The organism is Tenacibaculum sp. SZ-18, from assembly GCF_002813915.1.
Lineage (GTDB): Bacteria > Bacteroidota > Bacteroidia > Flavobacteriales > Flavobacteriaceae > Polaribacter.
The window spans coordinates 525,931-583,601 of sequence record NZ_CP019335.1 but is presented as its reverse complement, the minus strand read 5'-3'; the positions used below and the strand labels follow the sequence as shown (position 1 = coordinate 583,601).

The 57,671-nt window shown below is 31.1% G+C and carries 54 protein-coding genes and 2 tRNA genes (2 of these 56 only partly in view); 33 read left to right on the top strand and 23 right to left on the bottom strand.

The window, feature by feature from the left end; all coding sequences use genetic code 11:
• The 3 genes in view from lpxB to surE are tightly spaced (at most 3 nt apart) and all read right to left on the bottom strand, a layout consistent with a single transcriptional unit that may run on beyond the window.
• Positions 1-123: the beginning of a lipid-A-disaccharide synthase gene (lpxB, locus tag BTO06_RS02625; RefSeq protein ID WP_100923840.1), read on the bottom strand. Its footprint begins 990 nt before the window's first position; the window shows 123 of its 1,113 coding nt (coding positions 1-123); it begins with the start codon at positions 121-123; its stop codon lies beyond the left edge, outside the window.
• A 3-nt stretch (positions 124-126) separates the two neighbouring features.
• A complete protein-coding gene (locus tag BTO06_RS02620; RefSeq protein WP_100923839.1) occupies positions 127-414 on the bottom strand; it encodes a hypothetical protein in 288 nt (95 codons plus the stop codon).
• A complete protein-coding gene (gene surE, locus BTO06_RS02615; RefSeq protein WP_100926689.1) occupies positions 402-1,172 on the bottom strand; it encodes a 5'/3'-nucleotidase SurE in 771 nt (256 codons plus the stop codon). Before surE ends, BTO06_RS02620 begins: the two co-directional genes overlap by 13 nt.
• 672 nt (positions 1,173-1,844) lie before the next feature.
• On the opposite strand from surE, the gene BTO06_RS02605 reads away from it, so the two are divergent.
• The gene (locus BTO06_RS02605; RefSeq protein WP_232731500.1) at positions 1,845-4,004 is read left to right on the top strand and encodes a carboxy terminal-processing peptidase; all 2,160 of its coding nucleotides are present in this window, start codon (positions 1,845-1,847) and stop codon (positions 4,002-4,004) included.
• A complete protein-coding gene (locus BTO06_RS02600) occupies positions 4,004-4,699 on the top strand; it encodes an SH3 domain-containing protein (RefSeq protein WP_100923837.1) in 696 nt (231 codons plus the stop codon). The genes BTO06_RS02605 and BTO06_RS02600 overlap by 1 nt, the downstream gene beginning before the upstream one ends.
• Here BTO06_RS02600 and BTO06_RS02595 read toward each other — a convergent pair.
• The gene (locus tag BTO06_RS02595) at positions 4,696-5,490 is read right to left on the bottom strand and encodes a DUF2797 domain-containing protein (RefSeq protein WP_100923836.1); all 795 of its coding nucleotides are present in this window, start codon (positions 5,488-5,490) and stop codon (positions 4,696-4,698) included. The two genes, BTO06_RS02600 and BTO06_RS02595, sit on opposite strands and share 4 nt — an antisense overlap.
• Positions 5,491-5,545: 55 nt before the next feature.
• On the opposite strand from BTO06_RS02595, the gene BTO06_RS02590 reads away from it, so the two are divergent.
• Both BTO06_RS02590 and BTO06_RS02585 read left to right on the top strand, forming a co-directional pair.
• Positions 5,546-7,057, top strand: a complete 1,512-nt coding sequence (locus tag BTO06_RS02590; RefSeq protein ID WP_100923835.1) for a GH3 auxin-responsive promoter family protein — start codon at positions 5,546-5,548, stop codon at positions 7,055-7,057.
• Between the two features lie 6 nt (positions 7,058-7,063).
• Positions 7,064-7,624 (top strand): Crp/Fnr family transcriptional regulator, encoded by a 561-nt coding sequence (locus tag BTO06_RS02585; protein ID WP_100923834.1) that lies wholly within the window; start codon positions 7,064-7,066, stop codon positions 7,622-7,624.
• A gap of 64 nt (positions 7,625-7,688) precedes the next feature.
• Here the strand turns inward: BTO06_RS02585 and BTO06_RS02580 are convergent, their stop codons facing one another.
• Positions 7,689-8,447 (bottom strand): hypothetical protein, encoded by a 759-nt coding sequence (locus BTO06_RS02580; protein WP_100923833.1) that lies wholly within the window; start codon positions 8,445-8,447, stop codon positions 7,689-7,691.
• A gap of 128 nt (positions 8,448-8,575) precedes the next feature.
• Between BTO06_RS02580 and BTO06_RS02575 the strand changes: the two genes are divergently transcribed.
• The gene (locus tag BTO06_RS02575) at positions 8,576-9,112 is read left to right on the top strand and encodes a hypothetical protein (protein WP_100923832.1); all 537 of its coding nucleotides are present in this window, start codon (positions 8,576-8,578) and stop codon (positions 9,110-9,112) included.
• On the opposite strand, the gene BTO06_RS02570 is transcribed toward BTO06_RS02575, so the two are convergent.
• The 5 genes from BTO06_RS02570 to BTO06_RS02550 all read right to left on the bottom strand — a co-directional run bounded on the left by BTO06_RS02570 (position 9,087) and on the right by BTO06_RS02550 (position 13,278).
• Positions 9,087-9,530 carry a hypothetical protein gene (locus tag BTO06_RS02570; RefSeq protein ID WP_100923831.1) on the bottom strand — a complete coding sequence of 148 codons (444 nt, stop codon included), beginning with the start codon at positions 9,528-9,530 and terminating at the stop codon, positions 9,087-9,089. The genes BTO06_RS02575 and BTO06_RS02570 overlap by 26 nt on opposite strands.
• Before the next feature lie 67 nt (positions 9,531-9,597).
• A complete protein-coding gene (locus tag BTO06_RS02565; RefSeq protein ID WP_100923830.1) occupies positions 9,598-10,848 on the bottom strand; it encodes a tetratricopeptide repeat protein in 1,251 nt (416 codons plus the stop codon).
• 108 nt (positions 10,849-10,956) lie between these two features.
• Entirely contained in the window at positions 10,957-12,429 is a 1,473-nt protein-coding gene (locus BTO06_RS02560) for a M56 family metallopeptidase (protein ID WP_100923829.1), read from the bottom strand.
• 5 nt (positions 12,430-12,434) lie between these two features.
• Positions 12,435-12,803: a BlaI/MecI/CopY family transcriptional regulator gene (locus BTO06_RS02555; protein WP_100923828.1), complete on the bottom strand. Its 369-nt coding sequence runs from the start codon at positions 12,801-12,803 to the stop codon at positions 12,435-12,437.
• Positions 12,796-13,278, bottom strand: a complete 483-nt coding sequence (locus BTO06_RS02550) for a hypothetical protein (RefSeq protein WP_100923827.1) — start codon at positions 13,276-13,278, stop codon at positions 12,796-12,798. The genes BTO06_RS02555 and BTO06_RS02550 overlap by 8 nt, the downstream gene beginning before the upstream one ends.
• A gap of 141 nt (positions 13,279-13,419) precedes the next feature.
• Here BTO06_RS02550 and BTO06_RS02545 point away from each other — a divergent pair, with 141 nt between their 5' ends.
• The 3 genes from BTO06_RS02545 to BTO06_RS02530 all read left to right on the top strand — a co-directional run bounded on the left by BTO06_RS02545 (position 13,420) and on the right by BTO06_RS02530 (position 19,620).
• Positions 13,420-13,920: a DUF456 domain-containing protein gene (locus BTO06_RS02545; protein ID WP_100923826.1), complete on the top strand. Its 501-nt coding sequence runs from the start codon at positions 13,420-13,422 to the stop codon at positions 13,918-13,920.
• Positions 13,921-14,178: 258 nt separating this feature from the next.
• Positions 14,179-15,873 carry a lysine--tRNA ligase gene (lysS, locus tag BTO06_RS02540; protein WP_100923825.1) on the top strand — a complete coding sequence of 565 codons (1,695 nt, stop codon included), beginning with the start codon at positions 14,179-14,181 and terminating at the stop codon, positions 15,871-15,873.
• Between the two features lie 1,722 nt (positions 15,874-17,595).
• Positions 17,596-19,620: a ComEC/Rec2 family competence protein gene (locus tag BTO06_RS02530; protein ID WP_198517124.1), complete on the top strand. Its 2,025-nt coding sequence runs from the start codon at positions 17,596-17,598 to the stop codon at positions 19,618-19,620.
• Positions 19,621-19,630: 10 nt separating this feature from the next.
• Here the strand turns inward: BTO06_RS02530 and BTO06_RS02525 are convergent, their stop codons facing one another.
• From BTO06_RS02525 to BTO06_RS02510, 4 genes are all read right to left on the bottom strand, one after another.
• Complete coding sequence (locus BTO06_RS02525) at positions 19,631-20,146, bottom strand: thioredoxin family protein (RefSeq protein WP_100923822.1); 516 nt, start codon at positions 20,144-20,146, stop codon at positions 19,631-19,633.
• 94 nt (positions 20,147-20,240) lie between these two features.
• Positions 20,241-22,001 (bottom strand): peptide MFS transporter, encoded by a 1,761-nt coding sequence (locus tag BTO06_RS02520; RefSeq protein ID WP_100923821.1) that lies wholly within the window; start codon positions 21,999-22,001, stop codon positions 20,241-20,243.
• A 34-nt stretch (positions 22,002-22,035) separates the two neighbouring features.
• Positions 22,036-23,391, bottom strand: a complete 1,356-nt coding sequence (locus BTO06_RS02515) for a peptide MFS transporter (RefSeq protein WP_100923820.1) — start codon at positions 23,389-23,391, stop codon at positions 22,036-22,038.
• A 22-nt stretch (positions 23,392-23,413) separates the two neighbouring features.
• A complete protein-coding gene (locus tag BTO06_RS02510) occupies positions 23,414-25,591 on the bottom strand; it encodes a S9 family peptidase (protein WP_100923819.1) in 2,178 nt (725 codons plus the stop codon).
• 150 nt (positions 25,592-25,741) lie between these two features.
• Between BTO06_RS02510 and BTO06_RS02505 the strand changes: the two genes are divergently transcribed.
• The 4 genes from BTO06_RS02505 to BTO06_RS02490 are packed head-to-tail and all read left to right on the top strand — an operon-like array spanning position 25,742 to position 29,810.
• Complete coding sequence (locus tag BTO06_RS02505) at positions 25,742-27,475, top strand: hydroxymethylglutaryl-CoA reductase, degradative (protein ID WP_100923818.1); 1,734 nt, start codon at positions 25,742-25,744, stop codon at positions 27,473-27,475.
• 13 nt (positions 27,476-27,488) lie between these two features.
• Entirely contained in the window at positions 27,489-27,671 is a 183-nt protein-coding gene (locus BTO06_RS02500) for a hypothetical protein (RefSeq protein WP_100923817.1), read from the top strand.
• 1 nt (position 27,672) lies between these two features.
• Positions 27,673-28,602, top strand: a complete 930-nt coding sequence (locus BTO06_RS02495; protein WP_100923816.1) for a GYDIA family GHMP kinase — start codon at positions 27,673-27,675, stop codon at positions 28,600-28,602.
• Positions 28,599-29,810 carry an NAD(P)/FAD-dependent oxidoreductase gene (locus BTO06_RS02490; protein WP_100923815.1) on the top strand — a complete coding sequence of 404 codons (1,212 nt, stop codon included), beginning with the start codon at positions 28,599-28,601 and terminating at the stop codon, positions 29,808-29,810. The genes BTO06_RS02495 and BTO06_RS02490 overlap by 4 nt, the downstream gene beginning before the upstream one ends.
• A 1-nt stretch (position 29,811) precedes the next feature.
• Here the strand turns inward: BTO06_RS02490 and BTO06_RS02485 are convergent, their stop codons facing one another.
• Positions 29,812-30,105: a hypothetical protein gene (locus BTO06_RS02485; RefSeq protein ID WP_100923814.1), complete on the bottom strand. Its 294-nt coding sequence runs from the start codon at positions 30,103-30,105 to the stop codon at positions 29,812-29,814.
• A gap of 18 nt (positions 30,106-30,123) precedes the next feature.
• Complete coding sequence (locus BTO06_RS02480) at positions 30,124-30,741, bottom strand: hypothetical protein (protein ID WP_100923813.1); 618 nt, start codon at positions 30,739-30,741, stop codon at positions 30,124-30,126.
• A 128-nt stretch (positions 30,742-30,869) separates the two neighbouring features.
• On the opposite strand from BTO06_RS02480, the gene BTO06_RS02475 reads away from it, so the two are divergent.
• Positions 30,870-31,640 (top strand): sterol desaturase family protein, encoded by a 771-nt coding sequence (locus BTO06_RS02475; RefSeq protein WP_100923812.1) that lies wholly within the window; start codon positions 30,870-30,872, stop codon positions 31,638-31,640.
• Here BTO06_RS02475 and BTO06_RS02470 read toward each other — a convergent pair.
• From BTO06_RS02470 to BTO06_RS02460, 3 genes are all read right to left on the bottom strand, one after another.
• Positions 31,637-31,873: a hypothetical protein gene (locus BTO06_RS02470; protein WP_100923811.1), complete on the bottom strand. Its 237-nt coding sequence runs from the start codon at positions 31,871-31,873 to the stop codon at positions 31,637-31,639. The two genes, BTO06_RS02475 and BTO06_RS02470, sit on opposite strands and share 4 nt — an antisense overlap.
• A 49-nt stretch (positions 31,874-31,922) precedes the next feature.
• On the bottom strand, positions 31,923-32,873 hold the full coding sequence (locus BTO06_RS02465; protein ID WP_157811714.1) for a serine hydrolase domain-containing protein: 951 nt from the start codon (positions 32,871-32,873) through the stop codon (positions 31,923-31,925).
• A gap of 116 nt (positions 32,874-32,989) precedes the next feature.
• Positions 32,990-33,364 carry a MotA/TolQ/ExbB proton channel family protein gene (locus BTO06_RS02460; RefSeq protein ID WP_157811713.1) on the bottom strand — a complete coding sequence of 125 codons (375 nt, stop codon included), beginning with the start codon at positions 33,362-33,364 and terminating at the stop codon, positions 32,990-32,992.
• Positions 33,365-33,564: 200 nt separating this feature from the next.
• On the opposite strand from BTO06_RS02460, the gene BTO06_RS02455 reads away from it, so the two are divergent.
• The 13 genes from BTO06_RS02455 to rodA all read left to right on the top strand — a co-directional run bounded on the left by BTO06_RS02455 (position 33,565) and on the right by rodA (position 47,700).
• Positions 33,565-34,623 carry a sensor histidine kinase gene (locus BTO06_RS02455; RefSeq protein WP_100923809.1) on the top strand — a complete coding sequence of 353 codons (1,059 nt, stop codon included), beginning with the start codon at positions 33,565-33,567 and terminating at the stop codon, positions 34,621-34,623.
• Positions 34,616-35,323 carry a LytR/AlgR family response regulator transcription factor gene (locus BTO06_RS02450; protein ID WP_100923808.1) on the top strand — a complete coding sequence of 236 codons (708 nt, stop codon included), beginning with the start codon at positions 34,616-34,618 and terminating at the stop codon, positions 35,321-35,323. The genes BTO06_RS02455 and BTO06_RS02450 overlap by 8 nt, the downstream gene beginning before the upstream one ends.
• A gap of 32 nt (positions 35,324-35,355) precedes the next feature.
• A complete protein-coding gene (locus tag BTO06_RS02445) occupies positions 35,356-36,435 on the top strand; it encodes a diphosphomevalonate/mevalonate 3,5-bisphosphate decarboxylase family protein (RefSeq protein WP_100923807.1) in 1,080 nt (359 codons plus the stop codon).
• 19 nt (positions 36,436-36,454) lie between these two features.
• Positions 36,455-36,952 carry a toxin-antitoxin system YwqK family antitoxin gene (locus BTO06_RS02440; protein WP_100923806.1) on the top strand — a complete coding sequence of 166 codons (498 nt, stop codon included), beginning with the start codon at positions 36,455-36,457 and terminating at the stop codon, positions 36,950-36,952.
• A gap of 45 nt (positions 36,953-36,997) precedes the next feature.
• On the top strand, positions 36,998-37,924 hold the full coding sequence (locus BTO06_RS02435; RefSeq protein ID WP_100923805.1) for a mevalonate kinase family protein: 927 nt from the start codon (positions 36,998-37,000) through the stop codon (positions 37,922-37,924).
• A gap of 3 nt (positions 37,925-37,927) precedes the next feature.
• Positions 37,928-38,851, top strand: coding sequence for a geranylgeranylglycerol-phosphate geranylgeranyltransferase (locus tag BTO06_RS02430; RefSeq protein ID WP_100923804.1), 924 nt, complete (start codon positions 37,928-37,930; stop codon positions 38,849-38,851).
• An 84-nt stretch (positions 38,852-38,935) separates the two neighbouring features.
• Positions 38,936-39,766 carry a pseudouridine synthase gene (locus BTO06_RS02425; RefSeq protein WP_198517123.1) on the top strand — a complete coding sequence of 277 codons (831 nt, stop codon included), beginning with the start codon at positions 38,936-38,938 and terminating at the stop codon, positions 39,764-39,766.
• 2 nt (positions 39,767-39,768) lie between these two features.
• On the top strand, positions 39,769-40,221 hold the full coding sequence (locus tag BTO06_RS02420) for a GAF domain-containing protein (protein WP_100923802.1): 453 nt from the start codon (positions 39,769-39,771) through the stop codon (positions 40,219-40,221).
• 348 nt (positions 40,222-40,569) lie between these two features.
• Positions 40,570-42,096 (top strand): bifunctional phosphoribosylaminoimidazolecarboxamide formyltransferase/IMP cyclohydrolase, encoded by a 1,527-nt coding sequence (gene purH / locus BTO06_RS02415; protein WP_100923801.1) that lies wholly within the window; start codon positions 40,570-40,572, stop codon positions 42,094-42,096.
• Positions 42,097-42,175: 79 nt separating this feature from the next.
• On the top strand, positions 42,176-43,204 hold the full coding sequence (locus BTO06_RS02410; protein ID WP_100923800.1) for a rod shape-determining protein: 1,029 nt from the start codon (positions 42,176-42,178) through the stop codon (positions 43,202-43,204).
• A 13-nt stretch (positions 43,205-43,217) separates the two neighbouring features.
• Complete coding sequence (gene mreC / locus BTO06_RS02405) at positions 43,218-44,060, top strand: rod shape-determining protein MreC (protein WP_100923799.1); 843 nt, start codon at positions 43,218-43,220, stop codon at positions 44,058-44,060.
• 501 nt (positions 44,061-44,561) lie between these two features.
• Entirely contained in the window at positions 44,562-46,442 is a 1,881-nt protein-coding gene (gene mrdA / locus BTO06_RS02395; protein WP_100923797.1) for a penicillin-binding protein 2, read from the top strand.
• Positions 46,423-47,700, top strand: coding sequence for a rod shape-determining protein RodA (rodA, locus tag BTO06_RS02390; protein WP_100923796.1), 1,278 nt, complete (start codon positions 46,423-46,425; stop codon positions 47,698-47,700). Before mrdA ends, rodA begins: the two co-directional genes overlap by 20 nt.
• A 272-nt stretch (positions 47,701-47,972) precedes the next feature.
• On the opposite strand, the gene rpsT is transcribed toward rodA, so the two are convergent.
• The 4 genes from rpsT to proS all read right to left on the bottom strand — a co-directional run bounded on the left by rpsT (position 47,973) and on the right by proS (position 50,067).
• On the bottom strand, positions 47,973-48,224 hold the full coding sequence (gene rpsT / locus BTO06_RS02385) for a 30S ribosomal protein S20 (protein WP_100923795.1): 252 nt from the start codon (positions 48,222-48,224) through the stop codon (positions 47,973-47,975).
• A 34-nt stretch (positions 48,225-48,258) separates the two neighbouring features.
• Positions 48,259-48,330: transfer RNA gene (locus BTO06_RS02380), tRNA-Glu, on the bottom strand.
• 114 nt (positions 48,331-48,444) lie between these two features.
• Positions 48,445-48,516, bottom strand: a tRNA-Glu gene (locus BTO06_RS02375).
• A gap of 72 nt (positions 48,517-48,588) precedes the next feature.
• On the bottom strand, positions 48,589-50,067 hold the full coding sequence (gene proS, locus BTO06_RS02370) for a proline--tRNA ligase (protein WP_100923794.1): 1,479 nt from the start codon (positions 50,065-50,067) through the stop codon (positions 48,589-48,591).
• 137 nt (positions 50,068-50,204) lie between these two features.
• On the opposite strand from proS, the gene BTO06_RS02365 reads away from it, so the two are divergent.
• From BTO06_RS02365 to rpe, 7 genes are all read left to right on the top strand, one after another.
• Positions 50,205-51,239 carry a hypothetical protein gene (locus BTO06_RS02365; RefSeq protein WP_100923793.1) on the top strand — a complete coding sequence of 345 codons (1,035 nt, stop codon included), beginning with the start codon at positions 50,205-50,207 and terminating at the stop codon, positions 51,237-51,239.
• Positions 51,240-51,280: 41 nt separating this feature from the next.
• Positions 51,281-52,642 carry an OmpP1/FadL family transporter gene (locus BTO06_RS02360; RefSeq protein ID WP_100923792.1) on the top strand — a complete coding sequence of 454 codons (1,362 nt, stop codon included), beginning with the start codon at positions 51,281-51,283 and terminating at the stop codon, positions 52,640-52,642.
• Positions 52,643-52,759: 117 nt separating this feature from the next.
• Positions 52,760-53,653 carry a NifU family protein gene (locus BTO06_RS02355; protein ID WP_100923791.1) on the top strand — a complete coding sequence of 298 codons (894 nt, stop codon included), beginning with the start codon at positions 52,760-52,762 and terminating at the stop codon, positions 53,651-53,653.
• The gene (gene ubiE, locus BTO06_RS02350; RefSeq protein ID WP_100923790.1) at positions 53,646-54,374 is read left to right on the top strand and encodes a bifunctional demethylmenaquinone methyltransferase/2-methoxy-6-polyprenyl-1,4-benzoquinol methylase UbiE; all 729 of its coding nucleotides are present in this window, start codon (positions 53,646-53,648) and stop codon (positions 54,372-54,374) included. Before BTO06_RS02355 ends, ubiE begins: the two co-directional genes overlap by 8 nt.
• A 1-nt stretch (position 54,375) precedes the next feature.
• On the top strand, positions 54,376-55,074 hold the full coding sequence (gene porT, locus BTO06_RS02345) for a type IX secretion/gliding motility protein PorT/SprT (RefSeq protein WP_100923789.1): 699 nt from the start codon (positions 54,376-54,378) through the stop codon (positions 55,072-55,074).
• Positions 55,075-56,265: 1,191 nt separating this feature from the next.
• Complete coding sequence (locus BTO06_RS02340) at positions 56,266-57,129, top strand: sigma-70 family RNA polymerase sigma factor (RefSeq protein WP_075341103.1); 864 nt, start codon at positions 56,266-56,268, stop codon at positions 57,127-57,129.
• 99 nt (positions 57,130-57,228) lie between these two features.
• Positions 57,229-57,671 carry the 5' portion of a ribulose-phosphate 3-epimerase gene (gene rpe, locus BTO06_RS02335; protein ID WP_100923788.1) on the top strand. Its footprint extends 214 nt past the window's final position, so the window shows 443 of its 657 coding nt (coding positions 1-443); it begins with the start codon at positions 57,229-57,231; its stop codon lies beyond the right edge, outside the window.

The window sequence follows — 57,671 nt, the reverse complement described above, 5'->3', positions numbered from 1 at the left end:
ACTCATTAAATCTCCTCCCCAAAATCTAATGTTAGCTTCCGGATCTTTTTTAAAAATCTCTTTCATCAAATTGGCCCCATGCAAATCCCCAGAAGCTTCTCCTGCGATAATATAATACTTCATATATTAGAAGAATTTTAAAATAAAGGTTATAATGGCAGTTAATAATGTTGCTATTAATACACCTTTGGCTCTATGATCTTCTTTTTTCTTTAAAAAAATAAAAAATACAAATAAATTAGGTAAAGCCGCTAATGCAATTACGGGTCCTAAAACATCATTCTTATGAATCATTTCAATTGTTTCATAAAACCCAAATCGTGAAACATATTGAAGATAGATAAACAATCCACAAAACGTAGCAAATACTGAAACCATTATACCAATGATAATCTCTTTTTTTATAAATCCCATGAATGAAGATTTTTTATAGCGTGATGTGCAGTCATATCAAATTGAACGGGCACAACGGAAATAAATCCATTTTCTAAAGCCCAAATATCGGTATCCTGTCCTTTATCATTATTGATAAATTTACCTGACAGCCAATAATATTCTTTTCCCATCGGGCTTTTACGCTTATCAAAATCCTCTTTCCAATAACCGTTTGCTTGTCTACAAACTTTAATCCCTTTTATATCTTCCTTTTTCAACTTTGGAATATTTACATTTAGAACTACACCATCTGGAAGCCCATTTAACAATACGTTTAATACTATTTTTTTTATGAACTCTCTAGAAGATCTAAAATCAGCATGCCAACTAAAATCTAGCAATGAAAAACCAATTGCTGGAATTCCCTCAATACCTGCTTCAACAGCAGCGCTCATCGTTCCTGAATAAATAACGCTTATTGAAGAATTTGACCCGTGATTGATTCCTGAAACACATAAATCTGGTTTTCTATTCAAAATTTCATTCTTTGCCATTTTAACACAATCCGCAGGTGTTCCAGAGCAACTGTATTCAATTTGTGGACCTTCATCTATGGAAGTTGGATTACAATGCAAAACATTATTAACTGTAATAGCATGTCCCATTCCACTTTGTGGACTGTCAGGAGCAACCACTATTACTTCTCCAATTTCATTCATTATTTCAATCAACATTCTTAGTCCTGGGGCCGTAATACCGTCATCATTAGTTACTAAAATCAAAGGTTTATTTTGCATATTTCCGAGTTTACTTTTAAACAAATATACATTAAAATTCATCTTAGATTTTTAACATTTTATAAAGATAGTAGCGGAAAAATAATCAGTAAACTTGTAAGAAACTAATTAGTTCCAATTATGGTGAGAGTTATTACAGTACTTATTATATTAGTTCTTTCTTATTTTTTCTCGGAGTTAGACGCACAAAGCAACAACATTTCTCCTTGTTCTTTAACTACATATAAACAATTCAATTCTTGGAAGGGAAGTTGGAACGCTTATGACTTCGAAAATAAATTAATTAGACAAAATAATATCAAAGAAATGCCTGACACCTGTATCATTCGAGAAAACTAGACTTCGAGAAATAGAAGATCTCTAGACGCTTGTTACAACACATTATAATTTTTCACTAAATAATGGCATCAAGTTTGGATTATCAACAAAAATGATAATGAACTTTACAATGAATGTTCATCTAGACAAAATTATAGTAATAGAAAATAAAATTATTCAAAATTAAAAAGTCAGTTACCTTAAACAAAAACTGTGACCAATAATTCTTGTGGAAATGTAACACAAAATCAGGACTGTATTATAATTATTAGTAAATTAATTCAATAAGTCATTAGAGACTTACATAAAAAAAGAACAACTAGTAAATTTGGCATTATTTTACTAGCTTAGCAAATGGCAACACTTAATTCATTTAAAGATAGAAGGTTTATGAAGATGAAATTTTTAACCCCAATTTTATTATTACTCATAGCTAGTAACACGGCACTAGCAAACAACTATAATCATTTCAAAAAAGACCCTGATAAGGACAAAGTAATTTTGTATGTATTGAAGAATATATTAACCAAAGGACACTTTGTTCAAAAAGAATTAAACGATGATTTCTCTGAACATGTTTACAACGATTTTATTAATAATTTAGACCCAAGTAAACGTTATTTCACACAAGAAGATTTAAAAGAATTTTCACAATACAAATATCAGATTGATGATCAATTGAGAAACTCTAGATTAGATTTTTACAAGTTAGTATATGGTCGCTTTCTTGAAAAGATTAAAGCGGCTCAACTTACATATGCGGCACTTCTTCAACAACCATTCAATTTTAAAAAGAAAGAAAATATTAATATTGATTATAAGAAAGTTCCTTTTGCTAAAAATGAAAATGAATTAGTTGATAATTGGCGAAAACAACTGAAATTACAAGTTGTTAGTTTAATTCAAGAAACAGAACAAAGACAAAATGAAGAATTAAAAAAAGATCCCAAAATCAAGAGGAAGTCCTTCGCAGAAATGGAAGTTAAAGCTCGTGAAAAAGTAAAAAAGAACATGAATGATTTATACATCAGGATTGATGAATTAGAGAATTCAGATTGGTATTCAACTTTTTTAAATAGCGTTGTTAGTGGTTTCGATCCTCATACTACGTACATGTCACCAAGAACAAAATCTCGATTTGATCAAGATATGTCAGGAAAATTAGAAGGAATCGGTGCCAGACTTCAAAAAGAAGGTATTTACACTAAAATTGTAGAATTAATTTCAGGAGGTCCTGCTTGGAAACAAGGTGAACTTGAACCTGGAGATATTATCTTAAAAGTAGCGCAAGGAGAAGGAGAACCTCTTGACATTGTAGGAATGCGTTTAGATGATGCAATTACTTTTATAAAAGGTAAAAAAGGAACTGAAGTTCGTTTAACCGTTAAAAAGAAAATGGATGGTTCTACGAAAGTTATTCCAATTGTAAGAGATATAGTAGAGTTAGAAGAAACTTTCGTTAAATCTAGTATTGTTGAGAAAAACGGTAAAATATACGGGGTCATAAATCTTCCAAAATTTTATATTGATTTTGATGATGCAAAACAAAGAAATGCTGCCGGCGATATGAAATTAGAAATCGAGCGTTTGAAAAAAGAAAATGTAGAAGGACTTATTGTTGACTTAAGAGATAACGGCGGTGGATCACTAAAAACAGTTATTGAAATCGGAGGGCTTTTCATTAATGAAGGACCAATTGTTCAGGTAAAATATCGTGGGGAACCAGCTATCATAAAAAATGATACAGATTCTAATACTCATTGGAACGGACCATTAGTTGTAATGGTTAACGAAATGTCGGCTTCTGCTTCTGAAATTTTCGCAGCAGCAATGCAGGATTATGGACGAGGAGTTATTATGGGTGGTAAGCAAACCTATGGTAAAGGCACTGTTCAAAATGTACTTCCTTTAAACTATTATGTGAGTAAATACCCTGATGATTTAGGCGCTTTGAAAATGACGATTCAAAAATTTTATAGAATTAACGGAGGATCAACTCAAATTGAAGGTGTTTATTCTGATATTGCAATGCCAGACAGGTATAGCTACATGGAATTTGGTGAACGTGATTTAGATGGAGCTTTGCCTTGGGATAGCGTAAAAAAAGCTTCCTACAATAAAATTAATTCTTACACAAATTTTAACGAGGTTGTTACTAACAGTAAGGAAAGAATTAATGCTGATCAAAAATTCATTTCAATTAACGAATATGCGAAATGGTTAAAAAAAGGTCAGGATGATAATATTTATTCGTTAAACTATAACTCATATAGAAAAGATGTTGAACAACGTCTTGAAGAAAGTAAAAGATTTAAAGACATCTTTAAATATGAGTCTAATTTAACCTTTACCTCACCATCTTACGAGTTACCTTATTTCAAAACTGACACTGTATTAAAACAAAAAAGAGATAGATGGCATAAAGGATTACAAAAAGATATTTATCTCAATGAAGCTTTAAATGTTTTAAGCGAATTAAAAATGGATAAAAAACTAGAGCTAGTTAAAAAATAATGAAAAAGCTTATCCTTATATTCATTTCATTATTCTCATCGAATATTATTTCGGGTCAGTATATAATTGATGAATCTTATAAGGATAAGAGCTTTTGGAATTTCAAAACAGAACTCGAATATTGTATTATAAAAAAAGATCTAAAAAAGCTTAGATCTTTTTTAGCTTCCGGTATTAATGTAGGTAAAGACGCTTGTAAAGAGTTTGAATGTACTCCAAACGAATTCATGCAGTATTTCTTCGGAGATGGCGCTAACCATGAAAATTCATGGAATGAACTTCTTACAGTTGTCCGGCTAGGTTTTTCCAAATCGAGTGAAAAGGGAAAGGTCGTCTCAAACAAAGGAACAGAATCCTTTACTGCTCCTTCCTATTTAGAAAAAATCAATACCGACAAAGAAGTAATAATTTTAGGTGAAAATGTAAATATTAGACAAAAGCCAAATTTAAAAGGAAAAGTTTTAAGAATGGTTAGTTATGAAAAGTTTAAATGTGATTGTAATATTATAGATTACAAACCAACAACTATTCAAAGTTCTGACGGTATTCAATGGTTAGAAATTAAACTTCTTAATGGACTAGTTGGTTATGTTTCACTTGATTTAACTTCTTACTCAATAGATAAAGAAATGACCATCAAAAAAATTGATGGCCAATGGAAAATTATTTCATTTTATACCGAACCCGGCTGTTAGAAAACTTTAATGTTAACAACCAATCCTTCATTAGCCCTAACGTTAAAAACAGTGTTATCTTCAAAAATAAAATACTGTCCCTTTATACCAACTAACTTACCAGTATAACTTCCTTCTTTCAATATATTCAGACTCTTTGGCTTTTCTGGATATTGTTTAACTGGGAACTTAATTTCTGTTTCCTTATTATTCTCTATAAAATACTCTTGAACTTCTTCTGGAATAAAAGCACGTAAACGATCTTGCCACTTACTCAAATCTTCATCCTCAATATCATTCTTCAACATTTTACGCCAATTAGTTTTATCTGCGACATGTTCTTTTAACGCAACCTCTGTAATTCCAGCTAAATATCTATTCGGAACCTCTACAATTTCAATGGCTTCATGCGCACCTTGATCGATCCAACGAGTTGGAACTTGTGTTTTTCTCGTTACTCCGACTTTAACATTACTTGAATTTGCTAAATAAACAATATGTGGTTGTAGTTGCACCTTTTTTTCATACTCTAAATCTCTATCTTCTTCATCTAAATGCGCCTTACTTAATTCAGGTCTCATAATCCAATCTCCTGCAGAAGGTGTGTCAAAAAAACAGGATTTACAAAAGCCTTGACGGTAAATTTCTTTCTCTAAACCACAATTCAAACACTCGTAGGTAACAAAACTTAGTTTGATAGTTTTGCTAAGTAACTGATTAACATTAATAAAATCAGTTTTCATATCTAAATAATACTGAACAGTATCTAAAAGTTCAGTATTCATTTTTTTTAAAACTCCAGTGTATTGCATATTGTAAAATTTACTATTTTTAGCCTAGAACAAACTTACAAATTAGCTGTTAAAAATGCCGTTCCAGTTTATAAATTCTATTATTTCTTGGTTTCTTAAAAAAAGAAAGCATCAAATGGAACTCTTTTTAAAGTATCCTTTTGATGTTCAGGAAGAATTACTTTTGAAATTAATAGCAACAGCTAAACATACCGAATTTGGACAAACACATCGATTCTCGAAAATTAGAACTTACGACGACTTTAGAAATAATGTACCCATTCAGAGATATGAAACAATAGAACCTCTTATCGAAAGATGTAGGAAAGGCGAACAAAATATATTTTGGCCCACAAAAATAAAATGGTTTGCAAAATCTAGTGGAACGACAAATGCGAAAAGTAAGTTCATCCCTGTTAGTGACGAAGCTTTAGAAGACTGTCATTTCAAAGCGGGAAAAGATATGCTTTGTTTATATATTAACAATAATGAGAATGCTCAATTATTTACAGGTAAAAGTCTGCGTTTAGGAGGAAGCTCGGCTATTTATGAAGATAATGAAACTTATTTCGGAGATCTTTCAGCAATTATTATTGAAAACATGCCTTTTTGGGCAGATTATAGTTCAGCTCCCAAGCAAGAAGTTGCTTTAATGAGCGAATGGGAAACCAAAATGGAAGCTATAATCGACGAAACTATACAAGAAAATATCACGAGTATTGTAGGTGTTCCGTCATGGATGTTAGTCCTATTGAACAAGGTTCTAGAAAAAACTGGTAAAAATAACATCTTAGAGGTTTGGCCCAACTTAGAAGTTTATTTTCATGGAGGTGTAAACTTCAGTCCTTATCGAGATCAATATGAAAAGTTGATTCCCAAAAAAGACTTTAAATATTACGAAACATATAACGCTTCCGAAGGATTCTTTGCCATTCAAGACAGGAATGATTTTAACGAATTATTGCTTATGCTTGATTATGGTATTTTTTACGAATTTATTCCGATGAACAATTATGAAGGTGAAAACTCTTCAGCTATTCCACTTTCTGATGTACAAGCAAATGTAAATTATGCCGTTGTAATTTCAACGAATGGCGGATTATGGAGATATTTAATTGGAGATACCGTTAAATTTACCTCAACTAATCCTTATAGAATAAAAATAACTGGAAGAACAAAACATCATATCAATGTTTTTGGTGAAGAGTTAATTATCGAGAACGCTGAAGAAGCTCTAAAGTTTGCTTGTGCCCAAACAAACGCTACCATAAAAGAATATACCGTTGCGCCAATATTTATGAATGGAAAAGATAAAGGTGCCCATGAATGGATCATTGAATTCGATAATCAACCTAGCGATTTACGTTTCTTTACTGAAATATTAGACGAAGCTTTAAAGAATTGTAATTCTGATTATGAGGCTAAACGTTATAATGATTTGACATTAAACATGCCTAAAGTCCAACAAGCTCGACAAGGATTATTTTATGATTGGTTAAAACAAAAAGGAAAACTTGGAGGACAACATAAAGTTCCTCGTTTATCGAATAAACGTGAGTTTATAGAAGAACTTCATGAACTAACCTAAGCTATAATGGAGTCTTTTTTCCTACACAATGCCCACCTTTTATTAGAACATCCAGAAATAGCCAAAACTTTGGAAAAAGTTGCTATTCATAAATCATTCAAAAAAGGAGAACTCATTCATCCTGCAAATTCTATCTGTAAGCATTTCTATTTGCTTTTTAAAGGAATTGCTCGTGTATTTTACTTCCGTGATGGTAAAGATATTACAGTTCACATTGCACAGGAACAAGAAAGCATTACAGCTATTGATAGTTTTATTCAGAGAAGAAAAAGTAAGTATAACATTGAGGCTTTGGAAGATATTGAGTGCTTAGCTATTTCAAGAGTTGACTTAGAGAAACTATCAGAACAAAGTCATCAATTTGAACATTTTGGAAGATTATTTTTAGAGAAAATTTACTGTGATTTGGCAGAAAGAATAGATAGCTTACTGTTGCACACTTCTCAAGAAAGATATGAAGAATTACTTCAACGTCAACCTGATTTATTTAAGAGAGTACCAGCGAAACACATTGCTTCTTTTCTCGGTATGACGCCTGAAACCTTTAGCAGAATAAGAGCTAAATAAAAAACGAGCCTTCTTATGAAGACTCATCTGTTGTATTTATATAATTCCTTGTATTTACTGACTACTATTCGAAATCAACTTTCACATCAAAGAAATTAGGGTTTTTAGCCATGTCGGCAATATTAGCCTCGAATTCTATTCCTTTAAAATTTGAAAGGATTTTTACGTTTTCGTTATTAACACTTTTTATTTTATACGGGAATAAATATCGAATTTTAAAAACAATCATTTTAGCAAAAGCTTCATCTTTCCCATCATCACTCTTCATGTTTTTACCTGCATCATCTTTGATTTTAGTGGTAAAACTCTTTCTTCTAAAATTGATGTCAAACATATCAGTAATTACAGGAAAATCTCTCTTTTCTCCTTCAGAATTCATTTTCTTCGCACTTCCAAAATCAGTAAGTTTATCAATTTCTGCACTTTTTAATTTCTTTCCGAGGGTTTGTAAATCCTCCATATCATCGAAATCATACTCAATACGCATAAAACCTTTATTCGTAGCGGTATCAGCTTTAATTACAATAGCTAAATCTTCTAATTCCTTTAACCTCTTTTGTTCTTTCTTTGGTAATTTCGATATGCTATCTTTCTTTGTTTCTAAAATATCAGAAAAATTAATTACAGTATCTTTAAAAGATGATGGTTTATCTTCTTCAGATTTTGGTAACGTTGATGCCATTTGAAGAAGTGAGGATAAATCTACCATCATGCTGTATTTACCACTTCCATCTTTGTTAAATTTTGTTTCCCATCCAACTTCACATCCTACAAGAAGATTTAATGTCAGGAAAAACATAAAATAGTAAAATATTCTTTTCATAATTTTGCTTGGTTTTAATTATCGCTAAAACTAGTATTTTAAATCTTTTTCATCATCATAATTTCTTGATAATTGTCAATTTCTATTATGAATAGGAGAAATACTTTTATCCTTTAATTATTTTTAAAATGACCGTTGCTAAAGAACTCGAATATTTTTATCAAGCTAACAACTTAGAACTTGATGGTGGAATAGATAAGGAATACTTTATAATGAAATTCCGATTTTTCTCATTGAAACTTCCCAATTCTGAGTTTAGAAAGAAGATTGTTTACATTCATGATATACAACACATATTATTTAATTGCGACGTTTCTTGGAAAGGCGAAGCCTACATAGCTGGCTGGGAAATTGCGACTGGAATGTGGAAGCACTTCCCTATCGGCTTTTTAAGCTTGTGGGCAATGGGTTTTGGAGTTTTAACGCACCCAAAGGAGGTCTTAAAAGGATTTAAACAAGGACTTTCTTATAACGGGTTAATTGACCAAAATATTTCTAAAAAAGAAATATTGACATTTACAATACAAGAGGTCGATGAAATGCTTCATAAACCTAAAACCGTAAAATTTAACCTTTTTACATTCTTATTTTGGACTGTTATATCCGTAATAATTGTAATTGCTCCGTTATTTGTAGTACCTACTCTGTTGTTTTTATTTTTATAGGTAATTGATATTCTGTTGTAACAGGAATTCCTATTTTACTAGCAGGTGTTAATTGAGGAAGCTCAGATACAATCTTATTTAAAACCGCTAATAAATCTGGTAATTTTTCTTGTATCACATTAGAGGATTCCACTTCTTTTAATGAAACCTTTCCCTTATTATTTATACGTAAAATAAGTACTACTGTCTCACTTATTTCCGCATCACTCGAAAACTGCGTTTCTTTTAGTTTTTCTGTAAAGTGTTTTCTGATACTATTTCTGAAACAATTTGTCTTATCATCATCAAGTAATTCCTCACAGTTTTTAAACGAAGGAGACTGACTTACCGTAGTAAAATCAACAATTGTGTCTAGTTTTTGCTTTGTTTGCTTTCCGTCATTAGAGAAATAGTTACATGAATAGCAACTACTTAACATTATCACAAAAATAAACACCCTACGAATCACAACTTTAGATTTATAAAGTGAAAATATAAAAAAAGATTTATTCTAACTTTTCTCCCTTCAAGAAATACTTCTTTTTTATTTCTTTTATTCTATTATCAACAAACTTATCTGTAATCGAGTCTTTTCCTTCAAATCTTGACTTATATCTTTTATATAATTTATAACCAATTTTTTTATCCTTATAATAATTATCTGACTGTTTTGCCAAGCCAAATAATGCTTTGTAGTTCTTTGAGTTATCTTCCCATGCACTTTCATATGACTCTAACACATTTCTTGGCATTTTCATTTCTGAAAAAACATTTGCTAATCCCATGTATGCTCGATCTCTCTTCTTCTTTCCTCTTGTTGTTCCAGACATATAATAGACCAAAGCCATTCTTGGCTGTTTATTCATCATTGCAATATCACCTAAAAAAGTCATGCTACTATAATCTTCTATATCAAGTTTACTGGCTTTCTGAAAATGCTTTTCTGCTTCAACATACTTTTCTAAATTGAAATAACAACGCCCTAACATTTTATGAGTATAATGTTCATTTGGTTGAATTGTATCGATATGTTTCAATAATGAAATACTTTCTTCATAATCTTTCTTTCGAAACAAACTGTTTATTTTAAGACGATTTAAATCAATATGATTTGGCCTTAACATCAAACCTTTATCAATAAAAACTAAAGCAGAATCTCTATCTTTAATTGTTGTAAATCCGCGTGCCAATTTTTCAATCGAATTAAAATGTTGGTTATCCTTTTTATAGGCTAACAAATAATAATCGATTCGCTTAAATATTTTTTTAGGCTGAGGGTTTGACAATGCATACTGGTAGTAATAATTCGCATTTTCTTTATCCCTAATTATTAGCTGTTTAAAGATTTCCCTCGCTTTAGCAAACTTTTTAATCTGCAAATACCTTTTCCCTAAAGTATATTTTGCAACTAAATTTTCAGGATCTTTAAAACAAATATCTTCATACAAAGCAACCACTTCGCGAATTCGTTTATCCTTAAGCAAAGACTTCCCGAGTTTTACCTTCGTTTTGTAATCATCTTTAAAAATCAATGCTTTTTTAAAATAAGATGATGCTTTTATATGATTATCTAAAACATCATAAATTGTCGCAATTTTATAATTCTTATTGAATGAATCTGGTAATAAACTTAATTCTTTTAAGGCCTTTTGATATCTCCCTTGATTAATTAAATTATCAATCAATTCTGTTTCTTTTTGGGCGTTTAATCCAATTAAGAAAAACCATAAAATAATTATTGCAATTTTTGTTTTCATAAACTCTGTTTTATCTCCGTATTGAATTCGTCATAAAAGCCGAAGTATAACTTCAGCCTTTATAAACATCATAGTTTCAAATATTATAAAAATTCTCTCTTTCTGTTATTATTTAATATTAAACGCAATAGGTAATGTATAACCAACTTTAACTACTTCGCCATCCTTTTCACCAGGAATTAATCTTGGAAGTTTTTGAATAACGCTTTTGATATACTCAACTAATTTAGGATGTGGCGCCCTAACATTAATATCGATTACATTTCCATTTTCATCGATTTTAAATTGAGCAAAAACTCTTGTTTTACCGGGATTAAGATCTAAACTATTGACAAATTTTAAATCAATATTCTGATTAACAAAACTTACCATATTTCGATTGAAAGTATCTTTGGAAGCCTTTTCATTTTGGAAGCTAGGAAATTTATCCAGTTGATAAAACGGTACATTTTTTACTTTTCTTTTAAAAACAAAAGCATAAAAATCCTTCGTTTTAAATGAGTTTCTTTCCGAGTAAATTTTACCTAGTTCAAATTCACAAACTAAAAAACCTTCTTTATCATAATAAAATTTGTGATCTGGAAATACTGTATTTGGGTTGACCTCTTCTCCTGCTTCATTATATGCTTTTAGTTGTCCATCTTTTGTAGTAGATTTCAAAAAGTAATCTTCACCGTGAAAACTAATTTTACTTTGGAAAATATTTCTTTCTGTTTCTGTAATCAACTGCTCTTCATTTAAACAAGATGTATACATTAACATGCTAAGTAAAACAGGAGCGATTAATAAATATTTAAACTGTTTTACTTTTGTAGATCTTTTTTTTGTCATCATAATGATTCTCTTTTTAATTAGCGAACTTTTATAAAATTGGTTTACAAATGATATTTTCTCAACTTGAAACACTTGTTCAAGTAAACTATTGATGTATGTTTTGGTTTCTAACGATTTACTAGCAATTTCATCAGACAGAAATTCATGTACTGTGGTGATTCTTTTTTGAAACACCCAAAGTATCGGATTAAACCACATACATATTTTCAGAACTTCAAAAAACAATAAATCTATTGTGTGCTTTTGTTTTGCATGCACCAATTCGTGCTGAATGATTTTTTCTTTTCTTTTACTTGGTATATTTTCTCCAATAAAAATAAAGTTGAAAAATGAAAAAGCTTTTGTTGAATTCGATAAATTAATAAGCTTATAATCCTTTCTTTTCTCGACATTGTTCTCCCATAAAAGTTTAATTACACTATAAAGTTTTATTAGAAAGCATAAAGAAGCTGCGAACGCTCCGATCCAAAATAAAACATTTAAATAGCTGACAGACTGATACCATTCTTGTTTCTCAATAATAGTTTGAGGAGACAAAACAACTTCAGGTAATAAAATTGTATATTCCTGAGGAACTGCATCTTTAATAACTGGTAATTTAATCAAAGGAAGAATAAAAGAAATAATTACCGAAAAAATTAAATAAATTCTATTTGTAGTAAAAAAAGTTTCTCGACTTAAGAAAATATCATAAACCGCTAAGAATAATATTTGAAATAAGATCACTTGAATAGTATACGATAACATAACTTCTATTTTTTATTATTCTTTTCCACTTCCTTTAAAATAGTTTCCAACTCTGTAATATCGAGCTTATTCTCTTTCATGAAAAATGACACCATACTTTTAAATGATCCTCCAAAATATCCATTCATAAGTTTATGTAAACTCTGATTACTATAATCTGTTTTTTCAATTATAGGAAAATAAACATAACCTCTTCCTTTTGGTTGATGCCCAACAAAATCTTTCGTTTCTAAAATTCTAATTATCGTTGAAACGGTATTGTATGCTGGTTTTGGATCTGGTAACTCAGCAATTACTTCCTTTACAGAGGCTTCTTTTAAATCCCACAACACCTGCATTATTTGTTCTTCTGCCTTTGTTAACTGTTTACTCATAATTTTTATATTTTACTTTACCACACTGGGAAAACTGACCTTCTCTTTTTAGTTCTATTGAAAGTTCATCTAAATGAGAATTTAACAACGAAATATATTTATTTTTCACCTCGTTGGTGACATTCTCGTTACGCACGTTAACCAAAAAGTAATTTACTTTTCCATATTTATTGAAATAAATTTTATTAACAACAGTAATAGATGAATCTGGAATTTCCCAAGAAAAATCATTTGCTACTAAAACTTCATTTACTTTATTATGAAAATCTCCCCATGATTTTAATACGCCTTTGAAGTCTTCTTTCTTTGAAAATTTTGGATTCAATAAATTCACATAATAATCATCTAGTTTCAATTCTTTTAATTCTTCAAAATCGGGACGATTATGAACTCCAATTACTCTTGACTGTTCTTTATCTTTTGAACAGGAATAAAGAACGATTAGCACAATAAAAACTCCTAAATACTTTTCCATTTAATTTAAACTTATAATTTTTCACTCTTCAAATATAACTAAAAAATTAGTTTAAACTAATTTTTTAGTTAAAAATAAATCATATACTATGTAACAACCACAAACACGACTCGTCATATACATATAAATTGAATGAATTCTATGGATATTTTGCTAATATTAGCAGGTTTTATATTTGTCTGTTTAGGCGTAATTGGCTCATTTTTACCAATATTACCAGGACCAATAACTAGTTGGATTGGGTTATTACTACTTCATTTAACCAAGGTGATTCCACAAAACTGGACTTTTCTTGGTATTACATTATTTATTGCTCTTTTTATATTTATCATGGACTATTTCATTCCTGCAATGGGAGCTAAAAAATTTGGCGGTACTAAGTATGGAGCTTACGGAACAACAATAGGATTAATTATTGGTTTATTCTCCCCTATTCCTTTTGGAATATTAATTGGGGCCTTCTTTGGAGCATTTGTTGGAGAATTACTATACGATGGCAAGGATACAGATAGAGCTTTAAAAGCTTCAACGGGAGCATTTTTAGGTTTCTTGGCTTCAGCAACTATCAAATTCTCGGTCGCAATTGTTTACTTTTTCTTGTTTTTATCTACTGTTTGGGAATATAAAAATGTTTTATTTTAAAATGAAGTAGGTAAAAAATAAAAAAGCAACCCAAAAAAGGGAAGCTTTCCATTGGTTAACAAAACCTAGGCGATTTATCGCCTCACAACACAACTAAACGCTGTTTTCAAATTAAACAGCCTGCAAATATAAAGATATTTTAATTATAAGCAAAAATTTCTGTTGTTTTTTATTTTTTCAAGAAAAAAGAAGATTGTTTAATTCTTCAATTGATTGTATCTTTGCGCCTTTAATTTAAATCACTTAAAATAATTAATAATGCAATTATCAGAACAAGAAATTGTACGCAGAGAAAAGCTGACGAAATTACGTGAGCTTGGAATCAATCCTTATCCAGCAAATTTATATCCGTTAGATTCAAGTTCTAAACAGATTAAAGAAAAATTTGAGGAAGGTAAAAAAGTGGTAATTGCAGGGCGTTTAATGTCAAGAAGAATTCAAGGTAAGGCTTCATTTGCCGAACTTCAAGATAATGAAGGTCGAATTCAAGTATATTTTAATCGTGATGAAATTTGTACTGGAGAAGACAAATCTCTTTACAACGAAGTATATAAGAAACTTTTAGATATCGGAGATTTTGTAGGAATTGAAGGAGAATTATTCAAAACTCAAGTTGGAGAATCGACTGTAATGGTAAAAAAATTTACTCTATTAAGTAAATCTTTAAAACCACTTCCTTTGCCTAAAGTAGATGCTGAAGGAAATACTTATGATGGATTTACAGATCCTGAGATGCGTTACAGACAACGGTATGCTGATTTAGCTGTTAATCCACATGTAAAAGAGGTTTTTGTCAAAAGAACCAAGTTATTTAATGCAATGCGTCAGTTTTTTAATGATGCTGGTTATTTTGAAGTTGAAACTCCGATTTTACAACCAATTCCTGGTGGTGCTGCCGCAAGACCATTTGTTACTCACCACAACTCGTTGGACATCCCATTATATATGAGAATTGCTAACGAGCTTTACTTAAAAAGATTAATTGTTGGTGGATTTGATGGTGTTTACGAATTCTCAAAGAACTTCCGTAACGAAGGAATGGATAGAACTCATAATCCAGAGTTTACTGCAATGGAAATTTACGTTGCTTACAAAGACTACAATTGGATGATGGAGTTCACTGAGAAGTTATTAGAGCACTGTGCAATTGCAGTTAACGGAACAACAAAAGCTACTTTTGGAGAACACGAAGTAGACTTCAAAGCTCCTTATGCTAGAGTAACAATGGCGGATTCTATCAAGCATTTTACTGGTTTCGATATTAATGGTAAATCTGAAGAGGAACTATTTGAAGCTGCAAAAGGAATGGGAATTGAGGTTGATAAAACCATGGGTAAAAGAAAATTAATAGATGAAATTTTCGGAGAAAAATGTGAAGGAAATTATATTCAACCTACTTTCATTACAGATTACCCAAAAGAAATGTCTCCATTATGCAAAGAACATAGAGACAACCCAGAATTAACAGAGCGTTTTGAATTAATGGTTTGTGGTAAGGAAATCGCAAATGCGTATTCAGAATTAAATGATCCAATTGATCAACGTGAGAGATTTGAAGCTCAATTAAAATTAGCTGATCGTGGAGATGATGAAGCAATGTTTATAGATCAAGATTTCTTACGTGCATTAGAATATGGAATGCCTCCAACATCTGGATTAGGTATTGGTATGGATCGTTTAATTATGTATCTAACGAACAACCCTTCTATCCAAGAAGTATTATTCTTCCCACAAATGAAACCAGAAAGAAAAGCACCTTCAGTTGAATTAAATGATGATGAAAAAGCTGTTTTAGCTTTATTAGAAAAAGCTGAAAAATTAGAACTAGGAGAATTAAAAACTCAATCTGGACTGAGTAATAAAAAATGGGATAAAACCATAAAAGGATTAACAAAAAATAATCTTGCTAAAGTTTCAAAAGTTGATGACGGATTATTTGTTGAGATGGTTTAATAAGACAATCTTAAATTATAATATAAAAGGCGACCATATTTTTGGTCGCCTTTTTCTTGTCTTTATTATGATATTACTTATATTTTAAGTATTAAAACTTCACATTGCAACTCCTAAAAGAGTTTTTATATTTGAATCTCCAATCACCCAATATAATATAGTTTTAAAAAATAAATTTAAAATCTCTACCACACTAATTGCCTTGTCTTTTGGTTTTCATGTTCAAAAAACAGCAACTTGTGAAACCATTTCTGTTGACCCGACCCTAGTTTAGATTTAAATAGTATCACTAAATGCACTGTAGAAAAGAACGACGACCAAAACACTAAAAAAGTATCTTTTGAGGTATCTTCATGAAAAAGAGTACATCGAAAGAGATTTAACTGCAAATGCTGTTTCCAGTGGCTATCAATAAACTGTTTTTGAAGTAAAGAAAAGCACCTTACTAACTGATTTATCATTGGGTGAAGAAAATATAACTGGAATGGTTTCTTTTCATAATGTACATCGAACTCCTTTATTTGAAAAATATGAAAATCTCCATATTTAGAGAAATCAGCTTATTTTGGAAAACAAATGTCTATCACATCAAAGAAAACTTTACTTATACAGTATATCCTATTTATACAAATATTCAGAGAACTGTAAACATTCGTTTTGTTATAAGTAATAAGAAAAGTATTGTTAATACATAAACTAAAAGACGAAAGTATAGGTGAACTTTTAGAAGTTACTGCTGAGCGTCTTATCAGAACACTTCCCAAATTCAAAACCAGCAATGAAAGATGATATTCCAGTTCATGTAGTTAATAAATTCACTATTAATTTTAAGCTTAACTAATAATTTTTGAAAGAAGAACGAATTGACAATTCAATTCCTTCTTTTTATATCTTATCAATACTGCTATAGAACACTTTCATTCTCCTATTTCTCCAAAACTAAACTCAAAGGTTCTTATTTTTTTTACTTTATAAATTGCGAATAAAGCCGCGCGTTACAATATTGTTCCCTAGAAGTAAATCCTTTTGAGTATATATCGCCTTAACTCTTTCATCTCAAGCAATCGATTGATAGCATTTATAACTACTACTTTACGGTAATCTTAAGATATTTTTCCAAAACCATAAAATCAAAAATATATTCCTTTTTACTTCGCTATTGACATTTTTTGCAAAAGAGAGAAAAATAAATGAACTATTTGTACTTATATTTAAAAAAGTTTTAAAGATCGATCTGTATCCCAAAAAGTTACTTCAGAACAAGAACTTCTTTTTGTTAGCTCTATGCAAATAAATTATAACTCAATCCTTTCAAATTTTAATAAAATCCTCTTGTGTTTAAATGGATATTTAAGTTATAAGTATTTCTATAAATATCCTCTGACTTAGCAGTTATAAATATTTTAAACAGCTTTAATAATCTCCCTTTTTCGCAAGAAATTATATCTTCAAGTTGGGTAACATATTCCAATTTATTTAACTGATTAGTGCAAACTATGATGAAATAGATTTAATCTTTTAATGATTTCTTTGTTGGTCCAATTTAATTTTTTTGATCTCATTGGTCACTCTACCTGATTTACCAAAGGATTTAGCTTTCATAACAAACTCCAACAAATTCAACCATAGAAAAAATAAAGCTAATGATTAGATTATATGGAACTTCGTTACAAGTTCACTATGAGAACATTTACTATAAGTAATAATCTTATTACGCTAGCTATGAAAAACGAAATATGGTACATCCCTTTTCACATTTTAACATGTGTTTGTTTAGGTATATACATACAAGACACTTTTCCTGTTTGTGACCAAAATTTTATGCTGCTTGAAATTGCATTAGCCGTGTTATTGACAATAATATTCTTCGCACATAGATTCAAAAAACGCTTGTTATTCATTTTTACTGGTTCAATTATCTTCATTTTTATTGGGATTACATCTTACTTTATTGCTACCCCAATAAATAGTAAAAATCATTATAGTCACTTCAATTCGCAGAATGCTCTAATCAAACTAGAAATAAAAGAAATATTAAAAGAGAATGCTTATAATTATCGTTACATAGGACGAGTTTTTCAAATAGATGACACTTCAGTCTCTGGTAAAGTGATTCTTAACATTGCAAAGACTAAGAACTGTGACGCTCTTAAACATGGTAATATAATTATAACAAAGTCATCATTTAAAACTATATCTCCACCGAAAAATCCTTACGATTTTAATTACAAAAAATATTTGAAGCATAAAGGGATTTATCATCAACTCTATTTAAAAAATTGGGAAATAACTTCATTCGAGGAGAAAACAAACAACCCATTTTCAGTTCTTTTTAGACTTAAAACGAAAATCCAAGAACATTTAAAATCCAAATTTTCTTTTAACGTCTATGCTATAATCAACTCTCTACTCCTTGGAGAGCGAAAAAATATTTCTACAGAGATATTAAATAATTATGCGGATGCAGGAGCAATTCATATCCTAGCCATATCCGGATTACATATCGGAATATTAGTACAGATTCTCAATTATATATTCTCTCCATTAATTTTATTCAAACATGGAAAAACTGTGAGACTTATTTTAATGATTGTAATTCTCTGGCTATTTGCTGTATTTACTGGTTTATCAGCATCCGTAGTAAGAGCTGTAACAATGTTTTCATTTATGATTATTGGGAATTCTCTAAAACAAAAACAACCAGTAGAACATTCTTTAATTAGTTCAATGCTCATACTTCTCTTAATTCATCCGCACTTTTTATTTGATGTTGGATTTCAGTTAAGCTATTTAGCCGTATTTAGTATTGTGAAATTTCAACCAAAACTTTTAGGTATTTACACACCTAAGCTTTATGTTACTAAAAAAATATGGGAGTTAACTACAGTTTCATTTGCTGCACAAATCGGTGTCTTACCTGTTAGTTTTTATTACTTTCATCAATTCCCTGGTTTATTTCTAATTTCAAATTTAATTATCATACCCTTTTTAGGAATTATTTTAATTTTTGGAATTATGATTATCATTCTTTCAGGATTACAAATTCTTCCTCAAATTCTTATCATACTCTATGAAAAAATAATTCAATTTATGAATATTATGATTCAATGGGTTGCAAGCAAAGAAAGCTTTATTTTTAAAAATATTTTCATTTCTTCTTTTGAAGTTATCTTTTGGTATCTACTTATTATTATTTGCTATCATATAATTCTACAGCGAACTACTAAAAGACTAATCATACTACTTTTAGTTATTATACTATTTCAATCGTTCGAAATACTAAATAATTGGCAATTAAATCAGAAAAGAGAATTCATAGTATTTCATAATAAAAAAAATTCTGTAATCGCTATTAGAGACTCCGATGTGCTAGAAATTTATTCTGATAAGGGCGATATCTCTCTTCCATTGGATAAGTCAGTAAGGAGCTATGCAGCAAATGAAAGACTCACTATGACAAATGACATCCTTAGTCATAGAATATTAAAAATAGACAATCAATTCATACTAAACATTGATAGTTTAGGAATATATCCGAAAAACTTTAAAAAGAACTCCACAATCATTTTAAAACGTTCTCCAAAATTGAATTTACAACGATTGATAGAAAACCTCCATCCAAAAATTATTATTGCTGATGGATCAAATTACAACAGCTATATCAGAAGATGGAAAGAAACTTGTAAGCAACTAAAAACGCCATTTCACTCAACTAAGCAAAATGGCGCATATATTTTAAAGTACTAATTTCTGCTACTTAAAGAGAACTTTTAAAGTTTTTCTCAAAATCTTGCCAAGGTGTGTTCTTATAGGCTTCTCCACTAAAATATGCCAAGATTTTTTCGAAACGTTCTTTCACTAAATAACCAGGAACTGCCTGGATCAATTGTTCTTTAGAATCAAAAAATGCAGTTGAAGGGTAACTCAATTTACCATTTAATATAGCTGCTGCTAATTCATGATATTTGCTTCTACCTTTTTGAACGAATTTAAAAGTTCTACCTTTAAAAGTAATGTCATCTTTTCCTTCACCATCCATTTTTACAGCATAGTAATTATCATTAATATACTTAACAATTACCTCGTTTTTATAAGTTGTAGCATCCATTTTTTTACACCATCCACACCAATCCGTATATAAATCGATCATTATAGGTTTTGGATTCTTTTTATTCAATTCTAATGCCTCTTCAAATGACAACCAATTAACATCTTGTGCATTTACTGTGAATACAGAAATAACAAAAACAACTACTAGTAAAATATTTCTCATAATCTTTATGTCTCGAAATGTAATTCAAATTTACAAAAAAACCTATCAAATTTTACTTTGATAGGCTGTAATATATACTTAAAAATAAAAGTTACTACTTTACTCCGTGCATTAATTTTTTAATTACTGGATGTAAAATTGCAGAAAAAACAGCTAAGCCCAATGAAATAGAAGTTAACAACCAGAAGAAACTACTTAACCCCTGCTCTTGAGCAATTGCCTCTGATGACTCTGCGAAAACACCTGCTAATTTCATTCCTATAGCCACAGCCAAGTAATATACTCCAAACATAAATGCAATCATTCTTCCTGGAACTAATTTAGACACGTATGATAAAGCAACCGGTGAAATACATAACTCTCCCATAGTATGAAAAAGATAAACTAATATTAACCATATCATACTCACAGATGCGGTTTTAGCTCCAACCGGAATAGATCCTGAACCAATGGCAACGCAAGCCATTCCTAAACCAAGCAGCCCCATTCCTATAGCCCATTTCATATTTGCATTTGGGTTATACTTACTCTCCCACCATTTAGAGAATAAAGGTGCAAGAGTAATAATAAATAAAGAATTTAAAATTCCGAACCATGAGGCCTCAACTTCAGCAACGTCTTGACTGAACTTATCTACTAATCTATAAATAGCAATAAACCAAACTATAATAAAACTTAAAGCTAAAACTATGTTGGACATCGCAAATCTTTTGAATGTCTTCTTGAATAATAAGTATAGAACCCATGTTATTATAACTAAAGGAACTATCGTAATCAAAGCGTCAATAACCTTAAATATCATAGCACTACTTCCTTCTAAAACTCTATTAGTATAATCCTTGGCAAAAATTGTTAATGAACTAGGTGCTTGTTCAAAAACTGCCCAGAAAAATATAGTAACAAAACAGAAAAAAGTTACTGCTAACATTCTATCTCTCGTTATTCTTCCATATCTAGGTATTCTCATAACTAAAAGTGCAATAAATATGGCAAATGCAATAATAATAGCAAAATTTGCTCCAGATAACCCCGCTATTTCAAATGGAAATATATTGTACTCACCCTCAGAAATTTTTGAAATAGGATCGTTAAAAATCCATAAAAGACCTAATAAAGAAGATAAACCTATTAATCCTTTTTCTAAACTAGTAAAAGGGTTTCTCTCATCTACATCTTCATTATTCTCTTTTGTTGTATCCAAAACTTCAACGTTTTTATTTTTTGCTTCAATTCCGATATTTCCAAAAATATCTTGAATTAACCAGAACTGTAATAAACCAAATAGCATAAATATACCCGCAACACCAAATCCCCATGACCATCCAATCTTTTCTCCTAGATAACCACACAATAAAATACCTAAAAAGGCTCCAGCATTAACCCCCATATAAAAAATAGTATAAGCACCATCTTTTTTTTCAGGTTTTCCGTTATACATTTCTGAAATAATCGAAGTCATATTAGGTTTAAAAAAACCGCTACCAAATACAAGTAGTGTAAGCCCTGAATATATAAAGAAAGATGTCTCAACAGCCATACAAGCATGTCCTAAAGTCATTAATAAAGCTCCTACAACTACTGCTTTTCTTATACCAATAACATTATCGGCAAAATAACCTCCTAAAAGAGTGGATAAATAAACTAAAGAAGTATAGGTTCCAAAAATTGCATACGCCCATTCTCTAGGCCAACCCCATCCTTCATCCATTATAGAAGCTGTAAAAAACATAACTAATAATGCTCTCATCCCGTAGTAAGAAAAACGCTCCCACATTTCAGTAAAGAAGAGTACAAACAATCCCGCTGGATGCCCTATAACTTTATCTTTAAATAAATTCTCTATATCTGTATTCATTTGTAAATTATTTGTTGATTACCTTCTTTTTCAATTACTCCGCAGCTGGCTTACTTATATCTTCAGCCCCATGAGTTAAACGTTTCAATGGTTTTAGGATTGCCAATATCAACAAACCAAATATTACACAAAAAACCGTAATCCCTGTAAATAACTGCAATTCCGAAAAGTTCTTAATTTGCTCTCCAATTGTACCTGCAACAAAATTACCCATACCTGTAGCTGCAAAATAAGCGCCCATCATTAATGATGCATACTTAACTGGAGCTAATTTTGTAATAAATGACAACGACACTGGAGATGTGCATAATTCTCCTACAGTATGAAATAAATAAGCCAATATCAACCAATACATCCCAGAACTCCCAGTACTTTCATACTCGCTTGACGCAAAGCTCATAAAAACAAATCCTAAGCCCATAATAATAACACCAACCGCCATTTTAAACAAGGAAGAGGATTCTTTACCTTTCCTACCCCATTTCAACCAGAAATTTGCAATTAAAATCCCTAAAGTAAATATAAAAAATGAGTTAACTGACTGAAAATACGAAGCAGGTACTTCCCAACCAAAAAACATTCTATCTGTTTTTGATTTAGCATAGAGGTTCATAAGTCCTCCTGCCTGCTCAAAAGCTCCCCAAAAAACTATAACAATTAAAAAAGATAATACCATTACTAAAACTCTATCTTTCTCCACTCTTGTTAGAGGTCTCTTCATAGCTTCTTTTTCTTCTTGAGAAGCTTCTTTTGCACCTATAAAATTACCTGTAGTCTTTAAATGCTTTTGCCCCCATATATAGATAATCTGTCCTATCAACATACCTATTCCAGCTAAACCAAAACCATAATGCCAATTTACTTTTTCACCTAATTGACCTATTATAATACCGGCTAAGAAAGCTCCTAAGTTAATCCCTATGTAAAATATATAAAATCCTTTATCTCTTCTGTCATCGCCTTTTTTATATAAGCCCCCAACCATAGTAGAAATATTTGGCTTAAGCCCACCAACTCCAGCAATAATGAAACCTAATCCAGTATAAAAAGCCCAAGCAGCATTAATCGCTAAAATTCCATGACCTATGCATAATAATAGCCCACCGATCATAACCATTCGTTTTTGCCCAAATATTTTATCAGCTAATATACCTCCAGGAATTGCTGCAAGATATACCAAAGTTGTATACCATTTGTATAGTGAAATAGCCTCTGACTCCGACCAACCCCATCCTGGATTATCACTTGTAACTGTAGCTGTTAAAAATAAGACCAATAAAGCTCTCATTCCGTAATATGAGAAACGTTCCCATAATTCTGTAAAAAATAAGACATATAATCCTATAGGATGTCCGAAAATTTCTTTTTCCTTGATTGATGAGTCTTTCATTAATTGTGCGTTTTAGTTATTATTAGTTTTTAAGATTGTCAAGAACAAAGTTGGTTAGCTTCGTATACAAGTGTAATCTGGTATTTTGTCCTCTATAAATTCCGTGTGCTCTATCAGGATAAATAAATAAATCGAATTGCTTGTTGTTTTGCACTAAAGCGTTTACCATTCTCATTGTATTTTGAACATGCACATTATCATCTCCTGAACCATGAACTAAAAGATACTTACCTTTCAATTTATCAGCATGCGAAATAGGTGAGTTCTCATCATATCCTGTTGGATTTTCTTGTGGTGTTGTCATGTAACGTTCTGTATAAACAGTATCATAAAAACGCCACGATGTAACAGGTGCTACTGCAATTGCCATAGAGAACACATCGTTTCCTTTTAAGATACAGTTAGTACTCATAAATCCACCGTAAGACCATCCCCAAATACCAATTTTGTTTGCATCAATGTAAGGTTCTGTTGAGAAAAATTTAGCAGCAGCAATTTGATCTTCTACTTCATATTTTCCAAGTTCTTTCTGAGTTATTTTCTTGAAATCTCTTCCTTTTAATCCTGTACCTCTTCCATCAACACAGGCAACAACTATACCTTTTTGCGCTAACATTTGGTGCCAGTAATCTCTACTAGTATTCCAACGATTTGCTACCTGCTGAGAACCTGGTCCTGAATATTGGAACATTAGTAACGGATATTTTTTGTTAGGATCAAAATCTACAGGTTTAATTACCCACATATTTAAGTCGTATCCATTGATGTTATAAGTAAAAAATTCTTTCTTGCTTAACTTATATCCTCCAATTTTAACTTGTAATTCTAAGTTATCTTTTAAAGTTTTGATTTTTTGCCCTTCCCCGTTAAATAAAGAATACGTAGGAACTTGTGTTACCGAAGAGTGTGTATTTATAAAATACTTCATATTCTTACTGAATGAAGCATTACTTTGTCCTGTTTTAGGAGATAATAATTTCTTACCAGAACCGTTAATACCAATAGAATAAACTCCTCTGTTGATAGAACCATTTTCAACTGATTGATAAAAAACTCTGTTTGTCTTCTTATCTAAACCATAATATTTTGTTACTTCCCAACTACCTTTAGTTACTTGATTCTTTAAAGCTCCATTTTTATCGTAATGATAGATATGATTGAACCCATCTTTTTCACTTGTCCAAATGAAACTATTATCCTCTAAGAATGTTAGATTATCTTTTACATCTACATAGGCCTCATCCTTTTCATTTAATACAACTTTTGAGGTATTTGTTTTCGCATCGTAGAAATATAAATTTAAATCGTTTTGGTGACGATTTAATGTTGTTACTGATAAAATAGTTGGTTCTTTTGTCCATTGAATTCTTGGAATATACTCGTAGTTTGATAGTGCAATTCTTTTGACACTTTTATCAGAAAATGTAAAAAGGTTTAAAGTTACCTTTGCGTTCTTTTCTCCTGCTTTGGGATATTTGAATGTATTCAAAGAAGGATATAATTCATTTCCAGTTACATTCATTGAAAATTGTGTAACATCACTTTCATCGAAACGTAAAAAAGCAACATAGTTACTATCTGCACTCCAATCAAAAGCTTTGACAAAGGCAAATTCCTCTTCATAAACCCAATCAGTGGTACCATTAATAATAGAATTTAATTTGCCATCAGCTGTAACTTTTACTTCTCTATTCCCCTCCAAATCTCTTACATAAAGATTGTTTTCTTTTGCGTACGCTACTTTTTTACTATCAGGTGAAAAAGTCGGTTCCTGAATATCATTACCTAATAATGTTAATTCTTTAGTCTTTACATCATACACATAAAAAGTTCCTTTATATGAACGACGATAAATTTGTTTAAGATCTGTCCCTAATAATAATTTAGTTTCATCATTATTAAAAGAATACGAAGTAAAATAAGCGATATTGTATAAATCCTTACTATCTACTATAGTTTCAACTTTTAATTGAGTAGCATAGCTGTACTTATCCACAGATGTGCTTTTAGTCTCTTGATTAAAATTTAAAACTGAATAAAAATCTCCATTCATGGAGTTTAATGCATTCATTTGATCTGCGGAGAATGCTCCCGACCAAATTTCTTCTAAAGTGATTTCTTTTTTTACTTGTGAAGTAATTGTAAAACTATTTCCTATAAAAAATATAAATAGTATTGCTAATAAGCGTGATTTTCCCATCAAAAAAATTGATTTATTTGATAATTTGATAATACGACTGCCAAGTTTACGAAAAAATAATAAACTTTGAAGTAAATTAACAGAAAACTGCGATAAATAAATGTGTTTTCTTTGAAAGATTTATCTTTGTTTTCTTTAAAGATAAGATGAATGTCGAAGATTATTTCTGGTTTTTCAAAACTAAGTAAAGAAGAAAAAATTGATTGGTTGGCTGAAAACTATTTCAACAGTCAACCTGAAATCCTTCAAACTATAAAACAATACTGGAATGTTGATGAAAAATTACAACAACTCCATGACGATTTCATAGAGAATACTATTTCAAACTTTTACATGCCTTATGGTATTGCACCAAACTTTTTAATTAATGGGAAAGAATATGTTGTTCCTATGGTTGTTGAGGAAAGTTCAGTTGTTGCCGCCGCCTCAAAAGTTGCAAAATATTGGAGTACTAGAGGTGGATTTAAAACCGAGGTACTTTCGACAACAAAAATTGGTCAAGTTCATTTTATGTATGCAGGGGATAAGACAGATCTTCACAACTATTTCGAACTACAAAAAACTGAACTTTATGCTGCTACTGCCTCTATCACTAAAAATATGGAAAAACGCGGTGGTGGTATTTTAGACATTAAACTTGTAGATAAAACATACAAATTACAAGATTATTACCAACTTCACGTAACTTTTGAAACTAAAGATAGTATGGGAGCTAATTTCATAAATTCTTGTTTAGAAGCAATAGCCAAAAAGTTTCAAAATGAAGATATTGAAATCGTCATGAGTATTCTGTCTAATTATGTGCCAGAATGTTTAGTTCGCGCTGAAGTAAGCTGTCCGATTAAAGATTTAGGTGGTGAAAACCCAGAAAAGTTTGCTTATAAATTTGAACAAGCTGTTAAGATTGCTGAAATAGAACCTTATAGAGCAGTGACTCATAACAAAGGAATTATGAACGGAATTGATGCTGTTGTTCTAGCTACTGGAAATGATTTTAGAGCGATTGAATCTGGCGCACATGCTTATGCAGCAAGAAATGGAGAATACACTAGTTTAACGCATTGCGAAGTAAAAGGTGGTATTTTCAGATTTTGGATTGAAATTCCGTTGGCTTTAGGAACTGTGGGAGGTTTAACTGCTTTACATCCTATGGCAAAACTTTCGTTAGATATGATGCAAAAACCTTCTGCTAGAATTTTAATGCAAATTATTGCAGCAGCTGGTTTAGCTCAAAATTTTGCAGCTTTAAGAGCATTGACAACAAAAGGTATTCAACATGGACATATGAAAATGCACTTGATGAATATTTTGAATCAGCATAATGCAACCAAAAATGAAAAAGAGGAAGTTGTTGCTTATTTTGAAAATAGAACTGTTTCTCATAGTGCTGTAGTTGAAAAAATCAATGCACTACGAAAACCTAAAGTTAATTGGGTAGATTTTTCAAATGAAAAAAACGTAAGAAGTAAACTTCAATCTTTAACAATAAATTCTGAACCTATTTTCGGAGATATGAATGCACAACAAATGATTGAACATTTAAGTGCTGTTACAAAAATTCCGAATGGAAATTGGAAAGTAGATATTTTCGTAGATGATGAAAAAGCGGCAAGAAGAAAACCTTTTTTAAATACGGAAAATGAATTACAATTAGGTTTTAAAGCTTCATTCTTATCAGAAAACCCTACCCCTTTAAAGTTTAATTCAATTGAGGAAGCTATTAATGATCTAATTAATCAAGTAAACATATTTTTTGAAGTTTTTGAAAAAGATCCTTCGCGAACCATTACACATCCTTTTTTTGGAGATTTAGATTTCGAATATTGGAAAAAGTTTCAAGTGAAGCATTTTACGCATCATTTCAAACAATTTGGATTAGTTTAGACAATCAATATCAATGAAAAGATCAAAAGAGATATTAGTTATCATAATAGGTGTTCTCGCAATATTAGCTTCTGTTTATGGTGTTTATTCAGACAAAGACTTAACAGATGCTTTTAGTGGTATTTTCATCGGCATTTGTTTAATAATAGCTGTGTTTTTAAAAAGAAAAAGGAATAACACTCATAAAGAATCATAAATTGAAGGAATTCTATTCAAACGGAAAATTACTACTCACTGGAGAATATGTTGTATTAGACGGAGCAACTTCCTTAGCTGTTCCTACTAAATACGGTCAAAATCTAGTGATTGAATCTGTGGAAGAACCTGTTCTTGTTTGGGGAAGTTTTACCGATGAAGGAAATTGTTGGTTCGAAGCGCAATTCAGCCTACCGAAACTTCGATTAACCTCAGCTACTTTCAATTCTGACGAAGACGGTAATTCTGAAACTATTGCTGAAACGTTGCAGAATATGCTGCAAGAGGCTAGAAAACTAAATCCAAATTTCTTACAAACCGAAAAAGGATATTTTGTTAAAACGAATCTAACATTTCCGAAAGATTGGGGATTAGGAAGTTCTTCTACTTTAATTAATAATATTGCTACATGGGCAAATGTTAATCCGTTTGACTTACTTTGGAATGCGTTTTCTGGAAGTGGTTATGATATAGCTTGTGCTAAACATAACACTCCTATTTTCTATACCTTAAAAGATAGTAAACCTATTATTTCAGAAGTTAACTTCTCTCCTACTTTCAAAGACAATTTATTTTTTGTGTACTTGAACCAAAAACAAAACAGTAGAGAAGGAATTAAAAGATATCGAGAAAAGAAACAACTTATAGAAAGAGAGATAAATAGAATTTCAGAAATATCAAAAAAGATGATTTCTACCAAATCTTTATCAGAATTTGAACTTTATATAGCTGAACATGAAACAATTATTTCATCTATTGTTGAGCTACCTAAAGTAAAAGATTTATTATTCTCAGATTATTTTGGACAAGTAAAAAGTTTAGGAGCTTGGGGTGGTGATTTCGTTTTAGCAACAGGAAACCAAGACACACCAGAATTTTTTAAACAGAAAGGATATACAACTGTTATTCCTTACAAAGACATGATTTTATGAGTAAAATTGTAATTATCGGTGGCGGTGCCGCAGGTTTTTTTACAGCAATAAATGCGAAAGAATTAAATCCGAATTTAGACATTACAATTCTTGAAAAAGGTAAAGATGTTTTACAAAAAGTAAAGATTTCTGGTGGCGGAAGATGTAATGTAACTCATGCTTGCTTTGAACCTAAAGAACTAACAAAATTTTATCCACGAGGACAAAAAGAACTTCTAGGACCATTTCATCAGTTTATGACTGGTGATACTTTTGAATGGTTTGAAAGCAAAGGACTTCCTCTAAAAATTGAAAGCGATAATAGAGTTTTTCCTGAGGCAAATACTTCACAAGCGATTATTGATTGTTTTCACAAAGAAATTAAACGTTTAAATATTAAAGTCCTTACTAGTAAAGGTGTTACAACTTTTAACAAAGAAAATAAACAATGGATTATCAAAACTAAAGAGGAAGAGTTCGTTGCGGATAAACTAGTTATTGCAGCTGGAAGTAGTAAAAAGATTTGGGATATTTCAAAAAAATTAAATCACACTATTATTCCAACTGTTCCATCTTTATTTACATTCAACATAAAAGATGATCGAATTAAAGATTTAGGAGGAGTTTCTGTACCCAATGCTACAGTGAAAATTAACGGAACTAACTTAGTAAATTATGGTCCTTTATTAATTACTCACTGGGGAATGAGTGGCCCTGCGGTGTTAAAACTTTCTGCTTTTGGAGCAAGAGTTTTAGCTGATAAAAACTACAAATACAGTGTTAGTATTAATTGGCTCTCAACATCAGAAGAACAAATCTCAGAAAAACTTCTAGAACTAAAAAATAAAAACTCACGTAAACAAATCGGTTTAAAATCTCCTTTTTCAGAAATTCCAAGACGATTATGGGAACGATTAATTATTGCCAGTAAGATTCGATTACAACAAAATTGGGCAGACACCAATAAAACTCAATTATCATCTCTTGTTCAACAACTTACAAAAGCAACATTCAATGCAGATGGAAAGTCAACTTTTAAAGAGGAATTTGTAACAGCTGGAGGAATTGATTTAAAAGAAATTAATTTCAAACGCTTTGAAAGCAAACTCCATAAAAACCTATTTTACGTTGGGGAAATTTTAAATATCGACGCTGTAACTGGAGGATTTAACTTTCAAAACGCTTGGACTGGTGGTTGGATTTGTGCTAATGCTTTAGCCGAAGAGTAGTTTATTCTTCTTCGTCAGACTCATAACAATTAAATACCATTGTATATCCGTATTCTTTGGCCTCGTCATAAAATTCACGGTTTTCTTTATCTAATTCTTTTTCATCTTCAATTTCAAAAAATTCATCATCTACATTATCTACTTTCCAGCCTTCTTCTTCTGTATAGTATTTTGCTAAATGAATAGCTCCTTCTGCGTCTGCATAATCAATGTAAACACTTACAAAAGCCCCTGCTACTTTTTCATAATACTCTGTTCCTTTTTTAGGTTCTGCTTGTAAATTAATTAAATACATGTCGGTTTGTTTTAAAAATTAATAACTCATTACTGTACCGTAATACAGCAATTGAAATGTTTTGACATCTAGTAACAAATAATTCATAGACATCATGATTCCGTAATTTGTTTTATCGTAAAAAAGCTGATCGAAAAAAGATATTTGATTGCCATCGTGATCATAATATTCTCCATTAGTTTTAAAATGATCTTCTGAAAAGTTTTCTAACTGAGATAATCGATGCACATTTACGCGAATTGAAATATCGTACAAGCTATCTATTTTTATTTTCAGTTTCTTACCTTCTTTTGTTAAGCTTCCGTTATGTTTAAATAAAATTTTTCGGTAAAAATCATCGTCCAATAAATCATAAATAACACGTTCCGTATTTACTTCTTTTTGAGTATTTACAATAAACTTTGAAAGGTTATTTGCCAACCGATTTAGCTCTCCGATTCGAACTCTTGTTTTCTGAAACATTAATGGTTTTTCTTCCGCTTGTTTCTCAAAAAAAGCTGTTCTACCTTCAATAACCTCATCACTTACCTTAATCGATTTTAATAAAGATTTATGCGCATTGTAAGTAGAAAAATCATGCTGACCATAACCCCCAACAACAATAAATAAAATGAAAAGTGATAACTTATCAAACATAAAAACTTAATATAACTTACAAAATACAATATTTTAACTTAAAAGGAACTATGAACCTAATAAGTTAAACTCCGAAAATCTTTAAGGTAAGATTTTGATAAAAATTTAATTCCACTTATTTTTAATATATGACACAAAGTGATAACTTTTTAGATTACTGGCTAAATGGAGGTTACGTTATATTGAGTAGATATTTTTTAACAGCCAGTTTAGCGTTTATTCTTTTTTACGTTTTTTTTAAACAGTCTTTTTGGTTTAGAAAAATTCAAAAAAAACTTCCGAAGTTAAAGGACTACAAGAGAGATATTGGATATTCCTTGATTTCTGTATCAATATTCGCAACAGTTTCATTAGTTATTTTCTTTTATCTAATTTCTTATACGAATATATATTTCGACTTTAGTGAGCATAGCATTGGTTATTACATATTCAGTTGGGTTTGGATGCTATTCATTCATGACACATATTTTTACTGGGTGCACAGAATGATGCATCATCCAAAACTATACAGAAAAGTTCATTTAATCCATCATAAATCTACCAATCCTTCTCCTTGGACTGCTTACGCTTTTCACCCTCTTGAAGGATTTTTAGAAGCTTTAATTGCACCAATTATTGCTTTTACCTTACCCGTACATATTTCTGCTTTTGGATTCTTTTTCCTTTTCCAGATAATTTATAATGTTTACGGACATCTTGGATTTGAATTATACCCCAAGGGATTCCATAAAACATCTATTGGAAAATGGATAAACACATCTGTATCTCACAATTTACACCATAAAAGGTTTAATGGAAACTATGGCTTATATTTCCTTTTTTGGGATAGAATTATGGGAACTATTCGAGAAGATTACGACGCTACTTTCGAAAAAACCACTGAGAAACAAATGAATTAATCGGCAAGTTCGCCTCGGTGAGGTTTTAAAGCATCACGGAAAATTTTCATATTAGACTCATCTACTGTTATGAAGGCCATTGTATACATTTCGTTCAATTCGTTATATGCTACTTCATGATAATTAAGATTATCAATTTGAGCAAATTCTTTTAAGTGAATACAATGATGTTTAGCTGTTTCTAACGCATCAGGTCCTTTAAAGTCCCAAATCAATTTTATTTTTCGTTCCATAATGCAAAAATACCCAATTCATTTCTGAATTGGGTATTCTTAATCAAATCTACTTAAATGTATATCGATATGCATTTAAGACCCGTTTCATTTTCTTTGTCATAGAACCTTTCCCACAATTAAAAGTTAATGCAATTGATAATTTTTCTTCAGGAAAATATGCTGCCATAGATCTAAAACCATCAATTCTTCCTGTATGACCATAAATATCATATCCTTTCATAGTACTCACAGCGATTCCCATTCCTAAGTCATCTCCTACAGGTGTTGTCATTGTTTTCAAAGTTTCTGCAGAAAGAAATTTACCACCAAACAAGCCACTGTAAAAAACATTTACCTCTCTCGCTGTGGAAATAATTCCACCAGCTCCCATTGTGCCGGTTAAATTCGTTTGATACACAATTGGTGACCATTCTCCGTTTTCAGGAAAATAATCCATTGCCTCGTTGTTTGCTAAATTCAGCGTATCATTAAATGATGTTCTCTGAAGGTTAAGTTTCTTGAAAACTCTTTCCTCTAAAATTTCTTCAAAAGGTTTTTGCTCCAGATCTTCTATAATGTAAGACAGTAAAACATAATTTGTATTCGAATATTTAGTCATTTTATTCGGTTGAAAATCCGAATTATATTTTTTAATTCGTGCAATCATTTCTTTTCTGTCTCGAGGTTCTGCAATCCAAACTTCAAAAGAAGGATCATTTGTTACATTATGTAAACCAGACCTATGCAATAGTAAATCCTTAATTGTAATCTCATTGGCATTCACAATACTTGGAAAAAACTCACCCAACTTTCTATTGTACGAAATTTTTCCTTCCTCAATCAATTGGAGAACAATCGTAGCCGTATAAGTTTTGGATACCGAACCTATCCAATAGCGAGTATTTTCGTTAGCTCTCTTTTTACTTTCAAGTTTTTTGTATCCAAAAGAAGCATTATATATTTCACTTCCATCTTTAAAAATAGAAACAGTTCCCATAGCCTCTTTCTGTGTTTCCATCTCTAAGAGTAAATTATCGAGAGTTTGTTTTTTATCGCAACTCACAAAAAGACATAGACATCCTATTAAGATTGAAAATCTTTTTACAACAGTCTCTAAAATCATATTAAAAGACTTTAGTTCTTGTTCTTAAATGCTAGTCCAATAAGACTTAATCTAGCGATTAAAAAGACAAACATTCCAAATACTGGAGATAACAAACCAATTTTTAATCCCCCAGCTAATACAGGTGTAGCAATATCGTTATTCGTTGCAGATATCGCATCGAAAGCACCAATTAAACCAATCATCATTCCTAAAAATCCCCAAACCATTGCAAATAAACTCAAATGACTTATTATTTCTTTGATTTTATTATTCGGATCGCCTTTCAAAAATGCTTTTACTGAAAGTCCGATACATGTTAATAACAAAAGGAATATAGGATACATAAATATCGGTCCTCCTTCGTTCATTCTTTTAAAAAGCTCTCCTAAAATTAAAAAGTTCATAGTATTCTGTTTTTTAAATTAATTTGCTTCAAAAGTATGAGCAAGGATAGTCCAATAATTTTCATTTCGACGAATAACAAAACTAACAATTAACTCAACAAGATTAATAAGTCTTTTAGCAATTAGGTAGAAAACAGAAGAAAACCTGAATTTCGTCGCAAGTATTCTTATATTACTTTAAAAAAATTAATATTGCATTAATGAAAAGAGTAAAATTAATTTTAAAAGAATTAACACGTATAGTGATTCATATTTTATTTTGGATAGGTGTGTATTTCTTTTTCACCTATTACTTGGGTTATGGAAGTACAAATACGGCTTACATAAATAATTTTACTTTTTTTTTAATGCCAATCACAATCGCATTAGGATACTTCTTTTTTTACTTTCTAATTCCTAAATATTTACTCACCAAAAAACAATTTTTATTCGGGTTATATTCGATTTACACCTTTATTATTTCATTCTTTTTTATTGCTCTTTCTATATTTTACGGAATGGTTTTATCGCATGACTTAGTAATTGAAGACGCTAATCCACTAACGAAAACAGTACCCTATATTATTTTTGGAGTTTATTTTATAACCTTAATCGTAATCGTACTTGGATTACTGATTAATAGTTATCAAACCGCTTTAAAAAGTGATGTGCTCCGAAATAAGTTTTTAGCTACTCAACTTCAGTTAAAGGAACAAGAATTAAAATATTTAAAAATGCAAATCCATCCGCATTTTCTATTTAACACGTTAAATACATTATATGGTTTTGCTTTAAAAAAATCAGAAAAAACACCAGAAGTTATTTTAAAACTTTCTGGTTTATTAGATTACATACTTTACCAGGTAAACAAACCAAAAGTCCTTTTGGAAGATGAAATTCAGCACATTAAAAATTACATATCCTTAGAAAAAATAAGGTTTGGTGATAATTTAGATATTGAATTTAACGCTCTAAAAAACACGCACAGCATTCTTGTTCCGCCGATGCTTTTATTGCCTTTTGTAGAAAACGCCTTTAAACATGGTGCTCGAAAAAATGGAGTTTTAAACATCTCATTAAACATTCAATTAGAAGAAGATTTTTTAACTTTTTCATGTTCAAATTCAGCAAATAATAAACCAACTGAAAAAATAGGAATCGGCTTAACTAATATTAAAGAAAGATTGTCTAAGCTTTTTAATGATGAGTTTGACCTAATAATATCCTCAGAAAAAGAGGAATTTAAAACCTTTCTAAAAATTCCTATTAAAAATGAATAAAACATACAAATGTGTTGTGGTGGATGACGAACCAATAGCACGAGAAATTATAGAAAGTTTTATCGAAAAAACTCCAAACCTAAAATTACTTGGAAGTTTCCAAAACGCGGTTGAAGTCTTAAGTTTTGAACAAAAAGATAATGTTGATCTCTATTTCTTGGATATTAATATGCCTGAAATAAACGGATTGAGTTTAGCTAAAATTATCAATAAAAAAGCTCATATAATTTTTACCACTGCATATAGAGATTATGCAATTGATGGTTTTAATTTAAATGTAGTTGACTATCTTTTAAAACCAATTGCCTTTGATCGTTTTTTACAAGCCATTGAAAAATTACCAAAAGAAAGTCAACTTGTTAACACAACTTTCAACCAAGAGCAAAAAAGCGACTTCTTGTTTATTCGATCCGAACGAAAGATGATAAAAGTTTCTTTTAATGATATACTTTACATCGAGAGCTTGAGTGATTACATCAAAATTTATTTAAGCAACGAAGTTATTGTTACACGAGAAACTATCAGTAACATAAATGATAAACTTCCGCAGAATCTTTTTATAAGAATACACAGATCTTACATTATTTCAATTAACAAAATTCATTCTTACACCAATGAATTTATAGAGGTTTCAAAAAAAGCATTACCCATAAGTAGAAGCTATAAAGAAAGTGTTTTACAAAAATTAGCTGGAATGTAAGCTAAGCTCTATCTTTACAAAAAATTTCAATTTTGAACACTACAGACTTTACTTTTAAAGGAACTACTGAAACTATTGAGAACGCTTCTTTTACATGGCAAACTCCGAGTAATATTGCACTAGTAAAATATTGGGGAAAAAGTGAACCTCAACTACCAAAGAATGCTTCAATCAGCTTTACTTTAAATAGTTGTCATACAACTACAGAAATTAAGTTTACAAGAATTTCAAAAAGTAAAGAGCCACAATTCGAACTATATTTTGAGGGTAAAAAGAAGGATGATTTCAAACCAAAAATTGCTAAATTTTTCTACAGAATTAAAGAATACTGTCCCTATATTTTCGAATACGAAATGATTATAAGTTCTGAAAACTCTTTCCCCCATAGCAGTGGAATCGCATCATCGGCAAGTGGAATGAGCGCAATTGCTATGTGTCTATTAAGTTTAGAGAAAGAACTAAACCCGAACATGACAGAAGACTTTTTCAATCAGAAAGCTTCATTTTTAGCGAGATTAGGCTCTGGAAGTGCAAGCCGAAGCGTAGAAGGACCATTAGTTGTTTGGGGAGAACATCCAGAAATAGAAGGAAGTTCAGATTTTTTTGGTGTAAAATTCCCATATCATGTTCATAAAATTTTTCAGAATTACGGAGACACTATTTTATTAGTTGACAAAGGTGAAAAACAAGTGTCTAGTACTATTGGACACAATTTAATGCATAATCATCCCTATGCAGAAAATCGTTTTAAACAAGCTAATAATAATTTGAGTAAATTATCTAAAATTTTACAGTCTGGAGAAATAAAAGAATTCATTAATTTGGTAGAAAGCGAAGCCTTAACTCTTCACGCCATGATGCTAACAAGCAACCCATATTTTATTTTAATGAAGCCAAACACTTTGAACATCATTAATGAAATTTGGAAATATCGAGAAGAAACAGATAGCAATGTTTGTTTTACTCTTGATGCTGGAGCTAACGTTCACTTGTTATATCCTGAACAAGAAAAAGAAAAAATTAAAAAACTAGTAGACAATAAGTTAAAAATATATTGCCAAAAAAATAACTATATTTGTGATAACACCGGTTTAGGTGCAAAAAGCATGTAACTAAATTATCCCTAGCATTATGAAAAAAGTTACTCAATTATTGACAATACTTCTCACTGGCTTTTATTTTTTATCGAGTTATGGACAAAAAACTGTTTGGTTTGATAAAAATTGGCAGGAAACTTCGGAAGACAACAGTGTATACTATCGTCCTCAACCTAAAAAAGTAAAAAGTGGATATTGGATTGTTGACTATTACAAAAATGGTCAAGTTCAAATGGAAGGTTTTAGCACAATAAATGAACCAAACAAAGAATATTTTGATGGTTTAGTAACTTACTACCATCCAAACGGAAAGCCTTTTCATAAAGCTAATTATAAAAATGGAAAATTAGACGGTGTTAGAAAAGTATTTTATGAGTCAGGTGAATTAAAAGAACAAGGGAGGTATAATAATGGGAAACGCCAAGGAATCTGGAAAACTTTTTATAAAAATGGAAAAATAAAAACAAAAGGTAAATATAAAGATAATGAAAGAGTTGGCATCTGGAAAACCTTTTATAAAAATGAATATTAAGAATCCCTAAATAATACCTATCTTTGTTGCTAAACTTGAAAAAAGATGAAAGGACCTCTTTTCTATGCTAAAATTTTATTATTTGGGGAATACGGAATCATTAAAGACTCTAAAGGTTTAGCGATTCCTTTTAACTCATACAAAGGAGCTTTAAAAACAGCCCAAAATTTAACTGGGGAAGCAAAAAAATCTAATGAAAGTCTGCATGCTTTTTACAAGTATCTAAAAAAATTACAAACAGAATTAGTTTCATTTGATTTAGATAGTTTAAAACAAGATATATCCTCAGGAATGTATTTCGACTCGTCAATTCCGCAAGGATATGGAATTGGTAGTTCTGGTGCTCTTGTTGCTTCAGTTTACGATAAGTATGCCCAAAACAAAATTACAGTACTTGAAAACTTAACAAGAGATAAACTTATAAATCTTAAGGAAATTTTCTCTTCAATGGAATCTTTTTTCCATGGAAAAAGCTCAGGCTTAGATCCTTTAAACTCATATTTAAGTATTCCAATTTTAATTAACTCTAAAGAAAACATTGAAGCTACTGGTATTCCATCACAGAAGGAAGGTAAAGGAGCTGTTTTCTTATTAGATTCAGAGCAAACAGGTGAAACTGAGCCAATGGTAAATATTTTCATGAATAAAATGAAAAATGAAGGCTTTAGAAAAATGTTAAGCGAGGAATTTGTAACATACACCGATGCTTGTATTGAGGATTTTCTTAAAGGAAATGTAACGTCTCTTTTTGGAAATGTAAAAAAGTTGTCCAAAATTGTTTTAGCTAACTTTAAACCAATGATTCCAAATGCTTTTCATAAAGTTTGGGAAAATGGAATTTTAACAAATGATTACTACCTAAAACTTTGTGGTTCAGGTGGTGGTGGTTATATCTTAGGATTTACCGAAGATTTCGAAAAAGCTAAAGAAAGTTTAAAAAACTACAAGCTAGAAATCGTTTATCGATTTTAACACATGAGTCTCATCTCTTCTAATAAAAATAAACTTGCAATTAAATTTTTAAGCTTATTTTCTGTGGTAAGAGGATATAATATTTTAATTCTTGTTACTGCACAATATTTGGCTGCTATATTTATTTTCTCCGAAGAAAAAACTATTTTTCCTGTTCTATTTGACTGGCATTTACTTTATTTGGTCTTAGCTACAGTATCAGTAGTTGCATCTGGCTATATCATCAATAATTTTTACGATGTAAAAGCTGACAGAATTAACCGTCCATTAAAATCAGGCTTAGACGCTCAAATAAGGCAAGAGACAAAATTATCACTTTATTTTCTACTCAATTTTATTGGCTTTTGCTTTGGCTGGCTGGTTTCTTGGAGAGCTGCTATTTTTTTTGCTACGTATACTTTTGGAATTTGGTTATACTCTCATAAATTAAAAAGATTTCCTCTAATAGGATTAATCTCAGCGACTATACTCACAATTTTACCTTTTTTCGTAATATTTATTCATTATAAAAATTTTTCACAAATCATTTTTATACATGCCGTTTTCCTATTTTTAATAATTATGGTGAGAGAACTAATTAAAGATTTAGAAAATATTAAAGGGGCTGTGGTAAATAATTATAAAACATTCCCTGTAGCATATGGTGAAAAAAAGACGAAACGATTTATAACGTTCTTAATAACGCTTACTTTTATCCCAACGATCATTTTATTTAGTTACAACGGGATTGCTTATATGAAGTATTATTTCTATTTCGCATGCGCTATTTTAATATTTATTGGATTTTACTTGTTCAAAGCCAATAGCAGAAAACAATATCAATTACTTCATAACATATTAAAAGTCTTACTACTAATCGGAGTATTCAGTTTATTATTAATTGATAAATCACTACTTTTAGATAAAATAATTTCTCAATTTAACTAAATCTTAAATTAGTTATTTTTTCGCATGTTTGCCGCCTGAAAACCAAATATTTGAATTACATTTGCGGCCTCAATTTTTTATATCATGAATAGAAATAACTCGTCGAGAGGACGACAAACTGGAAATAGCAGCAATCCTCGAAATAAAAAACAATTCAAAAACAGAAAGCCCAACAAACCAATTGCTTCAAATAAGGCCAAAGAAGAAACAGGTACTCGTTTAAATAAATTTATAGCGAACGCAGGGATTTGCTCAAGAAGAGAAGCTGACACATATATAGAACATGGTAGCGTAACGGTTAACGGAAATCTAGTAACTGAAATGGGATACAAAGTTCAACCTGGAGATGAAGTTCGTTTCGACGGAAGTTTAATTTCTTTAGAACAAAAAAGATACATACTTTTAAATAAGCCTAAAAACTACATTACTACAATGGAAGACGATCGAGGTAGAAAAACTGTAATGGAGTTAGTTGGTAATGCGACCAAAGAACGTATCTATCCTGTTGGAAGATTAGACAGAAACACAACTGGGTTATTATTATTTACAAATGATGGTGAATTGGCTAAAAAACTTACGCATCCAAAGCATAACGTTCGAAAGTTATATCATGCCTCATTAGATAAAAAATTAAGTTTATCCGATTTAGATAAGCTAAGAGGAGATGTTGTAATCGAAGGAAAACGTGTATTTATTGATGCTGTTTCTTACGTAGAAGGTGAAAAGAAAACTGAAGTAGGAATTGAAATTCATTCTGGAAGAAATCGAATTGTAAGAAAGATTTTTGATAACTTCGGTTACCATGTTACAAAACTAGATCGTGTAATTTTTGCAGGTTTAACAAAGAAGAATTTGCCAAGAGGAAGATATAGAGAATTAACTCAACAAGAAATTAATAATTTAAAAATGCTTTAAAATTGGTTCTAGAAAACTTAAAATCGAACATTGATTCAATCATAGCTTCTCAAAGTACTAGAGAAGAAAAACTACAAGAGATTTGCAATTATTTAAAATCAGAAATAACATATTATGATTGGGTAGGGTTTTATTTCAAAAATGGAGATAAAGAAGAATTAAAGCTTGCTCAATACGCTGGTGAAGAAACTGAACATACTATTATTCCCTTTGGCAAAGGAATTTGTGGACAAGTTGCGTTAAGTAATGAAAACTTTGTGGTACAAGATGTTTCTGAACAAGACAACTATATTTCGTGTGGGTGGAAGGTAAAATCAGAGATTGTCATTCCAATTTTCATTGATGGCGAAAATATCGGACAAATTGATATTGACTCGCATACTATAAATCCTTTTTCTACAGAAGATGAAAAACTTTTAGAATACATATGTGAAAAAATTACAGTTTTTTTATAAAAAGATGTGTAAATAATTGGAAATTAAGTTTTTTTCTATATTTTCGTAGAAGTTATTAACAATTTTACTAATCATTTAATGCCCCTAAAGATGAGTAAACACATCCCTAATTATGAAGGTTTGGGTTCAAATAGCCAGACTGAAAAATTGACTTTATTGGAAAAATTAGCTCTTTGGGTTCGTGATTTCCTAGAAAATGCAGAATAGCAGAGTCAAGAAAAACATTTAAATCGGAAAAACTAAAGTTATCAACAAGTTTTTCCGATTTTTTTATGACTAACTATCTCAAAAATATTGAACAAATCTATACTTTTAGTATTTTTGCACGCTCAATAACAACACAACGCAATGAGCAAAACTAAAAAAATTCAATCAGCACTCATTTCAGTCTTTCACAAGGATGGTTTAGAACCAATTGTTAAAAAATTAAATGAATTAAATGTTACTATTTACTCAACTGGAGGAACTGAAAAATTCATTAAAGATTTAGAAATTGATGTAGTTCCTGTTGAATCAGTAACAGATTATCCGTCAATTTTAGGAGGAAGGGTAAAAACACTTCACCCGAAAGTTTTTGGGGGAATTTTAAATCGTCAAGAAAATGAAGGAGATGTTGCTCAGTTAGAAGAATATAAAATTCCTCAAATCGACTTGGTAATTGTTGATTTATATCCTTTTGAAAAAACAGTTGCCTCAGGAGCAGCGGAACAAGATATCATTGAAAAAATCGATATCGGTGGTATTTCATTAATAAGAGCAGCTGCTAAAAACTTTAAGGATACTTGCATCGTTTCTTCAATGGAACAATATGATGAGTTCCTAAATTTAATCTCAGAAAAAAAAGGAGAAACTACTATTTCTGACAGAAAAAAGTTAGCCTCAAAAGCTTTCAATATTTCATCACATTACGATACTGCTATTTTCAATTATTTTAATGAAGATGAAGTAGCATATAAAGCTAGTGAAACAACTGTTAAAAAACTTCGTTACGGAGAAAATCCACATCAAAAAGGATATTTCTTCGGAGATTTAAATGCGATGTTTGACAAATTACATGGAAAAGAATTAAGTTATAACAATTTATTAGATGTAGATGCTGCGGTTAATTTAATTAACGAGTTTCAAGGTGAAGCTCCAACTTTTGCTATTTTAAAACATAACAACGCTTGTGGTTTTGCACAAAGAGATAGTGTTTATCAGGCTTACGTTGACGCATTGGCTGGTGACCCAGTTTCTGCCTTTGGAGGAATTTTAATTACCAATGTAGCTATCGATAAAGACACTTCGGAAGAAATTCATAAACTATTCTGTGAGGTTGTCATCGCACCAGCATTTGATGAAGATGCTCTTGAAATTCTAAAAGGTAAAAAGAATAGAATTTTATTAGTTCAGAAAGAAGTTAATTTACCTAAACAAACAGTGCGAACTGCTTTAAACGGAGTATTGGTTCAAGATAAGGACAATAAAACAGATAAAACTGACGATCTAACTTATCCAACAAATACAAAACCAAGTGAAAAGCAAATTGAAGATTTACTTTTTGCTTCGAAAATTTGTAAGCACACAAAATCAAATACAATTGTTTTAGCGAAAAATAAGCAATTATATGCCAGCGGAACTGGACAAACAAGCCGTGTCGACGCATTAAGACAAGCAATTGAAAAAGCAAAAAGTTTTAATTTCAATTTAGACGGAGCAGTAATGGCTAGTGATGCATTTTTCCCCTTCCCCGATTGTGTTGAGATAGCAGGAAATGCTGGAATAAAGAGTGTTATACAACCAGGAGGATCAATAAAAGATGAATTAAGCGTCGAGTATTGCAACAATAATAAAATCTCAATGGTATTCACAGGAACAAGACACTTTAAACATTAAGGATTTAGGATCCTTTTCTTTAATTTTTTTTGTTAGATTTGTGAGAATACATTGTTGAATCATATTTTAAATATTTTTTATGGGCTTTTTTGATTTCTTGACTGAGGAAATCGCAATCGATTTAGGTACTGCGAACACATTGATTATACATGACGGTAAAGTTGTAATCGATAGCCCTTCCATTGTTGCCAGAGATAGAATGTCTGGCAAAATTATAGCAACTGGAAAGGAAGCTCGCAAAATGCAAGGTAAAACTCATGAAAATATTAAAACCATTCGCCCCTTAAAAGATGGAGTAATTGCTGATTTCCAAGCATCAGAAGAAATGATAAAAGAGTTTGTAAAACAGATTCCTTCGATCAGAAAAAAAATCTTCCCTCCTTCATTAAGAATGGTAATATGTATTCCATCTGGAATTACAGAAGTAGAAAAACGTGCCGTAATTGATTCTGCTCGTCACATGAATGCAAAAGATATTTATCTCATCTACGAACCAATGGCAGCAGCCATTGGTGTAGGTGTTGATATTATGGAACCAAAAGGTAATATGATTATCGATATAGGTGGTGGTACAACAGAAATTGCTGTAATTGCTTTAGCTGGTATTGTTTGTGATCAATCTGTAAAAGTTGCAGGTGATTTATTTACCAGTGATATTATGTACTATATGAGAACTCAACATAATCTTTATGTTGGCGAAACTACAGCTGAGAAAATGAAAATCCAAATTGGTGCAGCTACCGAAGATCTCGAAGATGCTCCAGAAGACATGATGGTTCAAGGAAGAGATTTATTAAGTGGTAAACCGAAACAAGTTCAAGTTTCTTACAGAGAAATGGCCAAAGCACTTGATAAATCTATTTTAAGGATAGAAGATGCAGTGATGGAGACTTTATCAAAAACTCCTCCAGAATTAGCTGCAGATATTTATAACACTGGAATTTATTTAGCTGGTGGGGGATCAATGCTTAGAGGTTTAGATAAAAGACTTTCACGTAAAACTGATTTACCTGTTTACGTTGCAGAAGATCCTTTAAGAGCCGTTGTTAGAGGTACTGGAATTGCTCTGAAAAATCTAGATAGATTTAAAAGCGTATTAGTAAGCTAAATATATTCTTAGAATGCAACAGCTCATTTATTTTATCCAGAAATTTAAATACGTTCTGTTCTTTTTGCTGTTGCAGCTTATTTCTTTATTTCTGATCATAAATAATCATAGTTTTCACAGGAGTAAGTTTATAAGCTCTGCGAATAGTATATCGGGCGGTATTTATAAAAATCGTAAATCAGTCACCGACTACTTAAATCTAACCGAGCAAAATAAAGCTCTCGTAAAAGAGAATACCTATTTGAAAAATACAATTGCTCTTTTAAAATCAAAACTCGATACTACTACCAACCATTTTGTTCTTGACACTATTGAATATAACCAACAATATCAATATAACGATGGAATCATTACAAAAAACGAATATCATAAAGCGTATAATTACCTAACCATTAATCGAGGTCGAAAAGATAATGTTTCCTCAGAAATGGCCGTTATTAACTCTAAAGGTATAATTGGAATTACTGATGCTGTGAGTAATTCTTACGCGAGAGTAAGATCTATCCTAAACAGAAACAATGAAATTAATGTTCGATTGAAAAACAAAGATATTTCTGGAAACTTTTATTACGGATCTGTAAGTTGGGATACAAAAGATACTCGTATAATTCAATTAAGTGATATTCCAAGAGAAGCAACAATTTCTCTAAATGATACAATCGTCACAAGTGGAAGATCTGCAATATTTCCTGAAGGTATTCCAGTTGGATCAATTATTAATGTTGATGAAAGGGAAAACAATAATATTATTCAAATTAAACTATTCAATGATATGAGAAGTTTAAGGGATGTATATGTTATAAACAATTTCCACAAAAACGAAGTTAAAGATTTAGAGAATGTGGTAAATGAGTAGAAGAGGATTTTATTTATTGTTTTTATTTGTCGGGTTAATATTTCTTCAAGCATCTGTGTTAAACAACATACTATTATTTGATAGGATAAATCCATATGTATACATCGCTTTTATATTTATTTATCCTTTTAAAAAGAATAGATTTCCTATAATTAGTTTAGGCTTTTTACTTGGACTTTTCGTTGATCTATTTTCCGACTCTGGAGGGGCTCATGCATTTGCCACAACTACTATCGCATTCTTAAGACCTTATTTTTTCAAAACCATATTTCAAAAAACGGAATTGGATTATGATTTTTTCAGTCTAAAACAGGAGTCCTTTGGAAAAGTCTTTAATTTTATTGTCATTTTAACTTTCATACATCATTTTTTATTATTTAGTTTACTTAACTTTAGTTTCCATAACTTTTTTTATGTAATATCTAACACAGTTCTGTCAGGTATATTTACGTTAATTGTATATTTCTTAGGTAGTTTTATAGTAAACAGAAAATAATAAACGTGCAAAGAAGCTCACTTTTAGTAATATTAATTTTTTTAATAGGGATAATTTACATCGGTAGATTGTTTCAATTACAGGTAATTGAAGGAAAATCGGTAAACCCAATTAATAGTGCAACTGTAAAAATCGAATACGATTATCCACAACGAGGTTATATCTACGACCGTAACGGAAAACTGTTAGTTGCAAATCAACTTTCCTATGATGTTATGGTAATTCCGAAAGAGGTTAAAAATATTGATACCCTTCAATTTTGCTCTCTTTTAAAAATTACAAAACAAGATTTCCTACGAAGATTTAATAAGGCTGAAAAATATGCTCGTTGGTTACCTTCAGTATTTTTAAAACAAGTTGCGAAAGAGGATTTTGCATACTTACAAGAAAAACTTCACAAGTTCAAAGGTTTTTATATTCAAAGGCGTATCATAAGAAACTACCCTATAAAATCTGGAGCCAATATTTTAGGTTTTTTAGGAGAAGTTAACGAACAACAGGCGAAGAAAAGTGAATATTACGAAAACGGAGAGTTAATTGGTAAATCTGGAATTGAAAATTATTATGAAAACGAACTAAGAGGAGTTAAAGGGAAAAAATATTTTAATCGTGATAACCTGAACAGGATAACAGGATCGTACAAAAGCGGCGAATATGATACTCTAGCAGTTGCTGGAAAAGATTTAACACTTACTTTAGATAGCGATTTACAACGATACGGAGAGCTTTTAATGAATGGTAAACGGGGAGGAATTGTAGCTCTAGAACCTGCAACAGGGGAATTATTAGCACTTGTAACAGCTCCTTCTTATGACCCAAATATGATGGTAGGAAGAAAACGACGTACATTCTCTCAAAAATTATTTTCAGACACAATAAATAATCCAACCATTGACAGGGGATTACAAGCAGTATATTCTCCCGGTTCTCCCTTTAAAATATTGAACGGTCTCATTGGTTTGCAAGAAAATGTTATTGACCCACGAACTGCAATTTATTGCAATGGAGGTTATCGCTACGGGAAAAGAAAACATGAATTTATGCGATGTCACTGTGGAGTTTATGGAAGACCTATTCGTTTAAAAGAAGCTATTGCTAAATCGTGTAATAGTTATTTTGCCGAAACTTATCGAAAAATCATTAACAAATCAGAAAACACCAAAACCGGATTTGACAACTGGAGCAATCATGTTAAAAGTTTTGGTTTAGGTAACTTTTTAGGGTACGATTTACCAGTTGGAAATAAGGGATTGGTTCCTAATTCAAAATATTATGATGACAGATATTCATTTGGATGGAGAGCTACAACTAATATTTCTAACGCCATCGGACAAGGAGAAATTCTGACTACGCCAATTCAACTTGCAAATGCAACAGCTGCGATTGCCAATAGAGGATTTTATTATACACCGCATATTGTAAAACGCATTAGCAATTCGCCAATTGACAATTCGAAATTCATCATAAAAAAAACTACTACTATTAATTCCAATCATTTCCCTACTGTAATTGAAGCAATGCATGAGGTCTTTAAAACAGGGACTGGAAAATATAGCCAGGTAAAAGGAATTGATATTTGCGGAAAAACAGGCACAGTAGAAAATTTCGCTATTATAAATGGGGAGAAAGTTCAACTAACCGACCATTCTATCTTAATTGCATTTGCACCTAAAGAAAATCCTAAAATCGCAATGGCTGTTTTCGTAGAAAATGGAGGTTTCGGTTCAACCATAGCAGCTCCTATAACAAGTTTGATGATAGAAAAATACCTTAACGGTGACGTACAAAGAAAAAATATTGAAGAGAGAATGATGAATTTAAGCTTAAAGGATACATATAATAAACAATTAGAAAAAAGGGACTCTCTTGAGACAATTAAAGAATAATATTTTTGCTAACATCGATTGGATTACCATATTCATTTACATTGCACTTGTTGTATTTGGTTGGATGAATATTTATGCGGCATCATCTACAGATACAAGTAGAGAGTTGTTTGATTTCTCTACTAGATATGGTAAACAAATGATTTTTATTTGCCTAGCATTCCCTTTAAGTATTATTGTACTCTTTCTTAACTCAAAATTTTATGAACGATTCTCAAGTTTGCTATACCTCTTATCTATTCTATTACTTGCTGGTGTCCTTCTATTTGGCAAGAAAATAAATGGAGCTACCTCTTGGTATAATTTTGGTGGAATTGGATTACAACCTTCGGAGTTTTCAAAGGCATTCACAGCACTCGCTATAGCCAAATTAATGAGTGACAGAAAATATAATTTAAAACTAGTTAAAAATCAAATAAAAGCGTTTATAATCATTTTCCTACCAGCGTTATTAATTGCTCTTCAACCTGACATGGGATCTGTTTTGATATATTTTGCCTTCTTTTTTGTATTAAATAGAGAAGGTTTAACATTAAGATATTTTATTTTAGGTATCATTACGATTGTTTTATTTCTACTTACAATATATTTCGGAACCAAATTTATACTTATAGGCACCATTTTCTTTTTGACTATCATACTTTTTTATGTAGGGTATAAAAACAAGCAATTTATTCGTTTCAATTGGCCAGTAATTCTTATTGGATATGTAATTACAACAATTTTTATTGCTGGTGTAGGATACACTTATACAAACATTTTAGAACAACATCAAAAAGATAGGTTCGATATTCTTTTAGGAAAAATCAACGATAATCGAGGAATTGGATACAATACATATCAAGCCGAATTAACCATTAAATCAGGTAATTTTTGGGGTAAAGGTTTTCTTCAAGGCGACAGAACACAAGGAAATTTTGTTCCTGAACAAGATACCGATTACATCTTTAGTACGGTTGGTGAAGAATGGGGATTCTTCGGAAGCGCACTAGTTATTATTTTGTTTATGATATTACTTTATCGAATTATATACTTAGCAGAACAGCAAACTAATAAGTTCTCAAGAATTTATGGCTATGGTGTTGCCTCTATAATATTCTTTCATGTGATTGTAAATATCGGGATGGTTATAGGTCTTTTACCCACAATCGGAATCCCATTACCCTTTTTTAGCTACGGAGGATCTTCGTTATGGGGTTTTACTTTATTAGTCTTCATTTTTATAAGGCTAGATGCCCACAAGAAATATGATTACTAACTAAAGCAACTATAAATCATTTTTGTCTGAATGGTATATACAAATCAAATAGACAAGAAAGTAGTTCAATTAAATTAAAGAACTTCACGATACGAAATAAAACCGCAAAGACACAAATACTTTAAATTCTGAAATATTCAAAAGAAATTAAAAACTGATACTAGCTACAGTAAACAGCCCCTAAAACCAGAATTTAATATTGTCACAAAAAACAAAAACACTTCGAATAATCGAAGTGCCAATATTAACTAACTTTAAACTCTATGTTCTTTCTATAAAGCTGCAACATGCTTAGCTAACTTAGACTTTAAGTTTGCCGCCTTATTTTTGTGAATTATGTTATTCTTCGCTAATTTATCTAACATAGCAACAACTTTTGGTAACATTCCAACAGCTTCGTTCTTATCTGAAATCGCTCGTAAATTTCTTACAGCATTACGAGTAGTTTTATGCTGATATTTATTTCTTAAGCGCTTCGCTTCGTTACTTCTAATTCTTTTGATTGCTGACTTGTGATTTGCCATTTTACTAAATTCTTAAATGTTTATAAAAACTTTGTACTCCGTACGGGATTCGAACCCGTGTTACCAGGATGAAAACCTGGCGTCCTAACCCCTAGACGAACGGAGCAATACATCCTTTGAGGATTGCGGGTGCAAATATAAAATTCTTTTTTTGTATTTGCAATATTTTATCTTCTAAAAAAAGCGATAAAAAAAGCTTCGAAATAAATTCGAAGCTTTGTACTCCGTACGGGATTCGAACCCGTGTTACCAGGATGAAAACCTGGCGTCCTAACCCCTAGACGAACGGAGCAAAACAATCTCTAAGTTTGCGGGTGCAAATATATAACCCTTTTTAAAAACCGACAAACTTTTTTTTGTTTTTTTAATAAGCTTTTGCAAAAAGCACTCTTTTAAAAGACTTCTCACCTGTAAGAATGCAAGTTCCTTCCTCGTCAATAGCATCATTAGGAATACACCTTATTGTTGCTTTTGTCAGTTCCTTAATTTTATCTTCAGTCGCTTCTGTCCCATCCCAATGCGCAGAAACAAAACCACCTTTAGTTTCAATAACTTTTTTGAAGTCTTCAAACGTGCTCACTTCAGTTATATGTTCATCTCTGTAAGATAAAGCCTTACCATATAAATTCTCTTGTATCTCTGAAAGTAAATTTTCAATATAATCAACTACACCATCTTGTGAAACAGTTTTCTTCTCAAAAGTATCTCTTCTTGCAACTTCAACAGTTCCATTTTTAAGATCTCTATTTCCTACTGCAACTCTAACAGGAACCCCCTTCAACTCGTACTCAGCAAATTTCGCTCCTGGTCTCATTGTGTCTCTATCATCAAACTTTACCGAAATACCTTTTAATTTCAATTCCGATATTGTTTCTTCTAACTTATCGTAAATCTCGTTAACTTGATCTTCTCCTTTGTAAATTGGTATAATAACAACCTGTATAGGAGCTAACTTTGGAGGCAATACTAATCCTGCATCATCTGAGTGAGTCATGATCAACCCACCAATTAATCTAGTCGAAACTCCCCAAGAAGTTGCCCAAACATGCTCTTGTCTCCCTTTCTTAGAGGTATATTTTACATCAAAGGCTTTAGCAAAATTCTGACCCAAGAAATGTGATGTTCCCGCTTGTAGTGCTTTTCCATCTTGCATTAAGGCTTCAATTGTATATGTATCATCTGCACCAGCAAATCGCTCACTTTCAGATTTGGCACCGCGCACAACAGGCATTGCCATAAAATCCTCAGCAAAAGTGGCATATACCTCTTGCATTTGTTTTGCTTCTTGTAAAGCTTCCTCTTTTGTAGCATGAGCAGTATGTCCTTCTTGCCACAAAAACTCAGCTGTTCTTAAAAACAAACGAGTTCTCATCTCCCATCTAACAACATTAGCCCACTGATTAATAAGTAGCGGTAAATCACGGTGAGACTGAATCCATCCACGATATGTATTCCAAATAATTGCTTCAGATGTTGGTCTTACAACTAATTCCTCCTCCAACTTCGCATTCGGATCCACACGTAACTTCCCTTCTCTTTCGGGATCATTCTGCAATCTATAATGTGTTACAACAGCACATTCTTTCGCAAATCCTTCTGCATTTTTTTCCTCAGCTTCAAATAAACTTTTAGGAACGAAAAGAGGGAAATATGCATTTTGATGTCCTGTTTCTTTGAACATTTTATCCAATTCAGCTTGCATTTTTTCCCAAATAGCGAAACCATAAGGCTTGATAACCATACAACCTCTAACAGCGGATGTCTCTGCAAGGTCTGCTTTTACTACTAATTCATTATACCATTTAGAATAATCTTCAGATCTTTTCGTTAAATGTTTACCCATATTTTAAAGTTTGGCATAAAAATTGCTCTTTTTTATGCGTAAATTATGTGTGCAAAACTACAATAAAGTTGCGTATTTTTACAAGAGTTTTTTTGCATCTATTTACTTTATCATTAACACTTAAATTCAGATAAGATATGACACCACATAACACCAATACCAAACATTCACTATATTTCTTATCATTACTCGTGGTTACTACTTTAGTTTCGTGTTCTACAACACAGACCTTAGTAGGTAGTGATGATGGTATATATGCAGATGAATCAGAAACACCAAAAACTCGAATTATAGTTCAAGACACAAACAAGGACTATAAAAATTACAACGAAAATTATTTTTCAAAAGAGTTAGAACGTTTGGAAGTTTTAAACGGAACAGATATTCTTACTGATATAGAAAATTATCAATCTGAAGATTATGAAATTGAAGATGAGGGAATTAATAAAGAATCAGATGTACAGATCAATTACAATAGTGAAAATGCACCGTGGGGCTATGATACTGATACAGATATCGTAATTAACGTAAATACCTTTCCTAATAACCGAATTGGTTGGAACTTTAACACATATTGGGGTGACCCTTTTTGGGATGGTCCTATAGGTTGGAATAGATGGGGCTGGGGATGGAATAACTGGGGTTACAATCCTTGGTGGGCACCATATTATGGACCTAGATGGGGATGGAACAATGGACTTTATTGCCCTCCTTATGGATTAGGATTCCGTAATGGTTTTTCGCGTAATCATTGGGGTTACTACAATAATAGATATAACAGACGTTATATAAACAGTCGAAACGGTTTAGCCTATAACAGAAATATAAATAGAAGAGCTATTTCAAGAAGAAATAACGCTTACAGAAGCAATAGAACTACTAGAACCTATAATACAAGGAGAAATACTTCTATAAGAAATTCAAATGGAACTCGAACTATTAGAGGAATTAGAACTGGTGGTGTTAAATCAAGAAGAATCAATAACTCAAATATTAGAACAAGAAAAAATTACTCAAACAATAGAGGTTCTAGTAGGAGCAGTAGTTATTCTAATAGCCGAAGTAGTAGAAGTTCTTCAAGGAGCTTCTCTTCTGGAAGTAGTAGAAGCTCAAGAAGCTTTTCATCAAGTAGAAGTTCTTCTAGAGGAAGAGGATCTTCAAGAAGAAGATAAACACAATTTCTTATTTAAAAACTTCGAAATTCAAGACAAACATGAAACGACTTTTAACAATAGTAGCCTTTGCTACCACGATATCTGCATCCTTTTCTCAAGCATTGAATTATAATGATTTGGGAGTATTATTCTCAAGAGATAATAATATTGGTACAGCAAGATTTAATGCATTGTCAGGAGCCTTTGGAGCTTTGGGTAGTGATTTATCTGCAACTGATATAAATCCAGCGGGGGGCGCAGTAGCAAGAGACAGCAAATTCTCTTTGACACTCGCTAACAAATCCATCGAGTCTATAGTAAATTATTACGGAAATACATATAGTGTTCAAGATGAGTACTTCAACATTTCACAAGCAGGAGGTATTTTTGTGTTTGACATCGATCAAAATAATTCTGGCTGGAATCGCTTTGCTTTTACTTTTAATTATCAATTAAAAGCAGATTTTGACAATATTTACTCTGGTAATGGAAATAGTAATTTTCTCTTTTATGACCGTCATTTAGATGACACTACACCTCCTGTAAATATTTTTGACAGATCCTTAGAACAAAATTTTTCAAACGAGACAAGAGGTTCTAACAGCTCATTCAATTTAGGAATCTCCGCAGTAAATGACAATAAATTATATCTTGGAGCATCTTTAAAATTCCATAGTTTAGAATTTACAGAAAGATCTTTTCTAACAGAAAGGAACGATGACATAAATGGTAATATTCTTATTGTAGATGATTTTACAGAAAGGTTCATTGAAGGAAATGGTTTTTCATTCAACCTTGGGTTTATTTATAAGTTGAATAAGTTTATAAGGTTAGGCGCATCTTACGAATCACCAACTTGGTACCAAGAATCAATTGAAGATAGAAGTGGAATCTTAACAATGTATGAGATACCAAATTTAGACCTTTCTGGAGTTCAAGATCGTTACTTCGACGGCCCGTATTCTTTAAGATTTACAACTCCTAGTCGTTTCACTGCGAGTGGAGCATTAGTTTTCGGAAAACAAGGACTTATAAGTTTAGATTATACTTACAAAGATTTTCAAAATTTTAACTATCGTGAAGTGGATCCAGAATTACAAGATGCCAACAGACTTTTTAGCACAGATTTTAGAGCTTTACAAAGACTTAGCGTTGGTACAGAATGGAGATTTGACAGAGTTAGTTTAAGAGGAGGATACTCGTATGAGAAAAACCCTAACCTTGTGATTGGTGGTAATACAGACAAGGATAATATTAAATCGTTCTCTGCTGGATTAGGTTATAATTTTGGTAATACTAAAATTGACTTATCGTATCAACAAGCTGAGAATAGCCAGTTTAACTCTCTGTACAACAACTCTGACATAAATATCGATCAGAGAACTTCAAGAATTGCCGCGACTATAGTGTTTAGTTTATAAGAATTAATTAGGAATTTTAAATACGAAGTCTCTTAGGTGTTATGATAACTTACAATACCTAACAGGCTTTTTTATTTAATCAGTTTTTTATGGTAATTTTGCATCTCAATTTTACTCATGGAAAATATTAAAATACAGATACAAGAAACTAATAATAAATCGATTATAAAGTTCGTTAGTAATACAATATTAATAAATGGAGGCAGCTTTGAATATAATAATATTGACGAGGCTAAGTCGTCGCCTTTAGCACAACAATTATTTTACTTACCATTCGTGAAAAAAGTTTTTATTACAGCTAATTTCATTGCTGTACAGAGATTTGACATTGTCGAGTGGAATGATGTTCAGGAAGAAGTAAGAGAACAAATCCAAACTTATTTAGAGAAGGGGAACAACGTAATTGAGGAACAAGAATCGAAAAAAAAGGCTATTGAGGTTTACGCTGAAGTTACTCCAAATCCCGCGGTAATGAAGTTTGGAACTAATAAGGCTTTGACTCAAACTGATGTTGAAATTAAGAATATTGAAGAAGCCAGTAAAGCATCGCCTTTAGCTCAATCGCTTTTTAGTTTTCCCTTTGTTAAAGAAATTTTTATTTCAGAGAACTACATCTCTATCTCTAAATATGATATTGTAGATTGGAATGAAGTATATCACGAAATAAGAGCTTTTATCAGACAATACTTACAAGAAGGAAAAACGATAATCTCTGAGTTACCTAAAGAGGAGAAAAAAGAACAAGTACAGACACAACCTGTAAATCTTGATGAAACTTCTACTAAAATTATCGAAATATTAGATGAGTATATCAAGCCAGCTGTAGCATCAGACGGAGGTAATATTGCTTTTAGAGAATATGACGCTGAAACAAAAAGAGTAAGTGTTATTTTACAAGGAGCTTGTAGTGGATGTCCTTCTTCTACGATTACGTTGAAAAATGGAATTGAGACGATGTTAAAAGAAATGCTGCCGAACCAAATTAACGAAGTAATAGCAATTAATGGATAAACAAATAAAACCTTATAAAGACTCAGAATTAGGAAAAAAAGAGCAAGTAGCTCAAATGTTTGATACCATTTCAAAAAACTACGATGGATTAAATAGAGTAATATCGCTAGGGATTGATGTTAGCTGGAGAAAGAAAGTAGTTAAATTAGTCTCTGAGAACAACCCTAAACAAATTCTTGATATCGCAACAGGAACAGGAGATTTAGCTATGATGATGGCTCAGTTAAACCCTGACAAAATCATTGGTTTGGATATTTCAGCTGGTATGTTGGAAGTAGGAAAAGAGAAAATTAATAAGGCTAATCTTTCTGACAAAATTGAAATGGTGGTTGGAGATAGCGAAAACATTCCTTTCGAGAACAATACATTTGACGCTATTACCGTTTCTTTTGGTGTTAGAAATTTTGAGAATTTAGACAAAGGACTTCAAGAGATCCACAGAGTACTAAAACCAGGCGGAAAATTTGTTGTATTAGAAACTTCGAATCCTACTAAGTTTCCTTTCAAACAAGGATATAAATTGTACACAAATATATTCTTACCAATAGTAGGAAAACTATTCTCAAAAGATAAAGTAGCTTATTCATACCTATCAGAAAGTGCTAATTCTTTTCCTTTTGGCGAAGCTTTCAACAATATTTTAACTAAAAATGGGTTTAAGAATGCAAGTAGTTTGCCCGTTACGTTTGGAGTAGCTTCTATATATACATCAACAAAATAATATGCGAAATAAGTTTTTTATATCTGTTTGTTTAATATTTGTATCAATAAATCTTTTTGCTCAACGAGAAAGAATCGAGAATTTACCAAGTTTCGATAAGAAAAGAATACATTATGGTTTTTACTTAGGTTTAAACACTAATGGCTTTAAAATAGAATATAAACCTAGTATTTTTAATAATCCTCAAGTACTTGTAGAATCGGAAGTAGGATTTAATGTAGGACTAATTGCTGATTTAAAATTACATAACAATATAAATTTACGTTTTGAACCAGGGTTAATTTCTAACACTAAAGTTTTGCGTTTTACCCATGTTACGACACCTGGACAAGATACAAGAGAAGTAGGAAACACATACCTACACTTACCTTTCATATTCAAGTTTAGCACAAATAGATTAAACAATATTAGACCTTACGTTTTAGGTGGAGCTTCTTTCGATTATAATTTTTCGAGTAACGAAAGAAATCAAAATGATAATTTCGGAGGTCAATTTCGTCAAACGGCAAGTAATTTAATGTATGAAGTTGGTATCGGAATTGATTTATATCTTCCTTACTTTAAATTTTCTCCATCAATAAGAGGAATTTTCTCTGTAACAAACGAAGTGAAGTATGATGAACGTTCACCAAGTCAATGGACAGACCCTATAGCTTTTATGGCTACAAGGGGAATATTCCTTCACCTTGCATTTGAATAATAGAATAATAAAAGACATAATATAAAAAGAAGAGCCGCTTAACAGCGGCTCTTATAGTGGATAACCCATATGTTTAAATGAAGTTCTATCATATCACACAGACACAAACTATCTTTCTTAAGATACATTAATTTTAAAATGTTAGATAAAACCAAAACTTTTGCCAAAAAAAAGAGCTAGTTAAACTAGCCCTTTATGAGTTGCCCACTACGCAACCCTGTAGATAGAAGTCCCCCGAAATCTACCAAATAAATTATAATCGTAAATACTTTTAAAAGTATTTTTAATGAATGCATTATAATATAAACTTTACAAATATATATATTTTTTATTAGATAGCTACTTTTTAATAACAATTATATTAACCAAAATCTCTTTTATTGTCTATATAACAATACTTCAGAAGTCTTTAACGATATGTATAGATTATATATATGAAACCTTTTCTTCTAAATACCTAATTCAAACATTTGAATTGATAGTAATATTTTCCACCGAGTAACAAGGAACATAGCGCATTGTAACAGCATCTCTAAATACTGCACCAAATATGATTACTAGCCTCATTAGTACAGAACCGATTATTTCTAATATCAATTTACTTTTTATTCAAAATGAGACTATTTCCAATGCATCCAAAACTATTTTAGATGGAAATATAACAATCAAATATAAGCAATACTAACAATAAAGTTGGTCGCACTTATTTTCAATGATTTGAATATTCCTTGAATTGCTTTCTTAATTATTGTATCAAAATATGTATCAATAATAGAAAAACAGACCCTACCAATGTGGATGGGGAAATGAAAACCATTTTAGTGAATCTAATACAACATTATTTTTTTTATAAAATTCATTGTAGTATTGACAAAAATCTCAGTATTACCTAATTTTTCTGACCATTAATCAATTCTTGTTGTTGATAATATTTTACAAACACATTCTTCGTCTGTAATTTTATCAACTTTACTAGTATTCAAAAATGCTCCTAGTTATATCAAATTTTACTCTACAGTACTGATAAACAAATGCTAACGTAGCTCACAATTTTATTTGGCGTAAAGATGAAGTTAATATATTTTACTATTTACTAAAACTTTTGTCAAAAAAACAGAATATTTTGTAACATTTTTCCCCTATCTAACGTATAAGAAAATGTAAAGTATCTATTAAATTAATTAAAAGCATATGAGACAACTTAAAATTACGAAACAGGTAACCAACAGAGAAACTGCCTCACTTGATAAATATTTACAGGAGATTGGAAAAGTAGACTTAATTACTGCTGATGAAGAAGTGGAGTTAGCTCAGCGTATTAAAGCTGGTGACCAAAGAGCTTTAGAAAAATTAACTAAAGCCAATTTACGTTTCGTAGTATCGGTTGCTAAACAATATCAGAATCAAGGATTAACATTACCTGATTTAATTAACGAAGGTAACCTAGGACTTATAAAAGCTGCAAAACGTTTCGATGAGACACGTGGTTTTAAATTTATTTCATACGCTGTATGGTGGATTCGTCAGTCTATTCTGCAGGCTTTAGCTGAACAATCTCGTATTGTTCGTTTACCTCTTAACAAAATTGGATCTATTAATAAGATCAATAAAATGTATGCTTTTTTAGAGCAAGAAAACGAAAGACCTCCAAGTGCAGAGGAAATTGCAAAAAAGTTAGACATGACTGTTAGTGATGTCAAAGAGTCAATGAAAAACTCTGGTCGTCACGTTTCCATGGATGCTCCTTTAATTGAAGGTGAAGACTCTAACTTATATGATGTTTTAAACTCAGGTGAATCACCTAATCCTGATAAAACTTTATTACACGAATCATTAAGGATTGAAATTAATAGAGCTTTAGAGACTTTAACACCTCGTGAAGCCGATGTTGTTAGATTATATTTTGGTTTAGGAGAACACCAACCAATGACATTAGAAGAAATTGGAGAAACTTTTGATTTAACTAGAGAAAGAGTTCGCCAAATTAAAGAAAAAGCAATCCGTAGATTAAAGCATACTTCTCGAAGTAAGATTTTAATGACTTACTTAGGTTAAGAAGCTTTTACATTATAAGATTACAAAACTCTCAATATATCTATTGAGAGTTTTCTTTTTTAAATTGTACTTTTGCCGCTCAAACACAACACACAAAAAATGAATAAACTTATTGCTCCTTCAATTTTAGCGGCTGATTTTGGAAATCTACAAAGAGATGTAGAAATGGTTAACAACAGTAAAGCTGATTGGTTCCACATAGATATTATGGATGGTGTTTTTGTACCTAATATATCATTTGGAATGCCAGTATTAAAAGCAATTTCATCGCATGCCAACAAAACCATTGATGTACATTTAATGATTGTTGATCCTGACAGATACATCAATACTTTTGCAGATTTGGGCGCAAATATTCTAACCGTTCATTATGAGGCTTGTACTCACTTACACAGAACTATTCAAGCAATTAAAGCAGCTGGAATGAAAGCTGGAGTTGCACTGAACCCTCACACATCTATTTCTGTTTTAGAAGATATTATAGCTGATTTGGATTTAGTTTGTATTATGAGTGTAAATCCTGGGTTTGGTGGACAATCATT

What these genes read in the sequence shown, in the direction of transcription:
- BTO06_RS02620 (WP_100923839.1), bottom strand. Translation starts at nt 414, where the DNA reads ATGGGATTTATAAAAAAAGAGATTATCATTGGTATAATGGTTTCAGTA.
- surE (WP_100926689.1), bottom strand. Translation starts at nt 1,172, where the DNA reads ATGCAAAATAAACCTTTGATTTTAGTAACTAATGATGACGGTATTACG.
- BTO06_RS02605 (WP_232731500.1), top strand. Translation starts at nt 1,845, where the DNA reads ATGGCAACACTTAATTCATTTAAAGATAGAAGGTTTATGAAGATGAAA.
- BTO06_RS02600 (WP_100923837.1), top strand. Translation starts at nt 4,004, where the DNA reads ATGAAAAAGCTTATCCTTATATTCATTTCATTATTCTCATCGAATATT.
- BTO06_RS02595 (WP_100923836.1), bottom strand. Translation starts at nt 5,490, where the DNA reads ATGCAATACACTGGAGTTTTAAAAAAAATGAATACTGAACTTTTAGAT.
- BTO06_RS02590 (WP_100923835.1), top strand. Translation starts at nt 5,546, where the DNA reads ATGCCGTTCCAGTTTATAAATTCTATTATTTCTTGGTTTCTTAAAAAA.
- BTO06_RS02585 (WP_100923834.1), top strand. Translation starts at nt 7,064, where the DNA reads ATGGAGTCTTTTTTCCTACACAATGCCCACCTTTTATTAGAACATCCA.
- BTO06_RS02580 (WP_100923833.1), bottom strand. Translation starts at nt 8,447, where the DNA reads ATGAAAAGAATATTTTACTATTTTATGTTTTTCCTGACATTAAATCTT.
- BTO06_RS02575 (WP_100923832.1), top strand. Translation starts at nt 8,576, where the DNA reads ATGACCGTTGCTAAAGAACTCGAATATTTTTATCAAGCTAACAACTTA.
- BTO06_RS02570 (WP_100923831.1), bottom strand. Translation starts at nt 9,530, where the DNA reads ATGTTAAGTAGTTGCTATTCATGTAACTATTTCTCTAATGACGGAAAG.
- BTO06_RS02565 (WP_100923830.1), bottom strand. Translation starts at nt 10,848, where the DNA reads ATGAAAACAAAAATTGCAATAATTATTTTATGGTTTTTCTTAATTGGA.
- BTO06_RS02560 (WP_100923829.1), bottom strand. Translation starts at nt 12,429, where the DNA reads ATGTTATCGTATACTATTCAAGTGATCTTATTTCAAATATTATTCTTA.
- BTO06_RS02555 (WP_100923828.1), bottom strand. Translation starts at nt 12,803, where the DNA reads ATGAGTAAACAGTTAACAAAGGCAGAAGAACAAATAATGCAGGTGTTG.
- BTO06_RS02550 (WP_100923827.1), bottom strand. Translation starts at nt 13,278, where the DNA reads ATGGAAAAGTATTTAGGAGTTTTTATTGTGCTAATCGTTCTTTATTCC.
- BTO06_RS02545 (WP_100923826.1), top strand. Translation starts at nt 13,420, where the DNA reads ATGGATATTTTGCTAATATTAGCAGGTTTTATATTTGTCTGTTTAGGC.
- lysS (WP_100923825.1), top strand. Translation starts at nt 14,179, where the DNA reads ATGCAATTATCAGAACAAGAAATTGTACGCAGAGAAAAGCTGACGAAA.
- BTO06_RS02530 (WP_198517124.1), top strand. Translation starts at nt 17,596, where the DNA reads ATGAAAAACGAAATATGGTACATCCCTTTTCACATTTTAACATGTGTT.
- BTO06_RS02525 (WP_100923822.1), bottom strand. Translation starts at nt 20,146, where the DNA reads ATGAGAAATATTTTACTAGTAGTTGTTTTTGTTATTTCTGTATTCACA.
- BTO06_RS02520 (WP_100923821.1), bottom strand. Translation starts at nt 22,001, where the DNA reads ATGAATACAGATATAGAGAATTTATTTAAAGATAAAGTTATAGGGCAT.
- BTO06_RS02515 (WP_100923820.1), bottom strand. Translation starts at nt 23,391, where the DNA reads ATGAAAGACTCATCAATCAAGGAAAAAGAAATTTTCGGACATCCTATA.
- BTO06_RS02510 (WP_100923819.1), bottom strand. Translation starts at nt 25,591, where the DNA reads ATGGGAAAATCACGCTTATTAGCAATACTATTTATATTTTTTATAGGA.
- BTO06_RS02505 (WP_100923818.1), top strand. Translation starts at nt 25,742, where the DNA reads ATGTCGAAGATTATTTCTGGTTTTTCAAAACTAAGTAAAGAAGAAAAA.
- BTO06_RS02500 (WP_100923817.1), top strand. Translation starts at nt 27,489, where the DNA reads ATGAAAAGATCAAAAGAGATATTAGTTATCATAATAGGTGTTCTCGCA.
- BTO06_RS02490 (WP_100923815.1), top strand. Translation starts at nt 28,599, where the DNA reads ATGAGTAAAATTGTAATTATCGGTGGCGGTGCCGCAGGTTTTTTTACA.
- BTO06_RS02485 (WP_100923814.1), bottom strand. Translation starts at nt 30,105, where the DNA reads ATGTATTTAATTAATTTACAAGCAGAACCTAAAAAAGGAACAGAGTAT.
- BTO06_RS02480 (WP_100923813.1), bottom strand. Translation starts at nt 30,741, where the DNA reads ATGTTTGATAAGTTATCACTTTTCATTTTATTTATTGTTGTTGGGGGT.
- BTO06_RS02475 (WP_100923812.1), top strand. Translation starts at nt 30,870, where the DNA reads ATGACACAAAGTGATAACTTTTTAGATTACTGGCTAAATGGAGGTTAC.
- BTO06_RS02470 (WP_100923811.1), bottom strand. Translation starts at nt 31,873, where the DNA reads ATGGAACGAAAAATAAAATTGATTTGGGACTTTAAAGGACCTGATGCG.
- BTO06_RS02465 (WP_157811714.1), bottom strand. Translation starts at nt 32,873, where the DNA reads ATGGAAACACAGAAAGAGGCTATGGGAACTGTTTCTATTTTTAAAGAT.
- BTO06_RS02460 (WP_157811713.1), bottom strand. Translation starts at nt 33,364, where the DNA reads ATGAACTTTTTAATTTTAGGAGAGCTTTTTAAAAGAATGAACGAAGGA.
- BTO06_RS02455 (WP_100923809.1), top strand. Translation starts at nt 33,565, where the DNA reads ATGAAAAGAGTAAAATTAATTTTAAAAGAATTAACACGTATAGTGATT.
- BTO06_RS02450 (WP_100923808.1), top strand. Translation starts at nt 34,616, where the DNA reads ATGAATAAAACATACAAATGTGTTGTGGTGGATGACGAACCAATAGCA.
- BTO06_RS02440 (WP_100923806.1), top strand. Translation starts at nt 36,455, where the DNA reads ATGAAAAAAGTTACTCAATTATTGACAATACTTCTCACTGGCTTTTAT.
- BTO06_RS02435 (WP_100923805.1), top strand. Translation starts at nt 36,998, where the DNA reads ATGAAAGGACCTCTTTTCTATGCTAAAATTTTATTATTTGGGGAATAC.
- BTO06_RS02430 (WP_100923804.1), top strand. Translation starts at nt 37,928, where the DNA reads ATGAGTCTCATCTCTTCTAATAAAAATAAACTTGCAATTAAATTTTTA.
- BTO06_RS02425 (WP_198517123.1), top strand. Translation starts at nt 38,936, where the DNA reads ATGAATAGAAATAACTCGTCGAGAGGACGACAAACTGGAAATAGCAGC.
- purH (WP_100923801.1), top strand. Translation starts at nt 40,570, where the DNA reads ATGAGCAAAACTAAAAAAATTCAATCAGCACTCATTTCAGTCTTTCAC.
- BTO06_RS02410 (WP_100923800.1), top strand. Translation starts at nt 42,176, where the DNA reads ATGGGCTTTTTTGATTTCTTGACTGAGGAAATCGCAATCGATTTAGGT.
- mreC (WP_100923799.1), top strand. Translation starts at nt 43,218, where the DNA reads ATGCAACAGCTCATTTATTTTATCCAGAAATTTAAATACGTTCTGTTC.
- rpsT (WP_100923795.1), bottom strand. Translation starts at nt 48,224, where the DNA reads ATGGCAAATCACAAGTCAGCAATCAAAAGAATTAGAAGTAACGAAGCG.
- proS (WP_100923794.1), bottom strand. Translation starts at nt 50,067, where the DNA reads ATGGGTAAACATTTAACGAAAAGATCTGAAGATTATTCTAAATGGTAT.
- BTO06_RS02365 (WP_100923793.1), top strand. Translation starts at nt 50,205, where the DNA reads ATGACACCACATAACACCAATACCAAACATTCACTATATTTCTTATCA.
- BTO06_RS02360 (WP_100923792.1), top strand. Translation starts at nt 51,281, where the DNA reads ATGAAACGACTTTTAACAATAGTAGCCTTTGCTACCACGATATCTGCA.
- BTO06_RS02355 (WP_100923791.1), top strand. Translation starts at nt 52,760, where the DNA reads ATGGAAAATATTAAAATACAGATACAAGAAACTAATAATAAATCGATT.
- ubiE (WP_100923790.1), top strand. Translation starts at nt 53,646, where the DNA reads ATGGATAAACAAATAAAACCTTATAAAGACTCAGAATTAGGAAAAAAA.
- porT (WP_100923789.1), top strand. Translation starts at nt 54,376, where the DNA reads ATGCGAAATAAGTTTTTTATATCTGTTTGTTTAATATTTGTATCAATA.
- BTO06_RS02340 (WP_075341103.1), top strand. Translation starts at nt 56,266, where the DNA reads ATGAGACAACTTAAAATTACGAAACAGGTAACCAACAGAGAAACTGCC.